This window comes from Xenorhabdus sp. IM139775, from assembly GCF_028598745.1.
GTDB lineage: Bacteria > Pseudomonadota > Gammaproteobacteria > Enterobacterales > Enterobacteriaceae > Xenorhabdus.
The window spans coordinates 1-57,626 of record NZ_JAQRFK010000017.1 but is presented as its reverse complement, the minus strand read 5'-3'; the positions used below and the strand labels follow the sequence as shown (position 1 = coordinate 57,626).

At 46.4% G+C, this 57,626-nt stretch carries 49 protein-coding genes and 6 tRNA genes; 40 read left to right on the top strand and 15 right to left on the bottom strand.

Features of this window, described 5'->3' with window-relative positions; translation table 11 throughout:
* The first annotated feature begins 8 nt into the window (after positions 1-8).
* Positions 9-85: transfer RNA gene (locus tag PSI17_RS06140), tRNA-Asp, on the top strand.
* Positions 86-93: 8 nt separating this feature from the next.
* Positions 94-169: transfer RNA gene (locus PSI17_RS06135), tRNA-Trp, on the top strand.
* Between the two features lie 290 nt (positions 170-459).
* Here PSI17_RS06135 and hdfR read toward each other — a convergent pair.
* Positions 460-1,311: an HTH-type transcriptional regulator HdfR gene (gene hdfR / locus PSI17_RS06130; protein WP_273551124.1), complete on the bottom strand. Its 852-nt coding sequence runs from the start codon at positions 1,309-1,311 to the stop codon at positions 460-462.
* Positions 1,312-1,427: 116 nt separating this feature from the next.
* On the opposite strand from hdfR, the gene PSI17_RS06125 reads away from it, so the two are divergent.
* Positions 1,428-1,766 carry a DUF413 domain-containing protein gene (locus PSI17_RS06125; protein ID WP_273551123.1) on the top strand — a complete coding sequence of 113 codons (339 nt, stop codon included), beginning with the start codon at positions 1,428-1,430 and terminating at the stop codon, positions 1,764-1,766.
* Between the two features lie 63 nt (positions 1,767-1,829).
* Here PSI17_RS06125 and PSI17_RS06120 read toward each other — a convergent pair whose 3' ends face one another.
* Positions 1,830-3,383: a YifB family Mg chelatase-like AAA ATPase gene (locus PSI17_RS06120; RefSeq protein WP_273551122.1), complete on the bottom strand. Its 1,554-nt coding sequence runs from the start codon at positions 3,381-3,383 to the stop codon at positions 1,830-1,832.
* 379 nt (positions 3,384-3,762) lie between these two features.
* Between PSI17_RS06120 and PSI17_RS06115 the strand changes: the two genes are divergently transcribed.
* The 6 genes from PSI17_RS06115 (at position 3,763) to ilvA (ending at position 10,358) form a co-directional block, all read left to right on the top strand.
* The gene (locus PSI17_RS06115; protein WP_273551121.1) at positions 3,763-3,858 is read left to right on the top strand and encodes an IlvGEDA operon leader peptide; all 96 of its coding nucleotides are present in this window, start codon (positions 3,763-3,765) and stop codon (positions 3,856-3,858) included.
* 149 nt (positions 3,859-4,007) lie between these two features.
* Positions 4,008-5,654 (top strand): acetolactate synthase 2 catalytic subunit, encoded by a 1,647-nt coding sequence (gene ilvG / locus PSI17_RS06110; RefSeq protein WP_273551120.1) that lies wholly within the window; start codon positions 4,008-4,010, stop codon positions 5,652-5,654.
* Complete coding sequence (gene ilvM / locus PSI17_RS06105) at positions 5,651-5,908, top strand: acetolactate synthase 2 small subunit (protein WP_273551119.1); 258 nt, start codon at positions 5,651-5,653, stop codon at positions 5,906-5,908. Before ilvG ends, ilvM begins: the two co-directional genes overlap by 4 nt.
* A 24-nt stretch (positions 5,909-5,932) precedes the next feature.
* The gene (locus tag PSI17_RS06100; protein WP_273551118.1) at positions 5,933-6,859 is read left to right on the top strand and encodes a branched-chain amino acid transaminase; all 927 of its coding nucleotides are present in this window, start codon (positions 5,933-5,935) and stop codon (positions 6,857-6,859) included.
* A gap of 95 nt (positions 6,860-6,954) precedes the next feature.
* Complete coding sequence (ilvD, locus tag PSI17_RS06095; protein ID WP_273551117.1) at positions 6,955-8,805, top strand: dihydroxy-acid dehydratase; 1,851 nt, start codon at positions 6,955-6,957, stop codon at positions 8,803-8,805.
* A gap of 2 nt (positions 8,806-8,807) precedes the next feature.
* The gene (gene ilvA / locus PSI17_RS06090; protein WP_273551116.1) at positions 8,808-10,358 is read left to right on the top strand and encodes a threonine ammonia-lyase, biosynthetic; all 1,551 of its coding nucleotides are present in this window, start codon (positions 8,808-8,810) and stop codon (positions 10,356-10,358) included.
* Positions 10,359-10,414: 56 nt separating this feature from the next.
* Here the strand turns inward: ilvA and PSI17_RS06085 are convergent, their stop codons facing one another.
* On the bottom strand, positions 10,415-10,597 hold the full coding sequence (locus tag PSI17_RS06085) for a hypothetical protein (protein ID WP_273551115.1): 183 nt from the start codon (positions 10,595-10,597) through the stop codon (positions 10,415-10,417).
* Between the two features lie 264 nt (positions 10,598-10,861).
* A complete protein-coding gene (ilvY, locus tag PSI17_RS06080; protein ID WP_273551114.1) occupies positions 10,862-11,743 on the bottom strand; it encodes an HTH-type transcriptional activator IlvY in 882 nt (293 codons plus the stop codon).
* A 170-nt stretch (positions 11,744-11,913) separates the two neighbouring features.
* Between ilvY and ilvC the strand changes: the two genes are divergently transcribed.
* On the top strand, positions 11,914-13,392 hold the full coding sequence (gene ilvC / locus PSI17_RS06075) for a ketol-acid reductoisomerase (protein ID WP_273551113.1): 1,479 nt from the start codon (positions 11,914-11,916) through the stop codon (positions 13,390-13,392).
* A 55-nt stretch (positions 13,393-13,447) separates the two neighbouring features.
* Here ilvC and PSI17_RS06070 read toward each other — a convergent pair whose 3' ends face one another.
* Complete coding sequence (locus tag PSI17_RS06070; protein ID WP_273551112.1) at positions 13,448-14,563, bottom strand: class II histone deacetylase; 1,116 nt, start codon at positions 14,561-14,563, stop codon at positions 13,448-13,450.
* A gap of 185 nt (positions 14,564-14,748) precedes the next feature.
* Between PSI17_RS06070 and rep the strand changes: the two genes are divergently transcribed.
* Complete coding sequence (gene rep / locus PSI17_RS06065) at positions 14,749-16,782, top strand: DNA helicase Rep (RefSeq protein WP_273551111.1); 2,034 nt, start codon at positions 14,749-14,751, stop codon at positions 16,780-16,782.
* A gap of 62 nt (positions 16,783-16,844) precedes the next feature.
* Here rep and gppA read toward each other — a convergent pair whose 3' ends face one another.
* Both gppA and rhlB read right to left on the bottom strand, forming a co-directional pair.
* The gene (gene gppA / locus PSI17_RS06060; RefSeq protein ID WP_273551110.1) at positions 16,845-18,353 is read right to left on the bottom strand and encodes a guanosine-5'-triphosphate,3'-diphosphate diphosphatase; all 1,509 of its coding nucleotides are present in this window, start codon (positions 18,351-18,353) and stop codon (positions 16,845-16,847) included.
* Between the two features lie 89 nt (positions 18,354-18,442).
* Positions 18,443-19,726: an ATP-dependent RNA helicase RhlB gene (rhlB, locus tag PSI17_RS06055; protein ID WP_273551109.1), complete on the bottom strand. Its 1,284-nt coding sequence runs from the start codon at positions 19,724-19,726 to the stop codon at positions 18,443-18,445.
* Positions 19,727-19,876: 150 nt separating this feature from the next.
* Here rhlB and trxA point away from each other — a divergent pair, with 150 nt between their 5' ends.
* From trxA to PSI17_RS05960, 19 genes are all read left to right on the top strand, one after another.
* A complete protein-coding gene (gene trxA / locus PSI17_RS06050) occupies positions 19,877-20,203 on the top strand; it encodes a thioredoxin TrxA (protein WP_273551125.1) in 327 nt (108 codons plus the stop codon).
* A gap of 732 nt (positions 20,204-20,935) precedes the next feature.
* The gene (gene rho / locus PSI17_RS06045; RefSeq protein ID WP_273551108.1) at positions 20,936-22,195 is read left to right on the top strand and encodes a transcription termination factor Rho; all 1,260 of its coding nucleotides are present in this window, start codon (positions 20,936-20,938) and stop codon (positions 22,193-22,195) included.
* A 374-nt stretch (positions 22,196-22,569) separates the two neighbouring features.
* A complete protein-coding gene (wecA, locus tag PSI17_RS06040) occupies positions 22,570-23,658 on the top strand; it encodes a UDP-N-acetylglucosamine--undecaprenyl-phosphate N-acetylglucosaminephosphotransferase (RefSeq protein ID WP_273551107.1) in 1,089 nt (362 codons plus the stop codon).
* 30 nt (positions 23,659-23,688) lie between these two features.
* Positions 23,689-24,759 carry an ECA polysaccharide chain length modulation protein gene (gene wzzE, locus PSI17_RS06035; protein ID WP_273551106.1) on the top strand — a complete coding sequence of 357 codons (1,071 nt, stop codon included), beginning with the start codon at positions 23,689-23,691 and terminating at the stop codon, positions 24,757-24,759.
* Between the two features lie 78 nt (positions 24,760-24,837).
* Complete coding sequence (gene wecB, locus PSI17_RS06030; protein WP_273551105.1) at positions 24,838-25,968, top strand: non-hydrolyzing UDP-N-acetylglucosamine 2-epimerase; 1,131 nt, start codon at positions 24,838-24,840, stop codon at positions 25,966-25,968.
* On the top strand, positions 25,965-27,227 hold the full coding sequence (gene wecC, locus PSI17_RS06025; protein ID WP_273551104.1) for a UDP-N-acetyl-D-mannosamine dehydrogenase: 1,263 nt from the start codon (positions 25,965-25,967) through the stop codon (positions 27,225-27,227). The genes wecB and wecC overlap by 4 nt, the downstream gene beginning before the upstream one ends.
* The gene (gene rffG, locus PSI17_RS06020) at positions 27,224-28,294 is read left to right on the top strand and encodes a dTDP-glucose 4,6-dehydratase (protein WP_273551103.1); all 1,071 of its coding nucleotides are present in this window, start codon (positions 27,224-27,226) and stop codon (positions 28,292-28,294) included. The genes wecC and rffG overlap by 4 nt, the downstream gene beginning before the upstream one ends.
* An 18-nt stretch (positions 28,295-28,312) precedes the next feature.
* Positions 28,313-29,194, top strand: a complete 882-nt coding sequence (rfbA, locus tag PSI17_RS06015; RefSeq protein ID WP_273551102.1) for a glucose-1-phosphate thymidylyltransferase RfbA — start codon at positions 28,313-28,315, stop codon at positions 29,192-29,194.
* Positions 29,172-29,894, top strand: coding sequence for a dTDP-4-amino-4,6-dideoxy-D-galactose acyltransferase (rffC, locus tag PSI17_RS06010; protein ID WP_273551101.1), 723 nt, complete (start codon positions 29,172-29,174; stop codon positions 29,892-29,894). Before rfbA ends, rffC begins: the two co-directional genes overlap by 23 nt.
* Entirely contained in the window at positions 29,881-31,011 is a 1,131-nt protein-coding gene (gene rffA / locus PSI17_RS06005; RefSeq protein ID WP_273551100.1) for a dTDP-4-amino-4,6-dideoxygalactose transaminase, read from the top strand. The genes rffC and rffA overlap by 14 nt, the downstream gene beginning before the upstream one ends.
* Before the next feature lies 1 nt (position 31,012).
* Positions 31,013-32,263: a lipid III flippase WzxE gene (gene wzxE / locus PSI17_RS06000; RefSeq protein WP_273551099.1), complete on the top strand. Its 1,251-nt coding sequence runs from the start codon at positions 31,013-31,015 to the stop codon at positions 32,261-32,263.
* Positions 32,260-33,360, top strand: a complete 1,101-nt coding sequence (locus PSI17_RS05995; RefSeq protein ID WP_273551098.1) for a TDP-N-acetylfucosamine:lipid II N-acetylfucosaminyltransferase — start codon at positions 32,260-32,262, stop codon at positions 33,358-33,360. The genes wzxE and PSI17_RS05995 overlap by 4 nt, the downstream gene beginning before the upstream one ends.
* The gene (gene wzyE / locus PSI17_RS05990) at positions 33,357-34,802 is read left to right on the top strand and encodes an ECA oligosaccharide polymerase (RefSeq protein WP_273551097.1); all 1,446 of its coding nucleotides are present in this window, start codon (positions 33,357-33,359) and stop codon (positions 34,800-34,802) included. Before PSI17_RS05995 ends, wzyE begins: the two co-directional genes overlap by 4 nt.
* A complete protein-coding gene (wecG, locus tag PSI17_RS05985; RefSeq protein WP_273551096.1) occupies positions 34,789-35,526 on the top strand; it encodes a lipopolysaccharide N-acetylmannosaminouronosyltransferase in 738 nt (245 codons plus the stop codon). Before wzyE ends, wecG begins: the two co-directional genes overlap by 14 nt.
* Before the next feature lie 291 nt (positions 35,527-35,817).
* Positions 35,818-37,194: a bifunctional threonine/serine APC transporter ThrP gene (gene thrP / locus PSI17_RS05980; RefSeq protein WP_273551095.1), complete on the top strand. Its 1,377-nt coding sequence runs from the start codon at positions 35,818-35,820 to the stop codon at positions 37,192-37,194.
* A 133-nt stretch (positions 37,195-37,327) separates the two neighbouring features.
* Positions 37,328-37,404 (top strand) — tRNA-Arg (locus PSI17_RS05975).
* A 118-nt stretch (positions 37,405-37,522) separates the two neighbouring features.
* Positions 37,523-37,598 (top strand) — tRNA-His (locus tag PSI17_RS05970).
* A gap of 15 nt (positions 37,599-37,613) precedes the next feature.
* Positions 37,614-37,700 (top strand) — tRNA-Leu (locus PSI17_RS05965).
* Between the two features lie 24 nt (positions 37,701-37,724).
* Positions 37,725-37,801 (top strand) — tRNA-Pro (locus PSI17_RS05960).
* A 769-nt stretch (positions 37,802-38,570) separates the two neighbouring features.
* Here the strand turns inward: PSI17_RS05960 and hemY are convergent.
* Genes hemY through hemC form a run of 4 tightly spaced genes read right to left on the bottom strand, consistent with a single transcriptional unit; the run spans position 38,571 to position 42,711 of the window.
* The gene (gene hemY, locus PSI17_RS05955) at positions 38,571-39,776 is read right to left on the bottom strand and encodes a protoheme IX biogenesis protein HemY (protein ID WP_273551094.1); all 1,206 of its coding nucleotides are present in this window, start codon (positions 39,774-39,776) and stop codon (positions 38,571-38,573) included.
* Positions 39,777-39,778: 2 nt separating this feature from the next.
* Entirely contained in the window at positions 39,779-41,011 is a 1,233-nt protein-coding gene (gene hemX / locus PSI17_RS05950; protein ID WP_273551093.1) for a uroporphyrinogen-III C-methyltransferase, read from the bottom strand.
* A gap of 21 nt (positions 41,012-41,032) precedes the next feature.
* Complete coding sequence (hemD, locus tag PSI17_RS05945) at positions 41,033-41,773, bottom strand: uroporphyrinogen-III synthase (protein WP_273551092.1); 741 nt, start codon at positions 41,771-41,773, stop codon at positions 41,033-41,035.
* Positions 41,770-42,711 (bottom strand): hydroxymethylbilane synthase, encoded by a 942-nt coding sequence (hemC, locus tag PSI17_RS05940; RefSeq protein WP_273551091.1) that lies wholly within the window; start codon positions 42,709-42,711, stop codon positions 41,770-41,772. Before hemC ends, hemD begins: the two co-directional genes overlap by 4 nt.
* Positions 42,712-43,361: 650 nt before the next feature.
* Between hemC and PSI17_RS05935 the strand changes: the two genes are divergently transcribed.
* Positions 43,362-45,974 (top strand): class I adenylate cyclase, encoded by a 2,613-nt coding sequence (locus PSI17_RS05935; protein WP_273551090.1) that lies wholly within the window; start codon positions 43,362-43,364, stop codon positions 45,972-45,974.
* Between the two features lie 102 nt (positions 45,975-46,076).
* On the opposite strand, the gene cyaY is transcribed toward PSI17_RS05935, so the two are convergent.
* On the bottom strand, positions 46,077-46,397 hold the full coding sequence (gene cyaY, locus PSI17_RS05930; protein WP_273551089.1) for an iron donor protein CyaY: 321 nt from the start codon (positions 46,395-46,397) through the stop codon (positions 46,077-46,079).
* 78 nt (positions 46,398-46,475) lie between these two features.
* On the opposite strand from cyaY, the gene lptM reads away from it, so the two are divergent.
* The 7 genes from lptM to corA all read left to right on the top strand — a co-directional run bounded on the left by lptM (position 46,476) and on the right by corA (position 53,275).
* The gene (gene lptM, locus PSI17_RS05925; protein ID WP_273551088.1) at positions 46,476-46,664 is read left to right on the top strand and encodes an LPS translocon maturation chaperone LptM; all 189 of its coding nucleotides are present in this window, start codon (positions 46,476-46,478) and stop codon (positions 46,662-46,664) included.
* A gap of 40 nt (positions 46,665-46,704) precedes the next feature.
* The gene (dapF, locus tag PSI17_RS05920) at positions 46,705-47,529 is read left to right on the top strand and encodes a diaminopimelate epimerase (RefSeq protein ID WP_273551087.1); all 825 of its coding nucleotides are present in this window, start codon (positions 46,705-46,707) and stop codon (positions 47,527-47,529) included.
* Between the two features lie 63 nt (positions 47,530-47,592).
* On the top strand, positions 47,593-48,297 hold the full coding sequence (locus PSI17_RS05915; protein WP_273551086.1) for a DUF484 domain-containing protein: 705 nt from the start codon (positions 47,593-47,595) through the stop codon (positions 48,295-48,297).
* Positions 48,294-49,208: a tyrosine recombinase XerC gene (gene xerC / locus PSI17_RS05910; protein WP_273551085.1), complete on the top strand. Its 915-nt coding sequence runs from the start codon at positions 48,294-48,296 to the stop codon at positions 49,206-49,208. Before PSI17_RS05915 ends, xerC begins: the two co-directional genes overlap by 4 nt.
* Positions 49,208-49,924, top strand: a complete 717-nt coding sequence (yigB, locus tag PSI17_RS05905; protein ID WP_273551084.1) for a 5-amino-6-(5-phospho-D-ribitylamino)uracil phosphatase YigB — start codon at positions 49,208-49,210, stop codon at positions 49,922-49,924. The genes xerC and yigB overlap by 1 nt, the downstream gene beginning before the upstream one ends.
* 146 nt (positions 49,925-50,070) lie before the next feature.
* Positions 50,071-52,236 carry a DNA helicase II gene (uvrD, locus tag PSI17_RS05900; RefSeq protein WP_273551083.1) on the top strand — a complete coding sequence of 722 codons (2,166 nt, stop codon included), beginning with the start codon at positions 50,071-50,073 and terminating at the stop codon, positions 52,234-52,236.
* A gap of 88 nt (positions 52,237-52,324) precedes the next feature.
* The gene (corA, locus tag PSI17_RS05895) at positions 52,325-53,275 is read left to right on the top strand and encodes a magnesium/cobalt transporter CorA (protein WP_273551082.1); all 951 of its coding nucleotides are present in this window, start codon (positions 52,325-52,327) and stop codon (positions 53,273-53,275) included.
* Positions 53,276-53,280: 5 nt separating this feature from the next.
* Here the strand turns inward: corA and PSI17_RS05890 are convergent, their stop codons facing one another.
* Entirely contained in the window at positions 53,281-53,547 is a 267-nt protein-coding gene (locus PSI17_RS05890) for a hypothetical protein (RefSeq protein WP_273551081.1), read from the bottom strand.
* Positions 53,548-54,044: 497 nt separating this feature from the next.
* Between PSI17_RS05890 and cml the strand changes: the two genes are divergently transcribed.
* The gene (gene cml, locus PSI17_RS05885) at positions 54,045-55,259 is read left to right on the top strand and encodes a CmlA/FloR family chloramphenicol efflux MFS transporter (protein ID WP_443256007.1); all 1,215 of its coding nucleotides are present in this window, start codon (positions 54,045-54,047) and stop codon (positions 55,257-55,259) included.
* A 662-nt stretch (positions 55,260-55,921) separates the two neighbouring features.
* The gene (locus tag PSI17_RS05880) at positions 55,922-56,977 is read left to right on the top strand and encodes an NAD(P)-dependent alcohol dehydrogenase (protein WP_273551080.1); all 1,056 of its coding nucleotides are present in this window, start codon (positions 55,922-55,924) and stop codon (positions 56,975-56,977) included.
* 97 nt (positions 56,978-57,074) lie between these two features.
* On the opposite strand, the gene PSI17_RS05875 is transcribed toward PSI17_RS05880, so the two are convergent.
* Both PSI17_RS05875 and PSI17_RS05870 read right to left on the bottom strand, forming a co-directional pair.
* The gene (locus PSI17_RS05875) at positions 57,075-57,260 is read right to left on the bottom strand and encodes a hypothetical protein (protein WP_273551079.1); all 186 of its coding nucleotides are present in this window, start codon (positions 57,258-57,260) and stop codon (positions 57,075-57,077) included.
* Positions 57,261-57,354: 94 nt separating this feature from the next.
* Positions 57,355-57,626, bottom strand: a 272-nt coding sequence (locus PSI17_RS05870; protein ID WP_273551078.1) for a TraC family protein, incomplete at its 5' end; no start/stop codon positions are given.

Genomic DNA, 57,626 nt, shown 5'->3' with positions numbered 1-57,626 from the left:
AATTCGGTGGTGCGGTAGTTCAGTTGGTTAGAATACCGGCCTGTCACGCCGGGGGTCGCGGGTTCGAGTCCCGTCCGCACCGCCACCGTATTTAGGGGCGTAGTTCAATTGGTAGAGCACCGGTCTCCAAAACCGGGTGTTGGGAGTTCGAGTCTCTCCGCCCCTGCCAGTTAACAACTAAGTAATAATTGATATAGCTTTCAGATTAATAGCCCAGCTAGTTTTAGCTGGGTTTTTTCTTTTTGTGGTTGTTTTTTATGCGGTTCTAAATGTTATGCCTAATGCCTAATGCCTAATGCCTAATGCCTAATGCCTCATCGTTTTAACGTATTGTTGTTCTTATATATTGTTCTTATATAGTTTTAATCTCTAGTCTCGTGTCATTCTCATTTCTTTGTAGGCGCGGCTCCTTTGCGCACTATACCGTATATCAATCCTTACTTTTTGTTATAAAAGTTGCTATTGGGTAGTTACTGGGATAGCTACAGGCGCTTTTTCGACAGGAATTTTTAATAAATGTTGGATAAGGGCTTGTTGGTCACTGTTTTGCAGCCATACAGCATACAACGGGCGTTTTATTAACTCATTATTAGGTGAGGCAACGAGTGTTGGATATTCTTCTTGCCAATGTATAGGAAGAAAAGTAGCGGCATTAACACTATCCAATAATTCTCTGGCAATATGTGCTGATGTGGTTGTAATAATAGGTGGAAAATCACTCTTTAAGATTTGTTGTTCTTGCTGATGAAAATCTGCTCCCCACTCTAACTTAATATAATTTTCTACTCCTCTGTCAAGATTATGCCGGGTTGTTAATAAGACAAGCTGGATATTACCTATTAACTGACTTTGAAACTCATCCATTTTAGGGGGTTCAGTGGTAATTAAGAGATCCAATTCGCGAGAATGCAATTGCTTGACGAGTGACTGGCGTGTCGAAACCAGAGACTCAACCCGTGTTTCCCGATGGTGTTGATAAAATGTATTTAACCAAGATGTTAGATAACTTTCCCATAAGGATGCGGTAGCGCCGATAGAAAGTTTAGTGTGCTGGGCGACATAATTGATCTCTTTCTTTGCCAATTGCCAGGTACTCATTAGTGATTCTGCATAGGGTACTAGCCGTTCTCCGGCTGCTGTCAGGCGAATATTATTGCGATGTCGTGTGAATAAATTGGCACCCAACTGATTTTCTAGTTGTCGGATCCGAAAGCTAACAGCGGATTGTGTTAAATAAAGCGATTCAGCTGCCCGACCAAAGTGACGAGTCTTACTGACTTCCAAAAAGGTTTTCAGTAATTCAGTGTCCACATGCATCTCCAATAGTTTTTGTCGTTAAGATTCAAATATTTTGTTTTACAGAATGTCAAGCCTCCCTAATACTCCGCGCCATAATTAGTATGACATTAGAGTTAGGAGTGTGTCAGATGGCTGAAAGCTTCATCACGACTAATCGTTTTTTTGATAATAAACATTATCCACGTGGATTTTCCCGTCATGGTGATTTCACCATCAAAGAGGCTCAATTGCTAGAACGTCATGGTCATGCGTTCAATGAATTGGACCTTGGTAAACGCGAACCCCAAACAGAAGAAGAAAAACTGTTTGTTGCAGTTTGCCGTGGTGAACGTGCCCCGGCAACGACAGAGGAAAATGTATGGACTAAGTATTTGGCTAAAATTAGGCGTCCAAAACGTTTTCATACTCTTTCCGGCGGAAAACCTCAGGTTGATCCTGCAGAGGACTATACCGATACTGATGATTAATACCATCATTGATATTAATGATCTATGCAAGAGGGGCAAATTGCTCCTCTTGTAGCCGATAACTTATCCAGCCTGTTTTTGTAATTGAATAAGTAACCTATCCATGCTTCGGTAGCTCAATGCTTCCATAATATCCGGTTTTTCTATACTTTTTTGTTCTTTTAAGTCTGCAATTGTGCGGGAAACCCTGAGTATTCTATGCCAGGCACGTATAGACAGCCCTAATTTCAATAAAGTATTTTCCAGAAAAACGGCATTTTCCATGCTAATTTTGCAAATATCTTCGGTTTGTTTGCTACTGAGATGAGCATTGATGTGTCCACACCGCTCTATTTGTATTTTTCTTGCTATTGCTACGCGTTTTTTAACTTCCTGACTGTTTTCGCCATGTTTTGTTGATGATTGACTTAAAATTCCTGGCGGAAGTAGAGGAACTTCAATGGAAAGGTCAAAACGATCTAGAAAAGGGCCTGAAAGTTTGGAAAGGTAGCGTAATACTTGGTGTGGACTACTTCGGTTATGCATCCCCTGATGATAGCCGGTCGGGCTAGGGTTCATGGCTGCAATCAGTTGAACTTGAGCAGGAAAACAGACTTTTGCCTTGGCGCGGGAAATCACTATTTCGCCAGATTCCAACGGCTCACGCAGGGCGTCAAGGACACTACGATTAAATTCAGGCAACTCATCTAAAAATAACACACCATTATGGGCAAGAGAAATTTCGCCTGGTTTAGGTATTGAACCCCCGCCAACAAGAGCCGCCATTGAAGCACTATGATGAGGAGCCCTAAATGGGCGTGTATGCCATTTTTGAGGATTAATTGGATGTCCGGATAAGCTATTGATTGCCGCGACGTCCAGAGCTTCCTGATGCGTCAATGGGGGTAGCAAACTACATAATCGACTGGCAAGCATGGTCTTGCCGGTTCCTGGGGGGCCGAGTAACAGAAGATTATGTCCGCCAGCGGCGGTAATTTCCAGTGCTCGTTTGGCTTGCTCCTGACCAATAATATCTTGTATATCCAAAGTAAAGGATTCTGTCTGTGGTTCAACAGGGGGAGGGGAAGATAAAGTGACTTTTTCTCCCTGTTTTCCCAGTTTTCCCTGTTCTCCCTGTAAAAAATGGCAGACTTGGAGCAAATGGTTTGCTAGTAGTGTTTCGTTCTGGGACAAAATTGCCAGTTCAGCTTGATTCTCTGAAGAAAGGATCAGTTGTCTTTCTGCTTTTTTTGCGCTCAAGGCCGCAGGAATTGCTCCCGTGACTCGCCGGATTTCACCTGAAAGGGCTAACTCACCCAAAAATTCGTAATTATGTAGCTTATTTGTCGAGATTTGCTCCGATGCAGCCAAAATTGCGATCGCGATGGGTAAATCATATCTTCCTCCTTCTTTGGGCAGATCCGCTGGCGCTAAATTGACGGTGATCCTTTTAGGCGGATAAGTAAAACCACTATTGATCAGAGCACTTCGGACACGATCTCTGGCTTCCTTTACGGTAGTTTCAGGTAAACCAACAAGGGTAAGACCGGGTAAGCCATTGCTGATATGTGCTTCTATCGTGACGATAGGTGAATCAATACCAATCGTTGCCCGTGTATGAATAACGGCAAGTGCCATGATGCTCTCCTTAGCAAGAAAGCTGTTATCATGAATCGATAAAAAATAATGAAAAGTCATCTTTCGTTATTTTGCGAAAAGGCTCGTAAATATATTTGGGTTTGGATTGTCTTTTTGCCATGTTATAGAAACTTAGAAGATTAACTGGTTTTTTTATTGTTTTGTTTATCAATTATGTTATTAAACAATCAAATGACGATTATTTCTGAGAGAAAAATGAGTAAATACCAGTGAATTTATCTATTTTTAGTTATCTAAATGAAAAATATAAATAAAATAAATTTATTATGAAAAAATAAAAATAATCGTTGTCAATTATCATAGAAAGTGTTAACTCTTAAATATACGTTAAGCATACGAATCAAAAACGAATAAAATTATGAACGCATTTGTCCTAGTGATTAGCCTAATTATTGTGAGCGTGGTGGTGATTATTCCACCGTGCGGGGCTGCACTTGGACGAAGAATGGTTTAGATAGCAAATTAGCCAGATTCCGAAAAACCCCCGCACCGAAAGGCGCGGGGGTTTTTTTTAAGCCCAACATATAGATCAACACGTAGACACGAATAAAACAAAACATCATAACAGCCAATGGCAAGGTAAACATAACAGGGGAGGCGGCAATGAACGGGGCAAAATGGGTTGTAGAAGCACTACGAACACAGGGAATTGAAAAAGTTTTTGGTTATCCGGGTGGAGCCATCATGCCAGTTTATGATGCGTTGTATGACGGAGGTGTTGAGCACATCTTATGTCGCCATGAACAAGGCGCAGCGATGGCGGCGATTGGCTATGCGAGAGCAAGTGGTAAACCCGGCGTTTGCATCGCGACATCAGGGCCAGGAGCGACAAACTTAATCACGGGATTGGCCGACGCATTAGTGGATTCTGTTCCTGTTATCGCCATTACCGGCCAAGTCAGTTCTGCATTTATAGGGACGGATGCCTTTCAGGAAGTCGATATACTGGGAATGTCTCTTTCTTGTACAAAGCATAGCTTTCTTGTTGACTCACTGGAAAAATTACCTCAAGTCATGGCTGATGCTTTTAGCATTGCCATGAGTGGTCGTCCCGGCCCTGTTCTGATTGATTTACCGAAAGATATTCAGTTGGCCCAAGGGGATTTTACCCCCTATTTGATACCGACTCCCCCTACGCTTTCCTTACCAAAACAAGAGATTGAGCTGGCTCGTCAAATGTTGGCTTCATCTCAGAAACCTATTTTGTACGTAGGGGGAGGGGTTGGCATATCCGGGGCTGTTCCCGAGTTGCGCCATTTTGTCGCTGAAACCGGCATTCCCGTTGTTTCCACATTGAAAGGTTTGGGCGCGGCAGATTTTGAACATGAATGCTATCTGGGAATGTTAGGGATGCATGGCACTAAAGCCGCCAATCTTGCCGTTCAATCCTGTGATTTGTTAATTGCGGTGGGGGCGCGTTTTGATGACCGTGTTACCGGGAAGCTGAATACTTTTGCACCTCATGCCAACGTTATTCATTTGGATATTGACCCCGTTGAATTCAATAAATTACGCCAGGCCTATGTTTCATTATTGGGTGATTTAAAAGCCTTGCTACCTCATTTACAACAGCCTTTATCGATCCAAGTCTGGCAGCAAGAAATCAAACAATTAAAAAACGAACATGCATGGCGTTATGACCATCAGGGCGAAAGTATTTATGCTCCTTTGCTGTTGAAGCAAGTTTCTGAACGAGCATCGCCCAGTACAGTTATTACCACGGATGTTGGGCAGCATCAGATGTGGGCTGCCCAACACATGACTTTTAGTCAACCAGAGAATTTCATCACATCAAGTGGATTAGGCACGATGGGATTTGGTATTCCGGCCGCGATTGGCGCTCAGATGGCGCGTCCGGAAGATAGGGTTATCTGCATATCTGGTGATGGCTCTTTCATGATGAACGTTCAGGAATTGGGCACCATTAAACGCCAGAAATTGCCGGTCAAACTGATCTTATTGGATAACCAAAGGCTGGGTATGGTTCGTCAGTGGCAAGAGTTGTTTTTTGACAAACGTTATAGCGAAACAATCTTAACGGATAACCCTGATTTTCTTACATTAGCGCAGGCCTTTGGTATTCCGGGACAGCGAATAACTGATAAAACACAAGTGGATGAAGCATTAGATGCGTTGTTCAATAGCGAAGGCCCGTATCTATTACATGTGTCTATTGAGGCATTAGAGAATGTCTGGCCGCTGGTTCCACCAGGCGCAAGCAACGAAACCATGTTGGAGAAATCATTATGATACAGCATCAACTTGCTATTGAGGCGCGGTCTTGTCCTGAGATTTTGGAACGGATACTCAGGGTGACCCGTCACCGCGGATTTCAGATATGTGCATTGAATATGGATCATACAGCAGATAGTGATAATGTAAGTATTGAGCTTACCGTCACCAGCCAGCGTCCCATTAATTTACTTTTTTCTCAATTAATGAAATTGGTGGATGTAGCTGGTGTTGAGATCAAAGACAAAAAATCACGATTAATAAGCGCATAATGCGCCATTGAAGGAAAACTGAGAATGACAAAGCAAGCCGATTATATTTGGTTCAATGGGGAAATGGTGCCTTGGGCAGAGGCGAAAGTTCACGTTATGTCCCATGCCTTACATTATGGGACCTCGGTATTTGAAGGGATTCGTTGCTATGACTCCCACAAAGGACCCGTTGTTTTTCGTCACCGTGAACATATGCAGCGTTTGCATGACTCAGCCAAGATTTACCGCTTTCCCGTAAGCCAAAGTGTTGATGAATTGATGGCGGCTTGCCGTGAAACTCTGCGTAAAAATAAATTAGTCAGTGCTTACGTTCGCCCATTGGTATTTGTGGGGGATGTCGGAATGGGCGTCAACCCACCCGCTGGTTATAAAACAGACGTTATTATAGCCGCTTTCCCATGGGGAGCTTATCTCGGTGAAGACGCCTTGGATCAGGGCATTGATGCGATGGTTTCTTCATGGAATCGCGTGGCTGCAAATACGATCCCGACAGGCGCAAAAGCGGGAGGCAATTATCTCTCCTCTTTGCTGGTGGGAAGTGAAGCACGACGTCATGGTTATCAGGAAGGTATTGCACTGGATGTTCATGGTTATATTTCAGAAGGTGCGGGCGAAAACCTGTTTGAAGTGAAGAATGGTATTTTATTCACGCCGCCATTTACGTCATCGGCCCTGCCGGGGATCACCCGTGATGCCATCATCAAGTTGGCACAGGATCTTGGTCTGGAAGTTCGTGAACAGGCACTTTCTCGCGAATCGCTGTATTTAGCGGATGAAGTGTTTATGACAGGAACGGCGGCGGAGATCACCCCTGTTCGTAGCGTAGATGGTATTCAGGTTGGTATTGGCAAATGTGGCCCAGTCACGAAAAAAATCCAAAGCGCGTTCTTTGGCTTATTTAATGGGACGACAGAAGATAAATGGGGCTGGTTGGACCCGGTTAACCCTTAATAAAAAATATAAAACCCAACAGGCGGTCGTTCCCCGCCTGTTTTGATTGCTGAAATTAGAGATTCATTGACAAGACTGACATGGGAGTGAAGACAATGCCTAAATACCGTTCTGCCACAACGACTCATGGGCGCAATATGGCGGGAGCCCGCGCCTTATGGCGAGCCACAGGTATGACTGATGCAGATTTTGGAAAGCCGATCATTGCGGTTGTTAACTCATTCACGCAGTTCGTGCCGGGGCATGTACATCTGCGTGATCTCGGCAAGCTGGTGGCAGAGCAGATTGAAGCGTCAGGCGGTGTGGCGAAAGAGTTTAATACCATCGCGGTTGATGACGGTATTGCGATGGGGCATGGCGGAATGCTCTATTCATTACCTTCGCGTGAGTTGATCGCAGATTCGGTGGAATACATGGTCAATGCCCACTGTGCTGATGCCATGGTGTGTATTTCCAACTGCGACAAAATCACGCCAGGCATGTTGATGGCCTCTCTGCGCTTAAATATTCCGGTTATTTTTGTTTCCGGTGGCCCAATGGAAGCAGGTAAGACGCAATTATCTGAACAACTGATCAAGCTGGATTTGGTCGATGCCATGATTCAGGGGGCCAACCCAAATGTCAGTGATGAACAAAGCGATCAAATCGAACGCTCAGCGTGCCCGACGTGTGGTTCTTGCTCTGGTATGTTTACAGCGAATTCGATGAATTGCCTGACCGAAGCGCTTGGGCTTTCACAGCCGGGTAATGGTTCATTGCTCGCGACACACGCCGATCGTAAAACCCTGTTTATCAATGCGGGTAAACGCATTGTCGCATTGACTAAACGTTATTATGAACAAAATGACGACAGTGTTCTCCCGCGCAATATTGCGACCAAGGCTGCGTTTGAAAATGCCATGATACTGGATATTGCGATGGGCGGTTCGACTAACACCGTTCTGCATTTGTTGGCCGCAGCACAGGAAGCGGAAGTTGACTTCACGATGACGGATATTGATCGCCTGTCCCGTCAGGTGCCTCATTTATGTAAAGTTGCCCCAAGCACGCAGAAATACCATATGGAAGACGTACATCGTGCCGGTGGTGTGATTGGGATACTGGGTGAGCTTGATCGCGCAGGGCTTTTGCATCGCGAAGTGAAAAATATTTTGGGTTTGGATTTGCCACAAACGTTGGCCCAGTACGACATCATGCTGACAGAAGATGAAAGTATTAAAAGCATGTATTCAGCTGGGCCGGCGGGCATTCGTACCACGCGGGCCTTCTCACAGGATTGTCGTTGGCCATCGCTGGATGCGGATCGCGAAGCAGGATGTATTCGTAAACGCACCCATGCTTACAGTCAGGATGGTGGTCTGGCCGTTTTATTTGGCAACATTGCCATCGATGGCTGCATTGTGAAAACAGCAGGCGTTGATGAAGAAATCCTGTCCTTCCGTGGGCCAGCTAAAGTTTACGAAAGTCAGGAAGATGCCGTAGAAGCCATTCTCGGTGGAAAAGTGGTGGCAGGCGACGTGGTTGTTATTCGCTATGAAGGGCCGAAGGGCGGCCCAGGTATGCAAGAAATGCTCTATCCCACCACTTATTTGAAATCCATGGGGTTGGGAAAAAGTTGTGCGTTGATTACGGATGGGCGTTTCTCAGGAGGAACATCGGGATTATCTATCGGTCACGTCTCTCCGGAGGCAGCAAATGGAGGCGTGATTGGCCTGATTTATGACGGCGATATCATCAATATTGATATTCCAAACCGTAAAATTCAGTTGGATGTGCCGGAAACAGAACTTGCAGAACGCACACAAGCTGAATTATCCCGTGGGGATAAAGCGTGGACACCTAAATCCCGTGAGCGTCAGGTTTCCTTGGCATTACGTGCTTACGCATCATTGGCAACGAGTGCAGACAAAGGTGCTGTGCGTGACAAAACCAAACTGGGGAGCTGATTGTGGCGGTTTATCCTCTTAATAATACCGAACCCAAGGGCGCAGAATATCTCAAGGCTGCATTGAGTGCACCGGTTTATGATGTTGCGCAGATCACGCCCTTACAGGAAATGAAAAAAATCTCTGCGCGTTTAGGCAATACGATTTTGGTGAAACGAGAAGATCGCCAGTTGGTGCATAGTTTCAAATTGCGCGGTGCGTACGCGATGATCGCGGGGTTGGCGGAAGAGCAAAAAAGCAAAGGGGTGATCACCGCTTCCGCAGGCAACCATGCCCAAGGTGTTGCCTTATCAGCCAGTAAGGTTGGCATAAAAGCCACCATTGTCATGCCGATAGCGACAGCCGATATTAAAGTCGATGCCGTTCGCAGTTTTGGTGGCGAGGTTTTGTTGCACGGTGCGAATTTTGATGAAGCGAAAGAAAAAGCCATTGAGATAGCAAAGGAGCACGGTTACACCTTCGTTCCGCCCTTTGACCACCCTGTCGTGATTGCCGGGCAGGCCACGTTGGCGATGGAACTGCTCCAGCAGGATGCTCATCTTGATCGCATCTTCGTTCCGGTGGGTGGTGGTGGATTGATTGCCGGCGTGGCAGTGCTCATCAAACAGCTTGTTCCTGAAATGAAAGTGATTGGTGTGGAAGCCGAAGACTCTGCCTGTTTGAAAGCGGCGCTGGAAGCAGGGCATCCGGTGGATTTGCCACGCGTTGGATTATTTGCAGAAGGCGTGGCTGTTAAACGCATTGGCGACGAAACGTTTCGTTTATGCCAGCAATATGTCGATGATGTCATTACTGTAGACAGTGATGCTATCTGCGCTGCCATGAAAGATATTTTTGAAGATGTCAGGGCCGTTGCAGAACCTTCCGGTGCGCTGGCGCTGGCCGGCTTGAAGAAATATGTCCAGCAACATCAGATTCAGGGAGAACGATTGGCGCATATTCTCTCGGGTGCCAATATGAATTTTCATGGGTTGCGTTACGTTTCAGAACGCTGTGAGCTTGGGGAACAACGCGAAGCCTTGCTGGCAGTGACTATTCCCGAACAGAAGGGGAGTTTCTTGCAGTTTTGCCAGATATTGGGCACGCGTGTTGTGACTGAATTCAGCTATCGTTATTCGGATGCAACGGACTCAAACCAAGCCTGCATTTTTGTGGGGATCAGATTGAGTCGGGGGAATGCCGAACGTCATGAAATCATTGAAGAGTTAAAAGCATCGGGATATCAAGTCACCGATTTGACCGATGATGAAATGGCGAAACTGCATGTTCGTTACATGATCGGCGGCAGGCCATCCAAGCCATTGCAGGAACGGTTGTTTAGTTTTGCCTTTCCTGAATCGTCGGGTGCTTTGCTGAAGTTTTTGCAGACTCTGGGGACTCACTGGAATATCACGCTGTTTCATTACCGTAGCTACGGCACCGATTATGGGCGGGTATTGGCCGCGTTTGAGCTTTCAGGGCCAGAAGTGCGTTTCGATCGTTATTTGGATGCACTGGGCTACGAATATCATGATGAAACTGACAATCCCTCGTTTAAATTATTTTTAACTTAAATAAAAAATAGCAAAATAACCTCCTTTTTTTGGGGGTATTTTGCTGATTTTATTCCTTATTTCATTTCGCCTTGCTTTGTCATGGTGGAATTCGCCATCCCGATTAAAAATAACATCACCAGGAAAAGAAAAGCGAATAACCAATAAATTTCATTGGCGGCCATAATGAGCCCTTGGTGAGTGATTTCATATGCCAACTGATGACTGATTTGGGTATGCGATAAGCCCAGTTGTTGCATATTCTCATAATCGATGATTAATATTGCCGGCGATAATAAAACCGTATAATTGCTGTGAACCCTGTTCAGTATCAATTTGTATCTTTGACAAATCATAAGAAACACTTAATTGGATACAAGGATGTCGGTGCCATTCTGTTTTCATATGATGAGAAAGCACCAAATACTGTTTGTGATATTGATATAACCTGACGGCCTCAAGATATCTGTCTATTTTGCGTCGCATATAAAATGACCTACACTCAGATTATAACGATTGCCAAATTACAATAGCGCCCAGAATGCCTTAATCAGCGGTTCATTTAAACGCTTACTTAACGCGCAGACACCCAATTCAAACGGTTCGACCAGAGAAATATTTTCCAGTAATGAGATGCGGTTACGTACCGGCTCGGGGCTGTTTTCGACCACAACCGCCGGGATCAGCGCAATGCCGCAACCTAATGCCACCATAGAAACAATTGCTTCATGACCGGAAACCGTCGCGTAAATGACGGGATGCAGGATCTTATGCCGCCGGAACCAAAGTTCAATGCGCTTACGGGAAGGGCCGTGTTCGGGCAGGATAAAAGGAATGCGATCCCAGTCAGGGTGCGTCTGTGTGGCGAGCTTTCTCACGGTGCAAGGCAGGGAAGGAGCAATCAGCACCAGCGGTATTTCGCCTATTTTGGTGAAGCTGACATTATCTGGTAGTTTCTCCGGCTTGCCTGCAATTCCCAAATCCGCAGCACCGGATTGAACCCGATCAACCGCATCAGCCGCATCGCCTGTTGTCAGCTTGATTTCTACCAAGGGATGTTCTGCCCGAAATTTATCCAATACTTGTGGAAGATGGCTATATGCTGCCGTGACGGAACAGAATAGACGCAACTCGCCCGTCAGTGATGGACTTTGACGGTTTAATGAATGCTGTAGCTGTTTATATTGCAGAAGCGTTTGTTGGGCAAATTGTTTGAGTTGTTCACCGGCCGGGGTCAATTTTACCGTTCGGTTATCCCGCAGAAAAAGCGGGTGCCCCAATAATTCTTCAAGGCGCTGGATCTGGCGTGAAAGGGTGGAGGGACTGACATACATGGCCTTGGCTGAACGCCCAAAGTGACAACTTTCCGCCAAGTGTAAAAACAGTTTTAAATCACGTAGATCCATGGTCTTGGCCCTTTATCCAGAGGATTTTTGCCGTAAGAAAGCATGTTGCATAAATTGCAATGTAGTCTTGTTAATATATCAATTTCAGCAATGGCTTTCATGTCATATATTGTCTTCATATATTGTCTCTATGCAAACGACCTCACATCTCTAATTATATCGGAGTCACCATGGCTAATTATTTTGATACGTTGAATCTGCGCCAAAAATTGGCGCAGTTAGGCAAATGCCGGTTTATGGCGCGGGAAGAATTTGCTGACGAAGCGGGGTATTTAAAAGGCAAGAAAGTGGTGATCATCGGTTGTGGTGCCCAAGGGCTGAACCAAGGCCTGAATATGCGTGATTCTGGTTTAGATATTGCCTATGCGCTGCGTCAAGAAGCCATTGATGAAAAACGACCCTCATGGCGTAAGGCAACCGAAAATGGTTTCAGGGTTGGCACTTATGAAGCGTTAGTCCCACAGGCCGATTTGGTTATCAACCTGACACCAGACAAACAGCATTCAGTGGTGGTTCAGGCGGTTCAACCCCTGATGAAAGAAGGCGCAGCGTTAGGCTATTCCCACGGTTTCAATATCGTCGAAGTGGGTGAGCAGATCCGCAAAGATATCACCGTCGTGATGGTTGCCCCTAAATGCCCGGGTACGGAAGTGCGCGAAGAGTATAAGCGTGGATTCGGTGTGCCTACCCTGATTGCGGTACACCCGGAAAATGATGCAAAAGGTGAAGGGATGGCGATCGCAAAAGCGTGGGCCGCCGCGACAGGGGGGCATCGGGCAGGTGTGCTGGGATCTTCTTTCGTTGCAGAAGTGAAATCTGACCTGATGGGAGAACAGACTATTCTGTGTGGCATGTTACAGGCGGGTTCTCTGTTGTGCTATGACCAACTGGTTGCTGAGGGTATCGAACCCGGCTATGCCGGAAAATTAATCCAGTTTGGCTGGGAAACGATCACCGAAGCGCTGAAGCAGGGCGGCATTACATTGATGATGGATCGTCTTTCCAATCCAGCGAAATTGCGGGCTTATGCCCTGTCTGAACAACTGAAAACCATTTTGGCCCCGTTGTTCCGGAAACATATGGATGACATCATTTCGGGTGAATTCTCGGCCACAATGATGGCAGACTGGGCGAATGATGATAAGAACTTGCTGGCTTGGCGTGAAGAAACCGGTAAAACATCCTTTGAAAATTATCCAGATTATACCGGGCATATCAGTGAACAAGAATACTTTGATCATGGCGTTTTGATGATTGCCATGGTCAAGGCCGGGGTAGAACTGGCATTTGAAACGATGGTTGATACCGGCATCATTGAAGAATCTGCTTATTATGAATCGTTGCATGAACTGCCGTTGATTGCGAATACCATTGCCCGCAAGCGCCTGTATGAAATGAACGTGGTCATTTCTGATACCGCGGAATATGGTAACTACTTATTCTCATACGTCGCGGTTCCGTTGCTGAAAGCGAAATTCATGGCAACCCTGCAAGCCGGGGATTTAGGTAAAGCCGTTGTCGATCGTAGCTTCGATAATGCGCAGTTGCGTGATGTGAATGAAGCAATCCGTAACCATCCGATTGAAGTTATCGGCCGCACCCTGCGTGGTTATATGACAGACATGAAACGCATTGCCGTCGGTGGCTAACCTTATATGTTACCCTGCCCGACGTTATTTTATCGGGCAGGGAGATCTTGCCCCTTTACAGATCGAATTTCCGTTTCAGTTCATCAATGGCTTGTCGCTGAAATGCTTCAAATCGTTCCTTCGGTTGCTGCGATTGGATCATGTTCAGCGCGGGATCGTTGACCTTAGTACGCACGCCGCTTAATTCCTCCATGACCGCTAACCCACAGAAAGGCACATAGGCTTCGGAATAGCCCCCTTCGTGAACGATGACTAATTTGCCCTGACACAGCGCATCGGCGGCTTGCTGTACCTTGCGGGTCATTTCACGGAAGCTGTCACTGTGTAACTGCATTCTTGCCAGCGGATCAAACGCATTGGCATCATAGCCGCAAGCAACGATGATCAATTCAGGTTGGTAACGTTGCAATGCAGGGATCACAATACTATCCATCGCATAAAGATAACTATTGTGCCCGGCGCCTGCCATTAACGGGATATTGATATTGAAACCTTCTCCTTTGCCGGCGCCGATATCTTCTTCGCCACTATAACTTTCGGGATAGCAGCCATCCTGATGCAGTGAAATGGTCAGAACATCGTCACGCTCCCAGAAGATATGCTGTGTCCCATTACCGTGGTGCACATCCCAGTCAATGACGGCGATTCGACCCACCCCAATCTGCGCTTTGGCGTGTTCAATCGCGAGGGCAATATTGGCAAGGAAGCAGAAGCCCATAGCTTGATCTGGCAGGCAGTGGTGCCCGGGCGGGCGGGAAAGGCTATAAGCATTATCCAGTTCGCCCTGTAACACGGCTTTCACCGCAGCATAGGTCAGCCCGGCGGACAGTTTGGCGATGTCATAACTGCCTTGTCCTATTGGCGCTTCTGAGCCTAACATTCCCCCGCCCTGATCACTTAGCGATTTAAAACGCTGTAAATAATCTTCGGTGTGAACCCGTTTCAGCGTGGCGTCGTCGAGAGGTTCAGCACCACGCAGTTGCAATGAATGGCTTAATCCTGAAACATCGATTAAACTTTTCATTCTGCGTTTGGTTTCTGGTGACTCGGCATGTCCTGCACTCGTGGGAGGTTGTACCCACCCTCCAACCGGAAATGTCAAAACATGTTGTAATCCAGAATGATGCCAGAAACAGAGTTCATCAAAGAAAAAGCCTGTCTTACGTAGCATGTTACATCCTCTTTGATCCCGTTTATCTTTCAGGATTGTTATAGCATTGATGCGACTAAAGAGGTGTTATGTATTTCAATCACGGTAGAATCAATATTGATGTATTTGGCTAAAATCATTTTAATGCTTTCTGTTACAATCCCGCTCCCCCGACTTTTCATCCTGATAGAGTTTTTGAAACAAGTATGCGATTAAATCCAAGCCAACAACACGCGGTTGAATTTGTCACAGGGCCTTGTCTGGTTCTGGCGGGTGCCGGTTCCGGTAAAACCCGCGTGATCACCAATAAAATTGCCCACCTGATCCGTACCTGTGGTTATCAGGCTCGCCATATTGCGGCTGTCACTTTTACCAATAAGGCGGCGCGTGAGATGAAAGAGCGTGTTGCACAAACATTGGGCCGTAAGGAAACCCGGGGATTGCTGATCTCGACTTTCCATACTTTGGGGTTGGAGATCATTAAGCATGAATACAAGGCGCTGGGAATAAAAAGCAACTTCTCATTGTTTGACGATCACGATCAGATGGCCTTGTTGAAAGAGCTCACCGCAGATTTGTTGCAAGAAGACAAAGATCTGCTGCAAAAACTGATTTCGGACATTTCTAACTGGAAGAATGACTTAATCTCACCAGAGCGGGTGATGAGCATGGCACATTCAGCACAGGAGCACCAATTCGCAGAGTGTTACCGTCGCTATGACCAGCATCTGAAGAGTTGTCATATTCTTGATTTTGATGATTTGATCACCAAGCCAACATTGTTGTTAATGCACGATGAGGAAGTCAGGGAGCGTTGGCAGAATAAAGTTCGTTATTTGCTGGTGGATGAATATCAGGATACGAATACCAGCCAATATCACTTGGTGAAACTGCTGGTAGGTCATCGTGCACGTTTTACCGTGGTGGGTGATGATGACCAATCTATTTATTCATGGCGCGGTGCTCGCCCACAAAATCTGATCTTATTGAAAGACGATTTTCCACAGCTAAATGTGATAAAGCTGGAACAAAATTACCGTTCATCAGGGCGGATCTTGAAAGCGGCGAATATTCTGATAGCCAATAACCCCCATGTCTTTGAGAAAAAGCTCTTTTCAGAGTTGGGGTATGGTGAACCGCTCAGGGTCATCGAAGCGAGCAATGAAGATCACGAAGCTGAACGTGTGGTGGGGGAGTTGATCGCGCATCACTTTATTAATAAAACGGAATATAAAGATTACGCGATCTTATATCGTGGTAATCACCAGTCGCGTATCTTCGAAAAAATGTTGATGCAAAACCGCATCCCTTACCGAATTTCGGGGGGAACCTCGTTCTTTTCCCGGCCTGAAATCAAAGATCTGCTCTCTTACTTGCGTGTTCTGACTAATCCTGAGGATGACAGTGCGTTTTTACGTATCGTCAATACACCACGGCGAGAAATCGGTGCAGTGACAATCCAAAAATTGGGAGAATGGGCGAATCAGCGTAATAAGAGCTTATATCAGGCCAGTTTTGATCTGGGTCTGGAACAGCATTTGGCCGGACGGGGTTTGGCTGCATTGCAGCGCTTTACCCACTGGATGGATGACATCTCCCGTCAGGCGGAGCGGGAACCCTTGCTGGCGGTGAGGGACTTACTGCGTGGCATGGATTACGAAAGCTGGTTATATGAAACCGCGCCCAGTCCCAAAGCGGCTGAAATGAGAATGAAAAATGTCAATCAACTCTTCACTTGGATGAGTGAAATGCTTGAAGGAGATGACCTGAATGAACCCATGACCCTCACCCAAGTTGTGGCGCGTTTTACCTTGCGGGATATGCTGGAGAGAGGCGAGGAAGATGAAGAGTTGGATCAGGTTCAGTTAATGACGTTACATGCTTCCAAGGGGTTGGAGTTTCCCTATGTTTTTTTGGTTGGTATGGAAGAAGGTTTGTTGCCACACCAGAGCAGCATTGATGAAGACAATATTGAGGAAGAACGCCGCTTGGCTTATGTGGGCATTACGCGCGCGCAGAAAGCGCTTTTTTTCACTTTCAGCAAAGAGCGTCGCCAGTTTGGTGAACTTATCCGTCCGGAACCGAGCCGCTTCTTGCTTGAATTGCCACAGGATGATTTGAATTGGCCGCGGGGTAAGCAGGTGATAAGTGCAGAAGAAAGGATGAAACAGGGGCAATCGCGACTTGCCGACCTTAAATCCCGTTTAGGGCTTGGGCAGAAAAGCAGCAATAATAAATAGGCAATGAATAGCACGATGAAAACCCTGCATTTGTGGATAAATGCAGGGGCAAGGGAAACGTTTCAGCCTAGACGAGCGTGATTTTGCTCCTCAAGGAACAACAACCACTGGACATAACTTTGCCACTTCATTTCTTGCTGTAATGCTTCAGTCCTGAGTGGATGATTTACCTGCCATTGATGGGGCAAGGTGATAGTGAGAGTTTCATTTTCCGCTTGTAACCGTAAAGCCGGTAACGTGTCATCCCGCCGGCGACTGGCGAAAATAATGGCCAGTCGCAATAAGCGACATAACCGTTGTGCCTGTAGCAGCGACACAGCGTTTTGTTGGCTGAGCGAGGTTAAATCCACGGGGCCGCTTTGATTTTTCAACAGCGTGGCTAAAAGTCGCTTTTGAGAAGGCGTATAACCGGGCAGATCCAAATGATTGATCAAATAAGCAGAGTGGGCAGGCCCCTGGTGAAAATCAATAAACAGACCGATTTCATGGAGCAAACAGGCACTGGCCAATAACTCGCGACAACGTTCATCCAATTTCCATGACGGGGTAACTTGTTGGCAAAAATTTTCAGCCAACTGTTTGACACGCTGTGCCTGCCCGATATCCAGTCGGAAACGATGCTGAACATTGCACAGGGTTCTTGCCCGAATATCCTGTTCAATCGGCAAATCCAACATGCCGTAAACCAGACCTTCACGAAGTGCGCCGCCAGCCAGTATCATACTTTCGATATGCAATGCTTGAAAAATGGCGATTAAAATCGCTAATCCACTTGGAAAAACCAGTGCCCGTTCCAGTGTTAAGCCGTCGATTTCCAACTCTTCCAGTTTGCCGCATTCAATCGCCTGCTGTTTGAGTTGCTGGAGTTTAGGCAGGGTGATCAGTTCATCCATACCTTGGGCAATCATAATTTCCTGCAAGGCTTGCACCGTACCGGAAGCCCCCACGCAAATTTTCCAGCCTTGCTCAAGCAGCCCAGTGGCGACAGCGTTGAGCATATCATGGGCAGCCGCTTCTGCGTTGGCAAAGTTTTCTTCTGTCAGGCTGCGATCATTGAAATAGCGTTCCAGCCAAGTAACACAGCCCATTTCAAGGCTGAAAAGCTGGCTGGCCTTGGCACCGACACCGGTGACCAATTCGGTACTGGCTCCGCCAATATCGACGACAAGTCGCTTTTCAGACCCGCCCGTCGTGTGAGCAACACCTTGATAAATTAGCTGGGCTTCTTCTTCGCCACTGATCACATTAACCGGGGTGCCCAATATTTCTGAGGCTTTCCTGACAAATTCACCCGAATTCTCTGCAAGCCTCAAGGTTGCTGTAGCAACAACGCGGATCTGCGAGGCTGGAATATCCTGCAAATATTCGGAAAAGAGGCGCAAGCACTGCCATCCCCGTTCCATTGCCTGTTGTGATAAATGATTCTTTTTATCCAATCCGGCAGCCAGCCTGACTTTTCGCTTGATGCGGGTGACGACTTGAATGCTGCCGGATACTTCACGGACAACCAGCATATGAAAACTGTTTGAGCCTAAATCGATAGCTGCATAAAGCGAAGAAGCCCTCAGCATAGTATTTATTCCAGCCTGTGTTGTTTCAGTATCGTGTTATCTCAATGTTGCATTATTTCAATGTCGTATTATTTCAGCATTGTGCCATGTTAACTTGGGCGCTTACGGTTGCGTGTTGCATTGCCACGGCGCGCCATGTTGGTACGCCGGGGGTGTCCCCCTGAGCGGGTCCGATGACGGCGCTTAGGGACTGGCAGCTCTTTTAGCAACGCATCACTGTTATATTTGCTGACAGGTATCTGGTGCTGAATATACTCTTCAATGCCCGGTAAGTTCAGCGCATACTCTTCACATGCCAGACTGATGGAATGACCGCTTTCTCCAGCACGGCCTGTCCGGCCAATCCGGTGAACATAATCTTCACAGTCATCCGGTAGATCATAGTTAAATACATGTGTCACCAATGGGATATGCAGGCCACGGGCGGCAACATCGGTGGCAACCAGAATGTCCAGATTGCCCAGACTGAATTCTTCAAGAATATGCAGGCGTTTTTTCTGTGCAACATCACCGGTCAACAAGCCAACCCGATGACCATCAGCAGCCAGATGTGCCCAAATATCTTCACAGCGATGTTTGGTATTGGCAAAAATGATGCAGCGATCAGGCCACTCTTCTTCCAGCAGAGTCTGTAGCAGACGCATTTTTTCTTCATTGGAAGGGTAAAATAGTTCTTCCTTAATGCGGTGACCCGTTTTTTGCAGAGGTTCCACTTCCACATACTCAGGGTTATTCATCTGCTCAAAAGCGAGTTCACGTACTCGGTAAGAGAGCGTTGCGGAAAACAGCAAGTTCATTCTTTCGGCCGCCGCAGGCAGTCGGCGGAACAACCAGCGAATATCTTTGATAAAGCCCAGATCATACATGCGATCGGCTTCATCAAGCACAACAACCTGAATAGCGCCAAGATGGACATGGCCCTGTTTAGCGTAATCGATCAAACGCCCTGTGGTGCCAATGACGATATCGACACCCGCTTCCAGCACCTTAAGCTGTTTATCATAGCCATCGCCGCCGTAGGCAAGGCCCATTCTTAACCCAGTGGCTTTCGCCAATTCTTCTGCGTCAGAGTATATCTGAACAGCCAATTCACGGGTAGGCGCCATGATCAGCGCTCTTGGCTGATTCGTTTTACGCTCTCTGGCCGCAGGATGGGTCAATAAATAATTAAAAGTAGACGCCAAAAATGCCAGCGTTTTGCCCGTTCCGGTTTGTGCTTGCCCCGCAACATCTCGGCCTTCGACAGTTAAAGGCAATGTCAGCGCCTGTATCGGCGTGCAGTTGTAAAACCCATTTTTATCAAGGGCTTCTAAGACTTTGGGGTGTAATGCGAAGTCGGAAAACTTCTTTTCTGTCAAATGTGTTTTGCTCATAGTATGGTAGAATATCAGTTAACTATTGCTTTAAGAAAGTGTATCCGCTGAAATAAAGACACCCTAATGTGGGTTAATGTACACTGACACTGTAAAAGATTTTATTTTTGGAGCAACAAAATGAATGAAAAGATTGTGAACGATGAGGCTGTGAATGCCGGTATCATTCATCTGACTGACGGTGACTTCAACGAAGATAAGCTGAATGTAAGTGGTGCCGCCCTCGTCGAGTTCTGGGCCGAATGGTGCGGTCCTTGCAAAATGATTTCGCCTATTTTGGATGAAATCTCTGTCGAGTATGCAGGAAAACTGACAGTTGCCAAGCTAAACGTTGATGATCACACTGAAACCGCGCCAAAATTCGGTATTCGTGGTATTCCAACACTGATTTTGTTTAAAGATGGTGAGAAGGTTGCAGTAAAAGTGGGCGCTCTGTCAAAAACTCAACTGAAAGAGTTTTTGGAACCACACCTTTAAGTTAGAGTCTGGTCACAGTAATTACGGGCGTTTGGCGGATAAGGTGATTTATCCTATTGACCGCTAGACGTCCGCTACGAAGCATGGTAAGTTAGCGGACATGTGCTAATGCGAAGCCTCGCTTGAGCGGGTTCTTTATTTGATATAAAGGTTTATTGATATATCTTGATATAAAGAGTTGACATTAAGCATGTTGCATACTAAACAGTTTGTAGTGTCTGATAAATCTGTTATCTCTGGGTCACCTGAAGTATCTAATGGCATATCGCATTTGGTAGAATTTCTGAGTCTATATACGAGCAATCCAGTATATAGCTTGGTACACCCATAGCGTTCTAATGCTGAATATCTTTAAGCAGGGTGTTTTTATCCTAAGCATTTTTATGTTGAGCCTTTTTACGTTAGGTTTCCAACCCGCTAACAGTGCTTATGCCAAAAAACAGTTACGTTAAAAAACGTTTATGCTGAAGATGTATATGCTGAAATAGTGTCCACTATTAAACCTTATAATCGTATTTGCATCATAGAATTGTACTTACATTATAGATAGTTATAACATATGGCACATATTTTGAAATCAATCTGAGTACTTCAAACTATTGCCTTGTAATATAATTTAATATGTTAGAAGGTCTTATTTGTTTCTGGTACAAATAAACAGGCATCGACAGTGCTGCCATACCATTCACGTTTATAGTTCGAGATATACCCCGAGTTAAAGAACCCACCATTATGAATCTTACCGAATTAAAAAATACGCCGGTATCTGAGTTGATTACTCTCGGCGAAAATATGGGGCTGGAAAACCTGGCTCGTATGCGTAAGCAGGACATCATTTTCTCTATTCTCAAACAGCATGCGAAAGGCGGAGAGGATATTTTCGGAGATGGTGTGCTGGAGATATTGCAGGATGGATTTGGTTTCCTCCGCTCCGCAGACAGTTCTTACCTTGCCGGCCCCGATGATATCTACGTTTCTCCCAGCCAAATCCGCCGCTTTAACCTCCGTACCGGTGACACCATTTCAGGGAAAATTCGCCCACCAAAAGAAGGTGAACGCTATTTTGCCCTGTTGAAAGTTAATGAAGTTAACTTTGACAAACCTGAAAACGCCCGCAATAAAATCCTGTTTGAAAACTTGACTCCACTTCATGCCAATAACCGCTTGCGCATGGAACGTGGTAACGGATCTACTGAAGATTTAACCGCCCGTGTTCTGGATCTGGCAGCGCCGATTGGTCGTGGTCAGCGTGGCTTGATCGTGGCTCCACCAAAAGCCGGTAAAACCATGCTGCTGCAAAATATCGCAGCTAACATTGCCCACAACTATCCCGATTGCGTTCTGATGGTTTTGCTGATTGATGAGCGTCCAGAAGAAGTTACCGAGATGCAGCGTCTGGTCAAAGGCGAAGTGATTGCTTCAACCTTCGATGAACCGGCTTCCCGCCATGTTCAAGTGGCTGAGATGGTTATCGAGAAAGCGAAACGTCTGGTTGAACACAAGAAAGACGTTATTATCCTGCTTGACTCCATTACCCGTCTGGCTCGTGCCTATAACACCGTGGTTCCTGCTTCCGGTAAGGTTCTGACGGGGGGTGTGGATGCAAATGCCCTGCATCGTCCAAAACGTTTCTTTGGTGCTGCGCGTAACGTCGAAGAAGGCGGCAGCCTGACCATTATTGCGACTGCGCTGGTTGATACCGGCTCCAAGATGGATGAGGTTATTTACGAAGAGTTTAAAGGTACAGGTAACATGGAATTGCACCTGTCCCGTAAGATTGCTGAAAAACGTGTCTTCCCAGCCATTGATTACAACCGCTCTGGAACCCGTAAAGAAGAACTGCTCACTGTACAGGATGAGCTACAGAAGATGTGGATCTTACGTAAGATCATTCATCCGATGGGTGAAATCGATGCGATGGAATTCCTTATCAACAAACTGGCTATGACAAAAACAAACGAAGAATTCTTCGACTTTATGAAACGCTCATAGTTGTTGTGGAATATGGTTGTTGTGAAATAGGATAATTCCGTAATAATCCATATTAAGTAATAAATAGTATTTATTGACTTCTCTAAAGCGCCACGTTCTTGTGGCGCTTTTTTTATCAGTTCCTGACTCTATTTGACTGAAATGGTACATTTTTTGCATGTTTTTCGGGTGATTAGATGCGTTTTTCCTAACCAAACGTTTTATAATGGTCAATCATGTTTTACAGACGGCATGATCAATTTGATTAATTTTATGAGTCAGGACACCCTGTTTTGTTAACAGGGAACTTATGGATCCGTTGTTAAATGGGACATCCATAAGTCAATGAATAAAATAATAGATGCCTCATCATTATCTTATAGAGAGTTGTTATTGTGAATATTCCCAGTATGAGTGTCGAAATTTTTTGCGTATTTATATTCTCATTGGTGTTTTTGTTTGTGGCTCGTAAGGCAGCAAAAAAAATCGGCCTGGTTGATAAACCTAATTACCGTAAACGTCATCAGGGCTTAGTTCCTTTGGTAGGGGGCATATCTGTTTTTTTTAGTGTGTGTTTCGCATTTGTTATTACAAACGAGTTTATACCGCATAAGTGGTTGTATTTGGTCTGTGCAGGAATATTAGTCTTTATCGGTGCCTTGGATGACCGTTTTGATATCAGTGTGAAGATTCGGGCCACCATTCAGGCTCTGGTTGGTATCAGCATGATGTATTTTGCTGGCCTGAAGCTTGATAGCTTGGGACACGCATTCGGGGCATGGGAAATGTCACTGGGGCCATTCAGCTACGTTGTGACGCTATTCGCTGTTTGGGCTGCCATTAACGCTTTCAATATGGTGGATGGTATTGACGGGCTACTGGGCGGGCTATCTTGTGTCTCTTTCGGTGCATTGGGTATTTTGTTGTACACAAGTGGTAATACGGCACTGGCGTTCTGGTGTTTTGCATTTATAGCAGGGATCTTGCCTTACATTTTCCTTAATCTTGGAATATTAGGAAGACGTTTCAAAGTGTTTATGGGGGATGCGGGCAGTACCCTAATCGGCTTTACCATTATTTGGTTACTGACTGAAGCGACACAAGGGGAAAACGCATCGATTAGTCCTGTGACCGCATTATGGGTCATTGCCATCCCACTGATGGATATGGTCGCTATTATGTACCGCCGATTGCGTAAAGGAATGAGCCCGTTTTCGCCAGATCGCCAGCATATTCATCATTTGATTATGCGCGCTGGTTTTACCTCTCGTCAGGCATTTATTTTGATCACTTTGGCGGCGGCTTTATTGGCTTCGATCGGAATAATTGCTGAGCGGTTGATTTTTGTTCCTGAATGGATAATGTTGGCATTATTTTTGCTTGCATTTATGTTGTATGGCTATTGCATCAAACGCGCGTGGAAAGTCGCCCGTTTTATCAAACGGAGTAAGCGGCGTATGCGTCGGACAATAAGCCATCATTAAAAACATCGACTATCAAAGGGGTTTTGTGCAGTGATAAACTCAGAAACGAAATCTATACAGGATCAGCCTGCTATAGAGCATGAACTGGATATTCGGGCACTGTGTTATGCTTTATGGCGTGGAAAGATATGGATTATCGCACTGGCAATGATTTTCGCTGCCGTCGCTCTGGGGGCATCTTATCTGATGCAACCAAAATGGAGCGCAACCGCTATTGTGGATTTACCGACAACCAATAATTTGGGTAGCTACTATTCGCAGCAACAATTTTTGCGTAATTTGGATACCCATATCAATGCCTCGCCAGAGGCGCAATTGCCGACTATTCCAGACGGTGCATACAAAGAATTCATGACACAGGTTTCAGCGTATGACACCCGTCGTGAATTCTGGCTGCATTCTGAGTATTACAAACAACGCAAGGAAGGACATGCCAAAGCGGATGCGGTATTGCTGGATGAATTGATCAACGATATTAAAATCACGCGCAGTGATGATAAAACATCATCAAATGACAGTATCAAATTGACCGCAGCAACCGCCGCTGATGCTAATCAACGCCTGCGTCAGTATATTGCGTTTGCCAATCAACGGGCGAGTTCCCACCTGAATAACGAAATTAAGGGCGCGTGGGCGACACGTACTCAGTCCATGAAAGCGTTGGTGAAACGTCAGGAGATTGTGGCAAAGGCGATATATAATCGTGAATTGAATGTCTTGCAGCAGTCGCTGAAAGTGGCCGAGAAACAAGGTATTCACCGTAATCAGACAACTATCCCTATCGAAGAACTCCCTGAATCCAAAATGTTTATGCTGGGTACCTCACTGTTGCAAGCCCAGATTGAAACGTTGGAAGCCACCGGTCCTGATTACAGCATCGATTATGATCAAAATATCGCGATGCTGGCGACATTGAATGTCGGCCCGACTTTGCAAAACGCTTTCCTGACTTACCGTTATCTCAGAACACCGGAGGAACCGGTTATCCGAGACAGCCCTCGCCGTGTTTTTATGATGATTTTGTGGGGAGCTGTTGGCATGTTAGTGGGTGCAGGTGTCGCTTTGGGCAGGCGCTCACACTCCGCCAGTTCATATCAGTAACAGTATCAATAGGCGATGGGTTTTTCATTCCCCTTTCTTGGAAGTATCTGCAATGATTGACAAAATAAGAGAGTCACTGTGAAAGTGTTGACTGTGTTTGGTACCCGGCCGGAAGCCATTAAAATGGCTCCGTTGGTACATGCGTTGGCTATGGATACTGCCTTTGAAGCCAAAGTCTGTGTCACAGCCCAGCATAGAGAAATGCTGGATCAGGTATTGCACCTGTTTGGGATAACGCCGGATTTTGATCTTAATATCATGCAAAAAGGGCAGGATCTGACGGATATTACCTGCCGTATCCTGCAAGGCATGAAGCCAGTATTGGAAGAATTTAAACCCGATGTGGTGTTGGTGCATGGTGATACCACGACAACCATGGCAACCAGTCTGGCTGCTTTCTATCAGCATATTCCGGTCGGCCATGTTGAAGCGGGGCTGAGGACGGGAGATCTTTATTCTCCGTGGCCGGAAGAAGGCAATCGTAAAATTGCCGGGCATTTGGCCATGTACCATTTTGCACCGACGGAAAATTCCCGCAACAACCTCTTAAAAGAATCCATTGCGGATCAGCGTATTTTCGTGACAGGCAACACGGTAATTGATGCGCTGCTATCAGTACGTGATCGCATCATGAATGATGAAACCCTGTCCGGGCAGCTTGCTGAACTTTATCCTTTCCTTAACCCGAATAAAAAAATGATCTTGGTGACCGGTCACCGCCGTGAAAGTTTTGGTAAGGGATTTGAACGCATTTGTGAAGCCTTGGCACAGATTGCCAAGGCACATCCTGATGTTCAGGTGGTTTATCCGGTTCATTTGAACCCGAATGTCAGTGAGCCAGTAAAGCGTATTCTGCATGACATTGATAATATTATCCTTATCAAGCCCCAGGATTACCTGCCATTCGTTTATTTGATGAATCATGCCTATGTGATCTTGACCGATTCAGGGGGAATTCAGGAAGAAGCGCCTTCTTTGGGCAAACCTGTTCTGGTGATGCGCGATACCACTGAACGACCTGAAGCGGTTGATGCGGGAACCGTGCGATTAGTGGGAACGGAAACCCAAACTATCGTTGCGGAAGTGACGCGTCTATTGACGGACGTTAACGCCTATCAACAAATGAGCCATGCCCATAACCCGTATGGTAATGGTCAGGCTTGCCAGCGAATTCTCGAAGCATTAAGAAAAAATCAGGTGACATTATGAGTTTTGAAACAATTTCTGTTATCGGCCTGGGTTATATCGGTTTGCCCACCGCAGCGGCATTTGCCTCCCGTCAAAAAACGGTGATTGGCGTCGATGTTAATCAACATGCGGTAGATACGATTAACCGTGGCTCGATTCATATCGTTGAACCTGATTTAGATAAAGTGGTGAAAGTCGCGGTAGAAGGCGGCTTTCTAAAAGCCGCCACGGTGCCAAAAGCGGCGGATGCTTTCTTGATTGCGGTTCCGACGCCTTTCAAAGGGGAGCATGAACCGGATATGGCCTATGTGCGCTCTGCGGCGGGATCCATCGCACCTGTCTTGAAAAAAGGGGATTTGATTATTTTGGAATCCACCTCTCCCGTGGGGGCCACAGAACAGATGGCAGAATGGTTAGCTGCGGCACGTCCAGATCTTTCATTCCCGCAACAAGCGGATGACAACTCGGATATTGATATCGCTTATTGTCCTGAGCGTGTCTTGCCGGGGCAAGTGATGGTGGAATTGATCAAAAATGATCGGGTCGTGGGCGGCATGACCGCCAAATCCTCCCGCCGGGCAAGTGAGCTGTACAAGATTTTCCTTGAAGGTGAATGTGTGATCACCAATGCCAGAACCGCGGAAATGTGCAAGCTGACAGAAAACAGTTTCCGTGATGTGAATATCGCTTTTGCCAACGAACTGTCCCTGATCTGTGCCGACCAAGGGATCAATGTCTGGGAACTGATCAGTCTGGCAAACCGCCATCCGCGTGTCAGCATTCTGCAACCCGGGCCGGGTGTTGGCGGGCACTGCATTGCCGTCGATCCGTGGTTCATCGTCTCCCAGAACCCTGAACAGTCCCGTTTGATTCATACCGCGCGTTTGGTGAATGACAGCAAGCCACTGTGGGTCGTGGATCAAGTGAAAGCTGCCGTCGCTGACTGTTTGGTTGAGAGTGGCAAACGGGCGAATGAGATTAAAATTGCCTGTTTTGGCTTGGCTTTCAAACCGAATATTGATGATTTGCGGGAAAGCCCAGCCGTTCATATTACAAAAATGGTGGCACAGTGGCATGCAGGGCAAACCCTCGCGATTGAACCCAATGTGCATCAACTGCCTGATTCGCTGAAAGATCGGGTAGAACTGGTGGATGTCAATCAGGCCTTAAAAGAGGCTGACGTGGTATTGATGCTGGTGGATCATAGCCAGTTTAAAGCCATTAATGGGTCGGCCATAAAACAAAAATGGGTTGTTGATACAAAAGGAGTTTGGCGTTGAAACGTATTCTGATTACTGGTGGTGCCGGTTTTATTGGCTCTGCGGTGGTTCGCCACATTATTGACCAGACTGAAGACCATATCGTTGTGGTTGATAGCTTGACTTATGCCGGCAATCTTGAATCACTGGCCCCGGTTGCGGATCATCCCCGCTATGCCTTTGAGCAGGTTGATATCTGCCAGCGTGCTGCCTTAGATCGGGTATTCCAGCAATATCAACCGGACGCGGTGATGCATCTGGCCGCAGAAAGCCATGTCGATCGTTCCATCGACGGGCCTGCGGCGTTTATCGAAACCAATATCATCGGCACTTATACCTTGCTGGAAGCGGCTCGTGCATTTTGGCAGCAGTTGGATCAGGAAAAACAGGGCAAACTCCGCTTCCATCATATTTCAACCGACGAAGTGTATGGTGATTTGCACGGTACAGGGAGCTTCTTCACTGAAACCACGCCTTACGCGCCGAGCAGTCCTTATTCCGCCTCAAAAGCGTCCAGCGATCATCTGGTCAGGGCATGGCAGCGCACCTATGGTTTACCGACCGTAATCACCAATTGTTCGAATAACTATGGCCCTTATCATTTCCCTGAGAAACTGATCCCATTGGTGATCCTGAATGCGCTGGCCGGTAAGCCTCTGCCGGTCTATGGCAAGGGAGAACAAATCCGTGACTGGCTCTATGTGGAAGATCATGCGCGGGCGTTGTATTTGGTTGTCACCCAAGCAGAAGCCGGTAAAACCTATAATATCGGCGGACATAATGAGCGCCGCAATATTGAGGTTGTGGAAACGGTTTGTGCACTGTTGGAAGAGTTATGCCCTGAAAAACCTGCGGGGGTAGCGCATTATTGCGATTTGGTTACCCATGTGGCGGATCGTCCGGGGCATGATCTGCGTTATGCGATTGATGCAGCAAAAATTGAACGCGAACTGGGTTGGACACCAGAGGAAACGTTCGAATCCGGCATTCGCAAGACCGTACAATGGTATTTGGACAATGAGAATTGGTGGCGCAGGGTTCAAGATGGCTCTTATGCAGGGGAGCGGCTTGGGCTTGGCACTCAATAAGCCCGTCAGGGGGAGCAGATGAAAGGAATTATACTGGCCGGAGGTTCCGGCACCCGTTTGTATCCAATAACGCGTGGCGTATCAAAACAGTTATTGCCGATTTATGACAAGCCGATGATTTACTATCCGCTGTCAGTGTTAATGCTGTCGGGAATACGCGATATCCTGATTATCTCGACACCGGAAGATTTACCTGCTTTTAAACGATTACTCGGCAGTGGCGAACAATTTGGTATTCATCTTAGCTATGCCGAACAGCCTTCACCTGATGGTCTGGCACAAGCATTTCTGATCGGCGAGGAGTTTATCGGCAATGAGGCGTGTTGTCTGGTGCTGGGAGATAATATCTTTTTTGGCCAGGCATTTAGTCCGAAACTGCAACATGTCGCGACCAGAGCAACCGGCGCGACCGTCTTCGGTTACCAAGTGATGGATCCTGAACGATTCGGCGTCGTGGAGTTTGACGAACAATATCGGGTACTTTCCATCGAAGAAAAACCGGTACAGCCTAAATCCAATTGGGCGGTGACAGGTCTTTATTTTTACGACAACAAAGTCGTGGATTTTGCCAAACAGGTGAAACCTTCTGCTCGTGGGGAGCTGGAAATCACCAGTATTAACCAGATGTATCTGGACTGCGGTGAATTGAATGTTGAATTGTTGGGGCGTGGTTTTGCTTGGTTAGATACGGGGACGCATGACAGCCTGATTGAAGCCAGTACCTTTGTTCAGACCGTCGAAAAGCGCCAAGGCTTTAAAATTGCCTGTCTGGAAGAGATCGCATGGCGCCACGATTGGCTCAGTGATGAGCAATTAAAAGCGGCGGCGGCGGACTTGGCGAAAACAGGTTATGGCAAATATCTGGTGGATCTGCTCAATGTCTATTCACGTCAACCTTGAACCTTTGGCTTGGGATAGCCAGTTTTTTGGCTTGTCCACTGCCCGTTTGAATTTTTCGTCAGCAGCGCCTGTGTTGACGGCTGCCGATTTGGATCGGTACGCCTTGGTACAAGCTAAGGTGGCAGCCCAACAAACCGCCACGCTTGATGCACTTTCGGCCTTGGGGTTTTCTCTGGTCGAAGGTGAAGTTGATCTACAGTTGGCGATTGAGGCGGGAAAAGCCCGCATTTCTGCAAAACCGTTAATGACGGCAAAACAAAACGATATCCCCGTATTGCAGGCTGCGGCGGCGCGTGTATTTACCGCCAGCCGCTTCCGTGCCCCTTGGTATCAAGCGGATGACAGCGGGCGATTTTATGCCGCTTGGGTTGAAAAAGCCGTTTTGGGTACGTTTGATCACGAATGCTTACTTATCAATAATGAACACGACCAAATAGCGGGTTTTGTCACCTTAAGGGACATGGGGCGCAGCGAAGCGCGCATCGGCTTATTGGCAACAGTACCGGGTAATCATCATCAGGGAATTGGCGATAAATTAATGTCGGCGGCGCAGCAGTGGTGTCAAAACCATCAGATACAACGGCTGAGAGTGGCGACACAACTCAGTAATACCACTGCCTTGCGTCTTTATACACGTCGTGGTGCCATGATTGAGAGCACCGCCTATTGGTTATACAGAGGACAAAATGATTCCATTTAACAAACCACCCGTAGTCGGCACAGAACTTGAATACATGCAACAAGCAATGGCGAGCGGTAAATTGTGTGGTGATGGCGAATTTACCCAACGTTGTGAAGCCTGGATGGAACAGCGTTTTAGTTGCCCGAAAGTATTGCTGACACCCTCTTGTACCGCGTCACTGGAAATGGCGGCCATGCTGTTGGATATCCAGCCGGGTGATGAAGTCATTATGCCGAGCTATACCTTTGTCTCAACCGCCAATGCGTTTGTCTTGCGGGGCGCAACCATTGTGTTCGTGGATATTCGTCCTGATACCATGAACATTGATGAAAACAAAATTGAAGCCGCCATTACAGAGAAAACCCGTGCTATCGTGCCGATGCATTATGCAGGCGTGGCCTGTGAAATGGATACCATCATGGCACTGGCGAAAAAATATCACTTGTCTGTGGTAGAAGACGCCGCCCAGGGGGTCATGTCCACTTATAAAGGGCGGGCATTGGGCACAATTGGGCACATCGGTTGTTTCAGCTTCCATGAAACCAAAAATTATTCCGCCGGTGGCGAAGGTGGGGCGACATTAATCAATGATAAGTCCATGATTGCCCGTGCTGAAATCATCCGTGAAAAAGGCACTAACCGCAGTCAATTCTTCCGTGGGCAGGTCGATAAATACACATGGCGTGACATCGGTTCCAGCTATCTGTTGTCTGATCTGCAAGCGGCTTATCTGTGGGGGCAACTGGAACTGGCGGAAAAAATCAACCAGCGTCGCCTGATTTTGTGGAATCACTACTATCAAGCCCTGAAACCGTTGGCAGATGCCGGGCACTTAGCGTTACCCATTGTCCCGGAAGGTCTGGAACATAACGCCCACATGTTCTATATCAAGCTCAAAGATGTGGAAGCGCGCAGTACATTCAATCGCTACATGAAAGAGCACGGCATCCTCAGTGTATTCCACTACGTGGCACTGCATACCAGCCCTGCGGGTGAGAAATGCGGCCGTTTCCACGGTGAAGATCGCTTCACCACCCGCGAAAGTGACCGTTTGGTTCGCTTACCGATGTTCTACAACATCACCGATGCAGAACAGCAAGTCGTTATCGACCGTATCAAGGAATTTTTTGCCTGATATGTCACTTGCCAAAACTTCTGTTTGGACGGCAGGCTCCACGCTGATTAAAATCGGCGCGGGGTTACTGGTCATTAAACTGCTGGCGGTATCTTTTGGCCCAACGGGTGTTGGGCAAGCCGGCAATTTCCGCCAACTCATTACCGTACTGGGAGTACTCTCTGGTGCCGGGATTTTTAATGGTGTCACTAAATACGTAGCGGAACATCATCAGCAACCGGAAAGGCTCAGGGCGCTATTAGGCACATCGTCCTCAATGATTTTGGGTTTTTCAACCTTACTGGCGGCGATCTTCCTCTTGTTCAGTGAAGACATCAGTATTGGCTTATTTGGTCACACCCATTACAAAACGGTTGTGCAGGCGCTCGCATTTATTCAAATGGGCATCGCGTATGCCAACTATTTTCTGGCTATCCTGAAAGGGTTCAGGGATGCTAAGGGAAATGCGTTGGCAATTATTTTGGGCAGCCTGACAGGGGTGCTTGCTTATGGCCTTTGCTATTGGCTGGGTGGCTATGAAGGCGCATTAGCTGGTCTGGCGCTAGTTCCTGCCTTGGTGGTTTTACCTGCTGGTTTGATGATACTGCATCACAAGGTGATTACATTTTCTGCCTTGAAGCCGATGTGGGATCGCACGATCGCCGGCCATCTGGGTAAATTCACCCTGATGGCGCTGCTGACCGCCATTACCTTACCCGTTGCTTATGTCATGATGCGAAATTTGCTGGCAGCGCGTTATAGCTGGGAGGAAGTCGGGATTTGGCAGGGCGTCAGCAGTATTTCGGATGCGTATTTACAATTTATCACTGCCTCCTTCACGGTCTATCTGTTGCCGACACTTTCTCGTTTGCAGAGTAAGCAAGACATTGCCCGCGAAATTGTGAAAGCACTGAAATTTGTTTTGCCTGCTGTGGTTGCTGCCAGCTTTTCTGTCTGGTTGTTGCGCGATTTTGTTATTTGGCTGCTGTTTTCCGACAAATTCATCGCCATGCGGGATCTGTTTGCGTGGCAGTTAGTGGGCGACGTGTTGAAAGTTGGCGCTTATGTTTTTGGTTATTTAGTGATAGCGAAAGCGGCACTGCGTTTTTATCTATTGACTGAAGTGAGCCAGTTCCTTTTACTGACGGGTTTTTCGCATTGGCTGATACCCGCAAATGGGGCATTGGGGGCAGCCCAGTCCTATATGGCAACTTACCTTGTTTATTTCATCCTTTGTTGTAGCGTATTTATTATTTACCGCAGGCGAGCATGACAACCCTAATTCACGTTCTGGGATCGGATATCCCACATCACAATAAAACGTTACTGCGTTTCTTTAATGACGTCTTGGCCCAGGAAATCCATTTTTCCGCCAAACCGTGTTTTATGATGGTGTCTAAAGATCAGACAGAGTTATCGAATTACCCTAACTTAACGATTTCTCTTTATAACAACAAATCCGCCTTGTCACGGGCAGTGATAGAGAAAGCGAAGGCCAGTAGAACCGCTCGTTTCTTTTTCCACGGGCAGTTTAATGCGTCTTTGTGGCTGGCTTTATTCATGGGCAAAATCAAGCGGCATCAATTTTTTTGGCATGTTTGGGGCGCTGATTTATATGAAGAATCCCGTCAATTGAAATTTCGTTTGTTCTATCTGATCCGTCGCTTGGCTCAGAAGCGGGTCGGGCATATTTTTGCCACACGCGGCGATCTCCGGTATTTTTTGCGGAATTCAACGCAGGCCAAACCCGTCCCCTCATCATTGCTCTATTTTCCGACCCGCATGGAGCCAGCGCTGACGGTGACGGAGAAAGCTTTTTCACCGGATCCCCAGAAAAAAATGACTATTTTATTGGGAAATTCAGGGGATCAATCCAACCGCCATATTGAAGCCTTGCAGAAAATCCACCGTCAATTTGGCGATGAGGCGAGGGTGATTATGCCAATGGGTTATCCTGAAAATAACCAAGCCTATATTCAGCGTGTGGAGCAAACGGCATTGTCGTTGTTTCCGGCGCAAAATGTCCGCATTTTGACAGAACAACTCGCGTTTAATGAATATTTGTCATTATTGCGCCAATGCGATTTGGGTTATTTCATTTTTAATCGTCAGCAGGGGATTGGAACACTCTGCTTGTTGATTCAATTTGGTATTCCGTTTGTGTTGAGCCGTCAAAATCCCTTCTGGCACGATTTAACCGAGCAGCAGATCCCTGTTCTGTTTGAGGGTGATGAACTGAATAAACACTGGGTGCAGGAAGCACAGCGCCAGATGCTGTCCCTCGATAAAAAGGCGATTGCTTTTTTTGATCCCAATTTCATTGAGGGGTGGAAAACTGCCCTGTCGGATGTATCTGGAGAGTATCAATGACCTTGACACAATTCGGTGGGCTTTTTGTTGTTTATGTGATCTCAGTGGCCTTTATCCTGACCTTGATCTATCAAGAGTTCCTGCGTGTCCGCTTTAACTTTAATGTCTTTTTCTCATTGTTGTACTTGCTGACATTCTATTTTGGCTTTCCACTCACCAGCCTGTTGGTCTTTCAGTTTGATGTGCAGGTGGTGCCTGTCGATTCATTACTGCATGCGATGTTGGCATCCGGCTGTTTTTATGCCATTTACTATGTTTCCTATAAAACCCGTGTTTCCTATAAAACCCGGCTTGGTTATAAAACACGAATAAGTGATGAGGCCCAATCTGGCGCCTTAGCGGTGGTTGCGTCGCGCAAGCCGCTGTTTACCATGAACAGGGTGGAGACTAATCTGACTTGGTTGTTGCTTGCCGGGATTGCTGTCTTTACGGTAGGTTCGTTCTTCATGCAGAACGGCTTTTTGCTGTTTAAGCTCCAATCCTACAGCCAGATTTTCTCCAGCCAAGTTTCCGGCGTGGCGCTCAAGCGGTTCTTCTATTTCTTTATTCCCGCCATGCTGGTGGTCTTTTTCCTGAAACCAACCAAGGCACGATGGCTGTGTTTTTTAGTGGCAACGGTAGGGTTTGGCATCCTGACCTATGTCGTGGTTGGGGGAACGCGGGCGAATATCATTATCGCGTTTGCTTTGTTCCTGTTTATCGGGATTGTCCGTGGCTGGATCACGCTATGGATGCTGTTTGCTGCGGGGATGATGGGCATTGTCGGCATGTTCTGGCTGGCGTTGAAGCGCTACAGTCTGGATGTGAGCGGAGCAGAAGCTTTTTATACCTTCCTGTATCTCACGCGAGATACTTTCTCGCCGTGGGAAAATTTGGCGCTGTTGCTGGATAATTACAGCAAAATAGATTTTCAGGGGCTGGCACCGATTGTCCGTGATTTTTATGTTTTTATCCCCAGTTGGGTGTGGCCGGACAGACCGAATCTGGTTTGGAATACCGCTAACTATTTCACATGGGATGTCTTGGATAACCACTCTGGTCTTGCGATTTCCCCCACACTGATTGGTTCTCTTGTGGTGATGGGAGGCGTATTCTTTATTCCTCTGGGGGCGATCGTTGTCGGTTTTATTATCAAGTGGTTTGATTGGATTTATGAAGCCGGAAAACAAGAAAGCAATCGTTATAAGGCAGCAATTTTGCAGGCTTTTTGTTTTGGTGCCATCTTTAACATGATTGTGCTTGCCCGTGAAGGTGTCGATTCTTTTGTTTCTCGGGTCGTGTTCTTTTGTATTGTCTTTGGTTTGTGTCTGGTTGTGGCGAAATTGCTGTATTGGCTGTTTGAAAGTGCAGGGCTTATCCGAACGTTGATGATCAGCTCCTTGGCGACTTCGCGAAAAACATCTGTTCTTTTGGATGTAAGGAAAAAAAATGGCATTGAATAATATTCCCAAATACCGCATTCGTGGCCTCAATATCTGGGGATTCCGCGGCATGTCGCATTTCCTCGACCACCTTTTTCTGGATGGGCAGGTCAAAACGGGGACATTGGTGGCGATTAACGCAGAAAAAGTGCTCACCGCAGAGCAAGACAATGCACTGAATATGTTGCTGGATGAGGCTGAATATTTATACGCAGATGGCATTAGTATTGTACGTGCCATTCGCCGCAAATACGCTGATGCGGATGTGTCGCGTATTGCGGGCGCTGATTTGTGGGAAGCCCTGATGGAACGCGCCGGGTGTGAAGGCACGCCGGTCTTTTTGGTCGGCGGGAAACCGGATGTTTTGGCTCAGACTGAGAAGAAATTGCGTAGCCAATGGAACGTGAATATCGTTGGCAGCCAAGATGGCTATTTTACCCCCGAAACGCGTGCTAAGGTGTTTGAGCGGATCCATGCCAGTGGTGCTGCAATTATTACGGTAGCGATGGGATCACCCAAACAGGAAATCTTTATGCGTGATTGCCGCAAGGTACATCCAGATGCACTGTATATGGGGATTGGCGGCACTTACGATGTTTTTACCGGGCAAGTGAAACGTGCACCGAAAATCTGGCAAAATTTAGGCTTGGAGTGGTTGTATCGCTTGCTCTCTCAGCCAAGCCGCATTCGGAGACAGATAAAGCTATTGAGATTCCTTGGCTATTATTACGGTGGTAAGCTCTGATCCTGATCTGACAATCTCTCTGTTTTCTACCTGCTGCATCGGAACATGCGCTATTCATGTCATGTGCAGCAGGCTGCTGCTTCATTTCTGATCGCAGTCCTTATCGTTTATCTGCTTGTTCTCAAATCTTATGTGGCAAAAACGTGGAATAACCGCCGTTTTATCATTTTTTTATTTCACTGATTGGCAAAACGTGTTTTGATCCCAGCCTTTTTTACAACGATTGATTATCAATTCCTGTATTTTTCTGTTTGCAAATATAAACATCATAAAAGTGGATTAGGGAGTTTTATGAGTGATTCTAAACAGAGCCTGCAAAGGGGACTTGAGGCACGTCATATTGAGTTGATTGCGCTGGGTGGCACCATCGGTGTCGGGTTGTTCATGGGATCAGCCAGTACCTTGAAATGGGCCGGTCCTTCTGTTTTGCTGGCTTACATTATTGCTGGGCTTTTTGTTTTTTTCATCATGCGTTCCATGGGAGAAATGTTGTTCCTTGAACCTGTCACGGGTTCATTTGCTGCTTTTGGACATAAGTATCTGAGTCCTTATTGGGGATGCTTAACCGCATGGGGTTACTGGTTCATGTGGGTTTCTGTCGGGATCTCAGAGATCACGGCCGTGGGCGTCTATGCTGAATTCTGGTTTCCGGAATTACCCCAATGGGTTTCAGCACTGGTGGCGGTTGGATTGGTTGCCTTGGCAAATCTGGCGGCAGTCAGGCTGTATGGTGAGTTGGAGTTTTGGTTTGCCATGATCAAAGTCACAACGATTATTGTGATGATCCTGGTTGGCATCGGCTTGATTTTCTTCGGGCTGGGCAATGACTGGCAACCGATTGGTTTGGGTAACCTGACCTCACAGGGTGGTTTCTTCTCCGGTGGATGGAAAGGCTTTTTATTTGCGCTCTGTATTGTGGTTGCCTCCTATCAAGGGGTAGAGCTGGTTGGTATTACCGCCGGTGAAGCGAAAAACCCACAAGTGACCCTTAAAAAAGCGATCAACAATATCTTGTGGCGTATACTGATTTTTTATGTCGGTGCGATTTTTATTGTTGTGACCTTGTTCCCGTGGACAGACGTCGGCGCACTGGGCAGCCCATTTGTGATGACTTTTGCTAAAGTGGGTATCGTTTCTGCGGCCGCAGTGATTAACTTTGTGGTGCTGACTGCTGCGCTGTCAGGATGCAACAGCGGAATGTACAGCGGTGGCAGAATGCTGTATGCCTTGGCGCAGAACCGTCAATTGCCTGCTTCATTGCTGAAATTGTCGAAAAATGGTGTGCCGGTAAGATGTGTTGCCATTACCATTGTTTGCCTGATTGCGGGTTCCAGCCTGAATTATCTGATACCTAATCCGCAGTCAGTCTTTGTTTACGTTTATAGTGCCAGTGTATTGCCTGGTATGGTGCCTTGGTTTGTGATCCTGGTCAGCCAATTGCGTTTTCGTAAACATCATGAGGAAGCCATGAAACAGCATCGGTTTAAATCGATTCTGTTCCCTTATGTCAATTACCTGACATTGATTTTCCTGTGTTGTGTCTTGGTAGGTATGGCGATTAACACGGATACACGTTTCTCACTGATGGTAGGGGGAATATTTTTGCTGATCGTGTCATCAATTTATTGGTTGATGAAGTTATATTTGGCAAAAAGATCCTGTTCATAGCCCGGTCGCGGTGGAAATATGCTGTCTTTATCAGCTAAATGAGCAAAGCATAATCAAACGCATCATTTCTTTTAAAAAAGCACTGGACAGTACGACATTAAATCCGTACTATCCTCCACCGCAACGGCGTTAAGCGCCCGTAGCTCAGCTGGATAGAGCGCTGCCCTCCGGAGGCAGAGGTCTCAGGTTCGAATCCTGTCGGGCGCGCCATTTAAAGCGTGCAAGAGCAGTGACAGTGAGTTATCTTTGGTAAGCAGTGGCGTTGTTGTGAAAATATTGTTGTAAACGTTGTAAACATAGCAGTATGTAAAGAAAGATAACTGTTATGGTGGCTATAGCTCAGTTGGTAGAGCCCTGGATTGTGATTCCAGTTGTCGCGAGTTCGAGTCTCGTTAGCCACCCCATCTTTTTTATGAAACGCGAGGGTGGCGGAATTGGTAGACGCGCTAGCTTCAGGTGTTAGTGTCCTTACGGACGTGGGGGTTCAAGTCCCCCCCTTCGCACCATAAAAAAGAGAAAAAAATATATTTCGGCGAGTAGCGCAGCTTGGTAGCGCAACTGGTTTGGGACCAGTGGGTCGGAGGTTCGAATCCTCTCTCGCCGACCAAATTTTGAGAAAACCCCGCGAGTCGGGGTTTTTTCGTTTCTCTGTTTTGCCTGCTGATAAAAAGATTTTTCCTTTCTGTTTCTTGTTAATTTCTGTTTGATTTTTAGCGTAAAATTAAAAGCGATTGCTTTTATCAATGAATTAACGTTCTGTTTTAAAAGCTATTTTTTTATTAGTGTTGTATTTCAACGACAAACCATATCACCCAATGTCTCAAATGGGAGACATTTAACATCATGATTTATATCAACTATATGTAAAAAGCTCAAAGGGCGTCTCAAATGAGAGACGGTCTTTTTAACGATACTTGGTGAAAGTCAGGCTGTTTATTATGGAAAGCCTGACAAATCTTGGATAAGGAAGGTTTATCCAGATTGAGAAAATTGGCACGTAAAATGCATTATTAAGATCGTAGATACTCATCCCACTCCTTATGACAGTCTATGACTTCATAAACCTCAGGATGATGTAGAGCTGATTGTCGGTGCCTATGGTCCATGTTATAGATGAGTGAGCATTCTGTCTTTTCATCGCAAACCGGACACAACGTTGAGTGAGGCACTATCCGTCTGTAGACCTGATTGTATTTATACACCTGTCTTGTTTGATAGGTGTTTTTTTTGCCTGTAGAAAAGTGGGGATAAACTTCAGTCAGTTTGCCACTGGCTTCAATGGTGAAGCCTGAATTCCATGGGATAGACCCCGGTTAACGACTCAACGGCATCCATACATCGATCATCGTTAACTGAGGTAGAAGTCATGCCTTCATTTATTCTTCGACGTCACTGTCACGCTTTAAAGTCAGCATAAAGCCCTTTTTACGGGTTTGAGTTGCTTCTTCATGTTTTTGCAATCTGTCCAGCGCATCGGCAAGCCATGCGTAATCATGGGCATCGGGTCGCTGTGCCAACGCTGCCCTAAATGCCGATTCCGCATGTGCCCATTCACCATGACGCAAAGCAACCTGCCCCAGCGTACTGTTGAGCAATGGGGTAGCACCATGTTGCTTTAATAGGTGAGAAAGGGCTTTCTTTATGGCTGTAGGATCCGTTGTCTTAAGGTGTGGAATTAATAGCAGGAGACGTTCGTCGTACTGCTGTTTTAGCCCATCCAAAATGATTTGTTGAGCCGTTTCGTGATCATTGCATTCCATCAAATGCTCCGCCATCACGACTTGCAGCACAATGTCATGGCGAATTTTGCGGCTTTGATCTTTCCACCATATTTTCAGGCCAGCGCTGCCTTTCTCTGCCATAACCTGATTCATTAATCCGCTATAGGCTTGCTGACGCAATTTAAAGATCCCGTCTTCACTGTGCAGGTTTACTTTCAGCATAGAAGGCAAAATATCAATCAGGGATTGATAAGCACCGGAAAGAGAGTAAGCCTGTTCAGCCAATCGCAAGACCTCAGGGTGACGGGGCGCATGATCCAGCAATTTATCCACACCCTTGCGTGCGGCATGAATGTCACCTTGTGCCAGTTGGACGCGCACACGGCTGATATCAACGGGAAGCTGGTCTTTATCAGCCACTTCTGCCGCTTGTGCAATATATTGGTTGGTTTGAAAATAATCACCACGCCGTTGAGCGGCTTCTGCGGCCAGCAAATAGTTCACGACCGGAAGTTCTGCATGGTCAGCGTTGCGTGCCATCAGGCGTTCAGCCTGCCTGAAGTCCCCTTCGGCGAGTTTCAGCAGTGCCCGTTTGGTTTGTGAACGGGCACGATTACGCTTATACCCACCAAAGATCCAACTATGGGTGGATGTGCCGGTGCGTTTTAAGCGGCGATAGCACCAACCGATAAAAATCAGCAGGAATTGCAGCAGAAGGAAGATGATCACCAGCCCGGTGATACTGGTGGTGATATTATGCTCGTCCGTCTGGATCAAAACATACCCTTGATGACCTGACATCAAGGGGCCGAGTACAATCCCCACAATCAGGATAACGAACAGCAATAAGACTTTCAGCATGTTCAGATCTCCTCAGCCGGATTTTTTGCCTGATCGGTCGTTTCTGTTGTCGCCGGCAGTGATTGCGCATCAGGCTGAGTGTCTGGTTGAGAACCCGTTTGGGATGGCTTGGCGTGAGGCAATGGCTTTGAATGCGGTAACGTTGAATGCGGTAAATTGTAGATACGTTTACGTACCAGCTCTGCCAATATTGACTGGCTGCTCAGTTGTTCAGGAACATCAATAGACAGCGGTCTTTTTTGCAGTGAATCCACATTTTTTAAAAAGTTTTCGGCATCTGGGGAAGTGGTTTCAAAATAAGTCTTCACCCAAGTTTGAACATTATCTAACGCATCCTGATAAATTTTAACCTGATGGCGGGGAACGGCCTGCGCAGCAATGAGCAGTTTGGAACGAATGTTCTCGCGGAGGTAAACTCCCTGATTGGGTGCCAGCAGCGGCGCTTTGCTGTTATCACGCGGGGTAATGGTAATGAAGTTATCCATAAAGCTGTGCCAGCTATTGCTGAGGTTTTGACGCCAGTCAGAGAGTGAAGCGGTGATTTCATGCTGATTGGCTTGCCCTGATGTGGCTTGCTCTACTTTATTGGCAAGGCGTAAATGATCAACCTGATTTGATAACTGATTCAGCATCAGGATAATGCCATCTAAATCAATCTGCTTGATTTTGGTCAGGGTATTGATGTCTGCCATGATAGCTTCACGGGCATAGAGCAGGCTGGGATCATTCATTTCAGCCAGATTCTGGTCAGCATCTTTCAGCAAGGCGATGGCGGTGGTGATATCTTGCTCGCCCCAGACTTTTCGGCCAGCCATCTTAACGAGGGAGCTTGCCTGCGCCAGCCGCCAGTTTTCGATATCTGTGTTTGACAATGCCGAAACACGGTTGCGAAGCTCTGCAATGCGATCATCTAGCTGCTGGTTTTGTGCATTGGCTTGTTGTAACGATGCCGCCAGTTCTTGGAGTTTGGCATCAACATTTTGTTTATCGGCAGACTGCTGCTGTGTCAGAGAAGCAATCTCTTGTTGAAGCGCAAGATTTTTGTCGCTTAATGCCGCATTCTGCTGTTGACCATGATAATAAATATAAAGACCACCAACCCCTATCGCCAGTGAAATGGCAATTGAGAGCGTATTGCCCACCCATCCATCACTCTTGGATTTATGGGGAGCCGTTGCAGGTTGCTGAGGGCGTTTTGTCTCAACCGCATCGGTGGTTTGCTTTTGTTCCGTCATAATTGGACATCCCATATTAATTTATTCCAGCGCCTGGATTAAGGCGTCATTATCTGCACTTTTGGCGACTTTTATTGTTTGCCAGCCCAGAGATCGGGCGATATCAGCAAGGCGTTCGCTGACCACAATCAGCCTGCAATTCAGTAACCATGCTTTCCCATCGCTATCAGTGACTAAGTTATATAATAGTTGCAGCATTTCGCCACTGGTAACCACGAGGGTTTTTATATCACATTGCAGCCAGTGACGACTGAAATTGGCGGCATCATATTTGACCGGCTGGCGTGAATAACATTCACAGTAATCGACTTCACCTCCCCGTAACCTTAATGTTGAAGCGATCACTTCGCGGCCACCATTGCCCCGGAGCAATAAACTCTTTTTATTGTCCATTTTTTGTAAAACGGGAAGTTGCAGTAGATCTTCACTGGTTTCACCTTGCCCAGAGCAGCCGATTTCCAACCCAGTGAGCTGATGAAACATCAGGGAAGTTGATTTGCCGATACCATAATAAGATAACTGATGAGGCCATGACTGGCCTTCTTGCATAAGTCGCTCATTGGCATAATGGACGGCATTTTTTGATAAGAGAAAAACCAGATCTCCCGCAGATAGCCATTGCAGTTTTTGTGACAGTAATGGTAAATCCGCCCCAGGGTGAATGTCGATAAGGGGGGCGCTAAAGGCTGATTTTCCCATAGACCTCAGCCGCTTGACCAATTCCTCTCCGGCAGGGGCGGGGCGGGTGATCAAAATACTCATTCCGGTGGATTCCTCTGGTATACGCCAGCCAAAATCTGGCGTGCGCCTTTCTCCAATAATTCTTCCGCCAATGCGATACCCGCTTGACGGGCGTCTTTGGGTGATACCACTCTTTCACCGCGCACGATCACTGTGCCATCCGGGGCGCCAACGAGTGCGCGTAGCCAAATACGCTCTTCCTGCCAGACGGCATAACTGCCAATCGGTACTTGGCAGCCGCCTTCAAGGCGAGTGTTCATGGCTCTTTCAGCGAGAACGCAGACTTCTGTTCTGGCGTGGTTCAAGGGGGACAGCAGTTCACGGGTCTGATGATCATCAAGCCGGCATTCAATACCTACCGCCCCTTGACCGACGGCTGGCAGCAATAACTCAGGCGCTAATGGCATACGGATGCGTTCTTCCAGCCCTAACCGTTTCAGCCCCGCGGTTGCAAGAATAATGGCGTCATAATCGCCGTTATCGAGCTTACTTAAACGCGTACCGACATTACCGCGCAAATCACGAACTACCAGATCAGGACGTTGCTGACGGATTTGGCACTGGCGGCGCAGGCTGGATGTCCCCACAACACTGCCGACGGGGAGGTCATCGAGCGAGGCGTATTTTACTGAAACAAAAGCATCCCGTGGATCATCCCGTTCGCAGATTGTGACCAACCCCAAACCATCAGGAAATTCGACCGGGACATCTTTCATGGAGTGGACGGCAATATCAGCCCGCTTTTCAAGCAGGGCCAGCTCCAATTCCTTCACAAACAGCCCCTTGCCGCCGACCTTTGCCAATGGGGTATCGAGGATAATATCGCCGCGTGTCACCATCGGAACCAGCTCGACTTGCAATTCCGGATGAAAGTGTTTCAGTTGCTTTTGAACATATTGCGCTTGCCACATAGCTAATGGGCTTTGGCGGGTAGCGATGCGAATGGTTTTCATTGTCATGGATATATATATTGGGTAAGTGTATTGATTGATTGGAAATAATGGCTTTTGGCCACCCGTTGTCACCAATTAGTCAGAAAATAGTGCCAGTTTTAACATCTCAATGATTTTTTTTCCAGTGACGAAAAAGTCAGGAAAAAATCAAAATAGTTAATGGATATACCGATTATAAGATAAAAATAATTTTAATTATTAAAATAATATTTTATTCAAATAGAGAAAATAAGCAAAAAGATTGATTTAAAAGCAAATTGACATTTGTGTTTAGCGTGATGAAAAAAAGCAGCAAAAATATTTAACAAGAGAAAAATATGCTTAGATTAGCGATTTATAGAAGAGTGATGTATTTACAATGCTTTACATCCACAAGATGAAAAATTAACAATGTTAATAGTCATTCTAAAAAAGCATATTATTGTGTCTATTTCGTGATTAACTTAATATTTTACAACGAGTTAATTAGGTTTTGGCTATTGCAGGTGACGAGAAAAGATGGTATTGCGTACTTTACGCTTTGACTGCAAGGTGTTAAATTGATCACGTTTCCGACAATAAGTTTGTAAAAATAATTTTAAATAATCTTGTAATACCACGCGTTATCGGAAACAGGGGACTACTTTGGGCACTGGAACTGATATCAGGCGAAACTCTTGTATCTCTATATTGAAACACTGAAACAGCGACTGGATGCAATTAACCAACTTAGATTAGAACGCGCCACCAGCTTAATGGGTGATGCTTTCAAGCAAGTTTATAGTTTAATTCCAGTATTATTACATTATCATCATCCAATGATGCCGGGCTATATCAAAAGCAACGTTCCTCATGGTGTTTGCTTTTTTATGCCTGATGAAGCACAGCGGTTTTGGATTAATGATCTGGACAACCAGTTGGCTTGTGTCTTGCCAGAGGTATTGTCACATACGTCCAATGGTGAATTGCCGATTACGGGGATTTACTCTATGGGCAGTACCTCTTCTATCGGGCAAAGCTGCTCTTCTGATGTGGATGTTTGGGTCTGCCACCAATCTTGGTTGGACAGTGATGAGAAAGCCTTGCTGGAACAAAAATGTACCTTAATAGAACAGTGGGCAGCGTCACTGGGCATTGAGGTGACCTTTTTCCTGATTGATGAAAACCGTTTTCGGCATAATGCCTGTGGTAGTTTGAACGGTGAAGATTGTGGTTCTACCCAACATATCCTCCTGCTTGATGAATTTTATCGCACGGCGGTCTGCATGGCCGGCAAACGCTTGTTGTGGGCAATGGTCCCGGTGGAAGAAGAAGCGAATTATGATGAGTATGTCCTTTCTCTTTATGCCCAAGGGGTGTTGACGCCAAATGAATGGTTGGACTTGGGCGGTCTGGGCGAATTGTCGGCAGAAGAATATTTTGGGGCAAGTCTTTGGCAGCTTTATAAAAGCGTGGACTCACCTTATAAGGCAGTATTAAAGAGTCTGTTGTTGGAGGCTTATTCATGGGAATATCCCAATGGAAAACTTCTGGCAATGGAGATGAAGCAATATTTTCATGACGGCGCAATTGTCTCCTTTGGCCTTGATGCCTATAGCCTGATGCTGGAGCGTGTCACCCGCTACCTGACTGCCACGGACGATCTTACGCGCCTTGATTTGGCGCGTCGTTGTTTTTATCTGAAGGTGTGCGAGAAATTACCGGAAAGTCAGGGTGACAAAGGTTGTACAGGCTGGCGTCGTCAGGTGATCTCCCAGTTGGTACGCGAATGGGAGTGGGATGACAATAAACTGGCCATGTTGGATAACCGTAATGCCTGGAAAATTGGGCAGGTGCGTGATGCTCATAATGAATTGCTTGATACCATGATGCAGAGTTATCGCAACCTGATCCGTTTTGCCCGCCGCAATAATTTAAGTGTGAGTGCCAGCCCGCAGGATATTGGCGTATTGACCCGTAAATTGTATGCGGCTTTTGAAGCATTGCCCGGTAAAGTGACGTTGGTCAATCCGCAGATATCACCGGATCTGTCAGAACAGGATCTGACCTTTATTTATGTGCCGCCCGGGCGAGTCAACCGAAGTGGCTGGTATCTTTATAACCATGCCCCCACCATTGAATCGATCATTGGTCACCAACCGCTGGAATTCAATCGTTATCTGAATAAATTAGTTTCCTGGACCTATTTCAATGGCCTGTTGACCAAAGAAACCCAGCTCCATATTCATCATGGGAAGTCCCAGTGTGACAAGCAAAAACTCGGTGATTTGGTGAATGATATTGCCTCCCATTTCCCGATCCGCTTACCGGCACCCACACCAAAAGCACTCTACAGTCCGTGTGAAATTCGTCATTTGGCGATCATTGTCAATTTAGAGCAAGATCCAACGGCAGCCTTTTCCGAACAAATGGTTCGTTTTGATTTACGGAGCCTGAATGTTTTCAGTTTTGGTGAATTGCAGCAATGTCTGGTCGGCAGCATTGATTTGCTTTATCGCAATTCATGGAATGAAGTGAGAACCCTGCATTTCAGTGGTGAACAATCGGTACTGGAAGCATTAAAGACCATATTGGGCAAAATGCATCAAGATGCAGCGCCCCCAGCGGATGTTGATGTCTTCTGTTATAGCAAGCACTTACGTGGATTGATCTGCACCCGTATCCAGCAATTAGTGTCGGAGTGTATAGAGTTACGCCTGTCCAGCAATCGGCAAGATCCAAATCGCTTTAAGGCGTTACGGATTTCAGGGCAAACATGGGGATTATTCTTCGAACGCTTAAACGTTTCGGTGCAAAAACTGGAAAATGCCGTAGAGTTCTATGGGGCGATTTCCAATACTAAACTGCATGGCCTGCCCGTCAAAATTGATACCAAAGAAAAACACTTACCCCCGGTCATAGACGGTTTTGCCTGCGAGGGAATTATCCAGTTTTTTTTCGAAGATATCGACAATGATCAGGGATTCAATATTTATATCCTTGATGAATCAAATCGGGTGGAAATTTATTCCCATTGTGAAGGAAGCAAAGAAGAATTAGTGCGGGATATCAGCCGCTTTTATTCATCATCGCATGATCGTTTTACGTATGGCTCCAGTTTTGTCAATTTCAATTTGCCGCAGTTTTATCAAATCGTTAAGAAAGGTGAGCGCACCCATGTCACTCCGTTTATAGAAGGCGTGTATCCGGTGGGTGATATCGAAGCGAATGATGCAAAGCTGCATGTTGAGGTGCGTCTTGATAAGACATGCCGGGCGCATGATCCTTACCGTTCGTTGTATCACTATTGATATTTTGCTTTTTGATCTTTTTTATCAATGACACTAAACGCCTGTTTTATCAGGCGCTTTTGGGTGACATCATGGTTTTTACTGGATTGACGTGAAAAATATTCACGAAAATTGAAATGGCTCACCGCTTTGGGCCGTTATCGCGTGTGCCAGCATGGAGATAAAATCGTTACCACTGCGGTCACAAATCCACTGACTATCCTGATAATCAAAATGGTAACCGCCATTTTTGGTTGCCAGCCATATCTGATGAAAAGGTTCTTGGCGGTTAATAATGATTTTGCTGCCGTTTTCAAAACTCAGTGTCATCACACCGCCGTTGGTTTCATAGTCAATATCCGAATCTCCATCATAATTATCCAGTTGCTGTTCAAGATGAAGCATCAATTGATCTGCCAATTGATGAAATTCGCTATCGTTCATGTTTATTTCCTATTTGCTTTTCAGGGTCTAGCTGCGATTATAGAGAGTATTGGCGCATGAATCACAGGCATTAATATAATGAAAAAACAACTCCGTTGGTCACTGACTATCATAACATTACTTTCCCTGACTGGTTGTGGCTTGAAAGGGCCCCTTTATTTTCCCCCTGTGGAAACCTCAGCAACACAGGCATCTGTGCACAAAGCGGCGGAAGGAAAATTGTCAGAAAACAGTTTATTAAAAGACAATAGATCAATGGACGCTTAATGATAGTGATTCGGTAATGTGATTTCTCTTGGAGCCGTATATGCAGTTCTCCAAAATGCATGGTCTTGGCAATGACTTTATGGTCGTTGATGCAGTAACTCAAAATGTTTATTTTTCTCCAGAGTTAATTTGCCGTCTGGCTAACCGGAATACTGGGGTCGGTTTTGATCAACTTTTGATTGTTGAAGCACCCTATGATCCTGACTTAGACTTTCACTACCGCATTTTTAATGCTGATGGCAGTGAAGTTTCCCAGTGTGGCAATGGGGCGCGTTGCTTCGCCCGTTTTGTTCGCCTCAAGGGGCTGACCAATAAGCGAGATATCAAGGTCAGCACGCAAGCGGGCTACATGACATTGAGTATCACCAATGATGACCAAGTCTGTGTCAACATGGGAGAGCCGGATTTTGAACCGCAGCGTGTTCCTTTCCGCGCCAATAAGGCTGAGAAAACCTATATTATCCGTGCTATTGAGCGCACGGTGCTTTGTGGCGTTGTGTCGATGGGGAACCCTCACTGTGTCATACAGGTTGAGGACGCGAACACGGCGGAAGTGGCAATATTGGGGCCGGTGTTAGAAAGCCATGAGCGTTTTCCTGAACGGGCCAATATTGGTTTTATGCAGATCATCGATCGGAGCCATATTCGGTTGCGTGTCTTTGAGCGCGGTGCTGGTGAGACACGGGCATGTGGCAGTGGCGCATGTGCCGCCGTTGCCGTCGGTATCCAGCAAAATCTGCTGGATAATCAGGTTCGGGTTGATCTTCCGGGGGGAACACTGCAAATTCGCTGGGATGGGCCGGGCAAGCCACTCTTTATGACTGGCCCTGCAACCCACGTCTATGATGGCACGATTCATTTGTGATTGACTCATTTGTGATTAACATAGTGTTTGCTGAGTTACTCTTGAAATATGGGGCATTGGAAAATGGCTAAAAAAGACGATCCATTGCATCGCGAAAACCGGCTGGATGATCAATCGGTCATGGATTATTTGTTGAATAATCCGGATTTTTTTATCCGTAATGCCAATATGGTCGATAAGATAAGAGTTCCCCATCCGGTGCGGGAGAGTATCTCTTTGATGGAATGGCATATGAGCCGCCAGAGGAAACGTATCGGCTATTTGGAAGATGATCTGAATTATTTGGTCGAACAGGCGAAGCAGAATGAAATACTGTTTAGCAGCCTGCTGCAATTGCTGTCAAATCTCTCAGGTGCCAAGAGCTTGCAGGATTTTCTTTCCTGCCTGAGTTCATGGTCAAAAACGCTGGGATTGAGTAACAGTTATATTCGGTTGTTCAGTGATAAATGGCAGCTTGGCGCGCCACTGAATTCGCCGGAACTGGCGATTTCCCGTCACGCTTTTGAATCTGTCCGCATTAAGCGCTTTGGTGAAAAAAACCATTATCTTGGCCGGCTGTATGGCCCGGAGATTTTATTGTTGATGCCACAGGCACGCCATGTTGGTTCAGTGGCGATTTCCCTTTTAGGCGCACATGGGGATTTGGGCATGGTGATTTTCAACAGCCATGATAAACAGCACTACCACGAAGACATGGGCACTGACATTCTCGACCATTTGGCGAAGTTGCTGCCGGGTTTGTTGTCCCGTTGGATTGAACGCGCATGACTCAGCCGATTGACTTACTGCTAACGCCCGTGGATGACTTTTTACGCTATTTACAGGTTGAGCGCCGTTTAAGCCCTCTCACGATGGCAAACTATCGGCACCATTTGGCGGTTTTGGCGGAAATGTCACTGGCGATGGGGATCCGTGAATGGCAGGCGCTGGAGCCGGCTCAAGTCAGAATGTTTGCCTCCCGCAGCCGTCGGGCGGGTTTGCAATCCGCCAGCCTTGCCCTGCGCCTTTCTTCTCTGCGTAGCTTTCTTGACTGGATGGTGATGCAAGACAAATTGGCTGCCAATCCCGCTAAAACCGTCAGTGCTCCGCGAAAAAAACGCCACTTGCCGAAAAACATGGATGTGGATGAAGTTAACCAACTCCTTAATATTAATCTGAACGATCCCCTGTCAGTGCGTGACAGAACGATGCTGGAAGTCATGTACGGAGCGGGTTTGCGTTTGTCTGAGCTGGTGGGCCTTGATTGTCACCATTTGGATGTGGAAAGTGGGGAAGTTTGGGTACATGGCAAGGGCAGTAAAGAGCGTAAGGTGCCGTTCGGCCGTATGGCGCAGGAATGGCTCCGGCGTTGGCTGGAAATGCGCGAGCTGTTTGAGCCGGAAAGTGATGCGCTTTTCATTTCCAGCCAGAGCGGAAAACGCATCTCCGCCCGTAACGTGCAGAAACGATTTGAGCAATGGGGGATTCGACAAGGCGTCAGCAGCCATATCAACCCCCATAAATTGCGTCACTCTTTTGCCACCCATATTCTGGAGTCCAGCGGTGACCTGCGAGCCGTGCAGGAATTATTGGGTCATGCAAATTTATCAACGACCCAGATCTATACCCATCTGGATTTCCAGCATCTGGCCAAAGTTTATGACGTGGCTCACCCCAGAGCCAAACGAGGAAAATCATAATGCGTTTTTATCGGCCTCTCGCGCCGTTTGCTGCGATGACATTCGATCTGGATGATACGCTTTACGATAACCATCCTGTGATCGATAAAACCGAAAAAGAAGTGTTGTGTTTTATCAGGCAGTACGATGCCAAATTCGGGCACTTTGGGCATGAAGAGCTGCGTTTATACCGTCAGGCCGTGCTTGCACAGGAACCGAATATTTATCACGATGTGACATCATGGCGCCGCCAGTCCGCAGCACTGATGTTTACCCATCATGGCTTCAATCATGCAGACACACTACGTGGCACGGATGAAATTATGTCCTGCTTTATGTACTGGCGTAACCAAATCACCGTGCCTGAATCGACTCATCACACTTTGTCTGTCTTGGCGGAAAAAATGCCGCTGATGGCAATAACCAATGGGAATGCTGAACCGGCGGCATGTGGGCTGGCGCCTTATTTTGCCTTTGTATTGAAAGCGGGCGTGGATGGGCGTTCCAAGCCTTACCCTGATATGTACCGTCTGGCGGCGCAGCGGCTCAACCTCCCCATCCATCAGATCCTGCATGTGGGGGATAACCTGAATACCGATGTAGCAGGGGCACTTTGCAGTGGTATGCAGGCCTGTTGGATCAACATCGAAAATAAAAATTTGATGCAGGAACCGGAAGGACGACAGGTTCCACATGTTGAGATTTCTGATTTGGCTTCTTTGATAGCACTGATATAATTTCAAATTGAAATTTATACCCTATACACTTCAAATTGCCGCTCGCAACATGAAAGCTGCTGATTATTTGAAGTACGGCGAGTATCTATAAAAAAACAGCTTGGCTTGTTGATCCTACTGAACCTTGCAAACAACTGATGGTAATTATGGACGTTTCTTATCTGCTCGAAAGCCTCAATGATAAACAACGCGAAGCGGTCGCCGCGCCCCGCAATAATATGCTGGTGCTGGCGGGTGCCGGCAGTGGTAAAACGCGCGTGCTGGTGCACCGGATTGCTTGGTTACTGTCAGTTGAAAATGCCTCGCCATTTTCCATCATGGCGGTCACATTCACCAATAAAGCGGCTGCGGAGATGCGGCACCGAATTGAAAACCTGATTGGCACCAGTCAGGGCGGAATGTGGGTCGGGACATTCCATAGCCTTGCCCATCGCTTGCTGCGCGCTCATCACCTTGATGCAAATCTGCCGCAGGATTTTCAGATCCTGGATAGCGAAGATCAGCACCGTCTCATCAAACGCATCGTCAAAGCGATGAATCTGGATGATAAACAGTGGCCATCCCGTCAGGGAATGTGGTACATCAATGGCAAAAAAGATGAAGGCTTGCGTCCACAACATATTGAAAGTTATGGCAATCCGGTAGAAGCAACTTGGCTGAAAATCTATCAGGCTTATCAGGAAGCGTGCGACCGTGCCGGGCTGGTGGATTTTGCCGAATTATTGCTACGCGCCCATGAGCTTTGGCTGAACAAGCCACAGATCCTGCAACATTATCGTGAACGTTTCACTAATATTCTGGTGGATGAATTTCAGGATACTAACAGCATTCAATACGCTTGGATCCGCCTTCTGACTGGCGAGAGTGGCAAGGTCATGATTGTCGGTGACGATGACCAGTCCATTTATGGCTGGCGTGGCGCGCAGGTAGAAAACATCCAGCGTTTCCTCAAGGATTTTCCGGGCGCGGGGATGCTCCGTCTGGAGCAGAATTACCGTTCAACCAGCAATATCCTTAAAGCGGCCAATGCCCTGATTGCCCATAATAGCGATCGCCTCGGCAAGAACCTGTGGACAGAAGGGAGCGAGGGCGAGCCGATTTCACTTTATTGCGCCTTCAATGAACTGGATGAATCCCGTTATGTTGTCGGCCGCATCAAGCATTGGTTAGAGAGTGGCGGCGGACTGAAAGAGTGTGCGATCCTTTATCGGAGCAATGCCCAATCCCGCGTCTTGGAAGAAGCCTTGTTGCAGGCTTCTATGCCTTACCGTATTTATGGTGGCCAGCGTTTCTTCGAACGTCAGGAAATCAAAGATGCCTTGTCCTACTTGCGTTTGGTGGCAAACCGCCACGATGACACGGCGTTTGAGCGCGTGGTGAATACCCCAACCCGCGGCATTGGTGACAGAACGCTGGATGTTGTGCGCCAAGTGGCGCGTGATCAGCAAAAAACCTTGTGGGAAAGTAGCCTGCTATTGATACAGGAAAAAGTGCTGGCTGGTCGTGCGGCATCCGCGTTGCAGCGCTTCATTGAACTCATTGAAGCACTGGAAACCGAAACGCAGGAAATGTCACTGCATGTGCAGACCGATCGCATTATTCGTGATTCCGGCCTGTGGGCGATGTATCAACAGGAAAAAGGCGAAAAGGCGCAGGCCCGCATCGAAAACCTCGAAGAATTGGTGACGGCAACTCGCCAATTCAGCTATCAGGATGAAGATGAAAACCTGCTGCCATTGCAAGCGTTCCTTTCCCATGCCGCGCTTGAATCCGGCGAAGGTCAGGCGGATATCTATCAGGATGCGGTGCAGTTGATGACCCTGCATTCCGCGAAGGGTCTGGAATTTCCGCAAGTCTTTATTGTCGGCATGGAAGAGGGCATGTTTCCAAGCCAGATGTCCATTGACGAAGGCGGGCGTCTGGAGGAAGAGCGTCGCCTGGCCTACGTCGGGGTGACCAGGGCGATGGAAAAACTGACGCTGACTTATGCGGAAAGCCGTCGTTTATATGGCAAAGAAGTGTATCATCGTCCATCTCGTTTTATTGGCGAATTGCCGCCGGAATGTGTGACAGAAGTTCGCCTGAGGGCAACCGTATCCCGCCCGGTCAGTCACAAACGACTGGGAACCCCGATCAGCGCCAACGACAGTGGATATGCACTTGGACAGCGTGTACGCCATCCCAAATTTGGTGAAGGGACGATTGTCAATATCGAAGGCAGTGGTGAACATTGCCGCTTGCAAATCGCGTTTCAGGGTGAAGGCATTAAATGGCTGGTGGCCGCTTATGCCAGACTCGAAACGGGCCAATAATCCGGTCGAATATTGACAGGTTTTTTCTTCTAAGCGTAACATTCGCGCCTTACGATAAACGTAGGGAGTATAAGGAGACTTATGGTACATGCTGAACGCATTTAAATTAGAGAATAATCGCCTGCTCCGTCTTGAACTTGAAGAAGGTGATAAGTTATCTGACGCCATGTGGGTAGATTTGGTTGGTCTGGGGGATGACGATCGTCTCCGCGTCCAGAATGAGCTGGGGCAAGTCTTGGCGACCCGTACTGAATTGGATGACATCGAGGCATCGGCCCGTTTTTTTGAAGATGAAGATGGTATGCACGTCCACTCATTTTTCTACTTTGAAGATGCCGAAGACCATGCTGGCAACTCGACGGTCGCATTTACCATCCGTGACGGTCGTCTCTACACATTGCGAGAGCGTGAACTCCCCGCATTTCGATTATACCGGATGCGTGCCCGCAACCAGACGATGGTTGACGGGAATGCCTATGAACTGTTGATGGATTTGTTCGAAACCAAAATCGAGCAGTTGGCGGATGTTATTGAAAACATCTACAGCGTGCTGGAATCCCTGAGTCGGATCATTATGAATGGCAAACAGGGCGATGAGTTTGATTCTGCTCTGTCTAACCTTGCGGAGCAGGAAGACATTGGTTGGAAAGTTCGCTTGTGTCTGATGGATAGCCAGCGCGCCCTGAACTTTCTGGTGCGCCGTGCCCGCTTGCCGACCAATCAATTGGAACAGGCGCGTGAAATTTTGCGCGATATTGAATCCTTGCTGCCGCACAATGAATCGCTGTTCCAGAAAGTTAACTTTCTGATGCAGGCGGCGATGGGCTTTATCAATATCGAACAGAGCCGCATTATCAAGATCTTCTCCGTGGTTTCCGTGGTATTCCTGCCACCGACGCTGGTCGCGTCCAGCTATGGTATGAACTTCGAATTTATGCCGGAGTTACACTGGACATTCGGCTATCCTGCGGCCATTGGGTTGATGATCGCTGCGGGCTTGGCGCCTTATCTCTATTTCAAACGGAAAAACTGGCTGTAGTTATCTCACCCGCTATCGGTTAACTGACCCAAATTCCAGATAACGTTTTGGGTCAGTTCAGAAAGATGATCGTTTGACGGACAAGAAGGCATAAAACAATTCTGATTCATATTCATCCGGTGTCGATTGGTGACACGAGCATTGAGTCTATCCCAACACAAGGTAGGAGAATAAATCAGTTTTGGCAATGGAAAATATTCCCCCCACAAGTTGATTCCAATTAATTGGCTATACATCGGCAATGATCCCTTATGTACAAATTTTAATGTCATTTTTTTACCTTCAGTACAAGCCTCAGTATCTATGTGCAAAGTTTGTTCCTACAAAATAATAGGCACGGACAACAAACAGGTAATCACATTACTTGTGAAATAGGTACAATCTGAAATACGGTGTGGCCGCCATATCTGTAATCCATGTTACACACATAGTATTGAAGTTAAAGCTGAGCGGCTTTAGCCAGTGGTTTTATTCTTTCATTTGGAAGAATAAATGTCGTATCTATCACAATTAAGAAAGAATGGTTAGAAAATTTTAATAATTATCTATAAAGTATCATTTTCAACGCAAGATTCTTTACATCTCGGCATAGAGATACTTACAATATGGATTCAATGATAGGAGATATTCCATATATGAGTACTTCCAAAATACATCTAACAGATAGATAAGCCGCAGCAACCATATTTTTTCGGTTGTTGCGGCATCCTCAAGAACCAATCAATTCTATGAGCATGTCGCCAATTTCTTAATTCTAGGAGATGGATTCGTGTACTCAAAAGATTTTTCTTGGCGATATTCCCTTACCGCCACAATATTATTATTATCCCCATTCAGTTTGCTGCCATCACTGGCTATGGATATGTATCTTCCCGTAATGCCTTTCATCGCTGGTGCAATTGGTGCTGGTGCAGGATCAATCCAGCTAACGCTGACTATATACATGATTCTATTAGGAGTGGGCCAGCTTCTATTTGGCCCACTGTCAGATCGGTTTGGTCGCCGTCCTGTTTTGCTTAGTGGTGGAATTTCTTACACGGTCGCTTCATTTGGCCTTGCCATCACTTCATCATCAGAAATCTTTTTGGGTCTCCGAATTATTCAGGCTTGTGGCGCTTCAGCATGTCTTGTAGCCATGTTCGCGACTGTACGCGATATATATTCGGGTCGTAAAGAAATTAACGTCATCTATGGTTTTCTTGGTTCTATGCTTGCGATGGTTCCAGCAGTGGCTCCTTTGCTCGGAACGCTGGTTGACATTTGGCTGGGATGGCGTGCAATTTTTATTTTATTAGCATTTGCAATGGCAGTTACAGTTATTGTGATTTGGAAACTCTGCCCAGAAACTCGGCGGCAACGGACGACAGAATTACAATGGGAGCAACTGATTCTTCCTGTAAAAAGCTTGAATTTTTGGTTGTACACATTCTGCTACAGTGCGGGGCTGGGAAGCTTCTTTATCTTCTTTTCAACGGCTCCTTGGGTAATGATGAACCGACAAGGATTATCACAAATGACTTTCAGCTTGCTATTTGCAACTGTAGCTATCGCAATGATGATAACTGCACGAAATATAGGAAGTTTGATTACACGATGGGGAATCCTAAATACGTTACGGATGGGAATGTTTTGTTTAATTGTAGGAGCGCTGTTGTTGTCTGTTGGAGAAACGTTAGTACCTAAGTCTGTATTTGGCTTTGTCGTTCCAATGTGGCTTGTCGGTGTTGGGGTCGCCATGGCGATTTCAGTAGCACCTAATGGCGCACTACAAGGTTTTGATCATATGGCTGGAACTGTAACAGCATTCTATTCTTGTCTAGGGGGATTACTGTTGGGAATAGGAGGAACTCTCACCATTACACTTTTATCCAATACAACGACTTGGCCGATTATCGCATATTGCCTAGTTTTGGCAACAATAGTATTTTTCCTATCCTTCTTCATTAATAATAAACAACAGGAACAGTCGAATCAAAGTTATTAAGTAGATTACCCTATGGATACACGATACGGGTTATTGCTTTCTGAAAATTCGTGTCGTGTTTTCTTGGAAATACACTATGAATTTAATGATTATCGTCAGTAATTATCACTAAATAATTTACTTTTAACTTACGCCATATTATAGAATGATGTGATGGATTAGTCGCTCTTTCTTCACCGAATATTCTGTCACTTTTAAATCTTTATTCGGTTAATTCATTTTCAGGAGAACATTAAATGTTTTCTGATGGATCCAAAAAGATGGTGACAATGATGTTCTGGCTATAGATTTTCAAAATGATGGGGGTGTCAAAGAAATTCTGTCATATTTTTGTGGGCTTTTTATTCCCAAACGAAAAGATTCCAAAAGGAAGAACTGAGTTATGCTTATATTGCCCCCATTTACCATAATGAACGGTGGTAAATGAAAAAATTGTACAGAAAACACAGGATAAAAAGCACGTACAAAAGATAATATCCATCTTGTTGTTGTATAAATAAAAGCCAGTTACTCTGATAGCCAATAAGGTTTGTTGTGCCAAATCCTGAACGGGAAAATAGATGAAGGCTTGATATTTCCTTCGGGCTAAAGGCATTAGCAGTCAGGATAGTTTTTGTATCTTTCCTTCTCATAATACTAACAACTGTGTTAAAGGAGCATTTATGATCGTGCAAGCTTACGGAACCTACGCTAGTGACAAGCCCTTGGAAGCCATGAAAATTACACGCCGTACGGTAGGTCCTCACGATGTCCAAATCGACATCGCGTATTGTGGAATTTGCCATTCGGATCTACATGAGGTTCGGGATGAATGGGGTTTTGGTACCCACTTTCCATGCATTCCCGGTCACGAGATTGTTGGCCGCGTATCAGAAGTTGGTACGCACGTGCCCAACTTCAAGCCGAACGACTTAGTTGGAATTGGTAGTATCATCGATAGCTGCAAGCATTGTGAGGAATGTGAGGCAGGTTTTGAGAACTACTGCGATGATATGATCGGCACTCACAATTCCCCTATTCCAGACGAGCCGGGCTGGACTGTGGGGGGGTATTCCCAGAAGATAATCGTGCATGAACGCTACGTATTACGTATCCGCCATCCCGAAGAGCAACTCGCCGCCGTAGCGCCGTTGTTATGTGCTGGTATTACCGTTTATTCACCGTTGCGCCACTGGAAAGTTGGTCCAGGCAAAAAGGTAGGGATCGTCGGTATTGGTGGGCTGGGCCACATTGGCATCAAACTGGCCCATGCAATGGGTGCCCATGTGGTCGCCTTCACAACCTCCGAATCCAAGTATAAAGCCGCCAGAATGTTGGGTGCAGACGAAGTCGTGTTCTTATCTTCTCCTGAAGAGATGCTTGTCCATGTCAAAAGTTTCGACCTAATCGTTGACACCGTGGCGGCTCCACACGACCTGAACGCTCTTCTTATCCTGCTTAAGAAGAATGGCAACCTAACTCTGCTCGGTGTGCCTCCCTCGCCACATCCCCCTCTCGAAATGGCTAACTTACTCTCCAAGCATCGAGCGATCACAGGGTCAATGGTTGGTGGCATTCCTGAAACCCAAGAAATGCTGGATTTTTGTGCAAAATACAGAGTTGTGGCGGATATTGAGCTCATTCACGCCGACGAGATCAATGATGCCTATGAACGTATGCTCAAAGGAGACGTGCAGTATCGTTTCGTGATGGACAATGCTACGCTGGCTGTAGTATGACGCAACAATTCCGGTTATCCCTTGTCTCAAAAGCAGTTGAAAATTGACATTTATTTATATCGTTATCTGTATTTTGTGACAAATACTTCTGTCAAGATCAAGCATTTTCTTGAGGTGGCAAAAAGATACGACGAACTTGAATTATATTACCCAGTATGTTGTCACTGGCGTTTATTCTTTCATTAGTCATTAGTTCGAAACGAGATTCAACGAGTTCCTTGGCAGGAAAAATGACAACTGAATAGGAATAGGTAATTTTGACAGGTTTAGCGCCTTCTTTCACACAGTGTATCAAAATTTGTCAGTCAATGCGGGTGCAAATTTAAGCAACGAACCATATGCTTGGTTAACAGTAAACTGACGCTTCCGTTTCAGTGTCAGTGTATTTTTGGTACTCTCAGCTTCAGGAAAAACACATTGGCCACAACCATATGGTTTTCCTTAATATCAAAGTTACTCCCACTGAAATCACCAACATCCGTCAATGCATCACCAAAATAGAAAACATCAGGTAATTTTTTGGCAGACATCACCTTGGAATAATAATTACCTAAACACAGACCATTTTTGCTGACTTCCAGATTTGTATCGTAATCAAAGAATTGTTCACAGATTGGTTTGTCTGTCTCCCTCGGTAATCGTATTAACA

Excerpts from the sequence above, each read along its gene's own strand:
- PSI17_RS06125 (WP_273551123.1), top strand. The coding sequence starts at position 1,428 with ATGGCTGAAAGCTTCATCACGACTAATCGTTTTTTTGATAATAAACAT.
- PSI17_RS06120 (WP_273551122.1), bottom strand. The coding sequence starts at position 3,383 with ATGGCACTTGCCGTTATTCATACACGGGCAACGATTGGTATTGATTCA.
- PSI17_RS06115 (WP_273551121.1), top strand. The coding sequence starts at position 3,763 with ATGAACGCATTTGTCCTAGTGATTAGCCTAATTATTGTGAGCGTGGTG.
- ilvG (WP_273551120.1), top strand. The coding sequence starts at position 4,008 with ATGAACGGGGCAAAATGGGTTGTAGAAGCACTACGAACACAGGGAATT.
- ilvM (WP_273551119.1), top strand. The coding sequence starts at position 5,651 with ATGATACAGCATCAACTTGCTATTGAGGCGCGGTCTTGTCCTGAGATT.
- PSI17_RS06100 (WP_273551118.1), top strand. The coding sequence starts at position 5,933 with ATGACAAAGCAAGCCGATTATATTTGGTTCAATGGGGAAATGGTGCCT.
- ilvD (WP_273551117.1), top strand. The coding sequence starts at position 6,955 with ATGCCTAAATACCGTTCTGCCACAACGACTCATGGGCGCAATATGGCG.
- PSI17_RS06085 (WP_273551115.1), bottom strand. The coding sequence starts at position 10,597 with ATGCAACAACTGGGCTTATCGCATACCCAAATCAGTCATCAGTTGGCA.
- ilvY (WP_273551114.1), bottom strand. The coding sequence starts at position 11,743 with ATGGATCTACGTGATTTAAAACTGTTTTTACACTTGGCGGAAAGTTGT.
- ilvC (WP_273551113.1), top strand. The coding sequence starts at position 11,914 with ATGGCTAATTATTTTGATACGTTGAATCTGCGCCAAAAATTGGCGCAG.
- PSI17_RS06070 (WP_273551112.1), bottom strand. The coding sequence starts at position 14,563 with ATGCTACGTAAGACAGGCTTTTTCTTTGATGAACTCTGTTTCTGGCAT.
- rep (WP_273551111.1), top strand. The coding sequence starts at position 14,749 with ATGCGATTAAATCCAAGCCAACAACACGCGGTTGAATTTGTCACAGGG.
- gppA (WP_273551110.1), bottom strand. The coding sequence starts at position 18,353 with ATGCTGAGGGCTTCTTCGCTTTATGCAGCTATCGATTTAGGCTCAAAC.
- rhlB (WP_273551109.1), bottom strand. The coding sequence starts at position 19,726 with ATGAGCAAAACACATTTGACAGAAAAGAAGTTTTCCGACTTCGCATTA.
- rho (WP_273551108.1), top strand. The coding sequence starts at position 20,936 with ATGAATCTTACCGAATTAAAAAATACGCCGGTATCTGAGTTGATTACT.
- wecC (WP_273551104.1), top strand. The coding sequence starts at position 25,965 with ATGAGTTTTGAAACAATTTCTGTTATCGGCCTGGGTTATATCGGTTTG.
- rfbA (WP_273551102.1), top strand. The coding sequence starts at position 28,313 with ATGAAAGGAATTATACTGGCCGGAGGTTCCGGCACCCGTTTGTATCCA.
- rffC (WP_273551101.1), top strand. The coding sequence starts at position 29,172 with ATGTCTATTCACGTCAACCTTGAACCTTTGGCTTGGGATAGCCAGTTT.
- rffA (WP_273551100.1), top strand. The coding sequence starts at position 29,881 with ATGATTCCATTTAACAAACCACCCGTAGTCGGCACAGAACTTGAATAC.
- wzxE (WP_273551099.1), top strand. The coding sequence starts at position 31,013 with ATGTCACTTGCCAAAACTTCTGTTTGGACGGCAGGCTCCACGCTGATT.
- PSI17_RS05995 (WP_273551098.1), top strand. The coding sequence starts at position 32,260 with ATGACAACCCTAATTCACGTTCTGGGATCGGATATCCCACATCACAAT.
- wzyE (WP_273551097.1), top strand. The coding sequence starts at position 33,357 with ATGACCTTGACACAATTCGGTGGGCTTTTTGTTGTTTATGTGATCTCA.
- wecG (WP_273551096.1), top strand. The coding sequence starts at position 34,789 with ATGGCATTGAATAATATTCCCAAATACCGCATTCGTGGCCTCAATATC.
- thrP (WP_273551095.1), top strand. The coding sequence starts at position 35,818 with ATGAGTGATTCTAAACAGAGCCTGCAAAGGGGACTTGAGGCACGTCAT.
- hemY (WP_273551094.1), bottom strand. The coding sequence starts at position 39,776 with ATGCTGAAAGTCTTATTGCTGTTCGTTATCCTGATTGTGGGGATTGTA.
- hemX (WP_273551093.1), bottom strand. The coding sequence starts at position 41,011 with ATGACGGAACAAAAGCAAACCACCGATGCGGTTGAGACAAAACGCCCT.
- hemD (WP_273551092.1), bottom strand. The coding sequence starts at position 41,773 with ATGAGTATTTTGATCACCCGCCCCGCCCCTGCCGGAGAGGAATTGGTC.
- hemC (WP_273551091.1), bottom strand. The coding sequence starts at position 42,711 with ATGACAATGAAAACCATTCGCATCGCTACCCGCCAAAGCCCATTAGCT.
- cyaY (WP_273551089.1), bottom strand. The coding sequence starts at position 46,397 with ATGAACGATAGCGAATTTCATCAATTGGCAGATCAATTGATGCTTCAT.
- lptM (WP_273551088.1), top strand. The coding sequence starts at position 46,476 with ATGAAAAAACAACTCCGTTGGTCACTGACTATCATAACATTACTTTCC.
- dapF (WP_273551087.1), top strand. The coding sequence starts at position 46,705 with ATGCAGTTCTCCAAAATGCATGGTCTTGGCAATGACTTTATGGTCGTT.
- PSI17_RS05915 (WP_273551086.1), top strand. The coding sequence starts at position 47,593 with ATGGCTAAAAAAGACGATCCATTGCATCGCGAAAACCGGCTGGATGAT.
- xerC (WP_273551085.1), top strand. The coding sequence starts at position 48,294 with ATGACTCAGCCGATTGACTTACTGCTAACGCCCGTGGATGACTTTTTA.
- yigB (WP_273551084.1), top strand. The coding sequence starts at position 49,208 with ATGCGTTTTTATCGGCCTCTCGCGCCGTTTGCTGCGATGACATTCGAT.
- uvrD (WP_273551083.1), top strand. The coding sequence starts at position 50,071 with ATGGACGTTTCTTATCTGCTCGAAAGCCTCAATGATAAACAACGCGAA.
- corA (WP_273551082.1), top strand. The coding sequence starts at position 52,325 with ATGCTGAACGCATTTAAATTAGAGAATAATCGCCTGCTCCGTCTTGAA.
- PSI17_RS05890 (WP_273551081.1), bottom strand. The coding sequence starts at position 53,547 with ATGACATTAAAATTTGTACATAAGGGATCATTGCCGATGTATAGCCAA.
- PSI17_RS05880 (WP_273551080.1), top strand. The coding sequence starts at position 55,922 with ATGATCGTGCAAGCTTACGGAACCTACGCTAGTGACAAGCCCTTGGAA.